Genomic DNA, 57,671 nt, shown 5'->3' on the forward strand with positions numbered 1-57,671 from the left:
GCTGCCGGTGCGGACCGGCGCAGGCACCCCCGCCCTGGGTGAACTGCCGGCATGGGCCGACGCGCTGTTCGTCGGCAACCCGACCAACCCGACCGGCTGGCTGCACCGGGCCCAGGACCTGCTCGCCGCCCAGGGCGACCGGGTCCTGGTCGTCGACGAGGCGTTCATGGACGCCACCGACGAGGCCGAGTCCCTGATCGCCTCGTCGATGCCCGGCCGCCTGGTGGTGCGCTCGCTCAGCAAGACCTGGGGGCTGGCCGGCCTGCGGGTCGGGTACCTGATCGGCGACCCCGAGCTGATCAAGCGGGCCGCGGCCGTGCAGCCTGCCTGGTCGGTGTCGTCACCCGCGATCGCGGCGATGATCGCGACCGCCGCCCCGGATGCCCTGGCCGAGGCCCGGGCTCGCCACGCAGAACTCGCCGAACGCCGGGAGCGCTTCGCCGCCGACCTCGCCGCGGCGGGGTTCCCGTCGGTGACCTCCGTGGCACCGTTCCTGCTGATCGACACCGCAGCCTGTGGCCCGCTCTCGGTGCGCCCGGCGCTTGCCGAGGCTGGTTTCGCAGTGCGCCGGGCCGAAACCTTCCCCGGCCTGGGTCCGACCTGGATCCGGGCGAAGGTACCGCACGATTGGGACGCCTTCGTGGACGGCCTGGCCCGGCTGCACCGCTGATAAGGGGGACAGGCTCAACCAGCGGGGTTGAGGCCTCACCCTGAAAACGGTGCACTCGTCGCCCCGCCGAGTGAAGATCTCGCCTCACAGGCCACGCGCCGGGCAGATCGAGTGCACCGTTTTCAGGGTCAGTGACCGAGCACCCAGTCGAGCGCCTCGCCAACGGTGCAGGCCAGAGGCACCCCAGCGGGGTCGGCGGGACGCTCGACCACGACGACCGCCACCCCGAGTTCGGCGGCGGCGTCGAGTTTGGCGGCGGTCGCGGTGCCGCCGGCGTCCTTGGTGACCAGCACGTCGATGCGCCTGCCTGCCAGCAGGGTGCGGTCCCCGGACAGGGCGTAGGGGCCACGGGCCCGCAGCAACTCCCAGGCCGGGGGCAGGGGTTCATCCGGCGGCTCCACCACCCGCAGCAGCACGTACCGGTCGGTCCAGCACAGGAACGGGGCCACCGACTGCCGCCCCACACTCAGGAACACCCGCTGCCCCAGCCGCTCGGCCGCCACCCGGGCAGCCTCCAGGTCAGCGACCCAGTGCCACGAGGCAGCGTCCGGACGTGCCCGCCAGCTCGGCCGGGACAACCGCAGCAACGGCACCCCTGCCGCGGCGCACGCCTGCGCGGCGTTCGCACTCATCCGGGCCGCGAACGGGTGAGTGGCGTCGACCACCGCCCGGATCGACTCCGCTTCCAGGTAGGCCACCAGCCTGCTCGCCCCGCCGAAGCCGCCGACCCGGAGCCGTCCCGGTGGTGCGGAGGTGCCGCCGACCGCCCCGGCCAGTGAGGTGACCGCGTCCACGCCGGCCCCCTGCAGCTTCGCGGCCAGGGCGCGCGCCTCGCTGGTGCCGCCCAGGATCAGCACCGTCATCGTCGTGACCAACGCCAGGCCAGTCCGACGCTCACCACCGCCGCGGCCGCCGATACCACCTTCGCCAACGTCACCCCGCGGGCCAGATCGGCCGGGCCGGGGCCGGGGTCGAAACCCAGCTCGCCGCGATCTTCGACGACGCCGCCGTAGGTGTTGCGGCCGCCCAGCGTCACCCGCAGCGCGCCCGCGAAGGACGCCTCCACAACCCCGCCGTTCGGGCTGGGATGGGCCGGTGACTGCTCGACCGAGCAGCGCACCGCGTCCTGTGTCCGGCCGCCGACCACCGGTGCCGCGAGCGAGGCCAGCGCCCCGGCCAACCGCGCCGGCACCCAGTTGAGCAGGTCGTCCAGCTTGGCCGAGGCCCAGCCGAAGTTGTTGTAGCGCTCGTTGCGGTAGCCGACCATCGCGTCGAGGGTGTTGGCGGCCCGGTACGCCAGCAGCCCCGGCACGCCCGCCACCGCCCCCCACAGCAGCGGCGCCACCACCGCGTCCGAAGTGTTCTCGGCCACCGACTCCAGCGTGGCGCGGGCCACCCCGTCGGCGTCCAGCGACGCGGGGTCGCGGCTGACCAGATGCGTCACCCGGTCGCGGGCCGCGGCCAGGTCGCCCGCCTGCAGGGACGCCGAGATGAGGTCGGCCTCGCGGGTCAGCGAACGGCCGCCGAGCACCGTCCAGGTCGCCGCCGCCGTCAGCAGCACGGTGCCCGCCGCGCTGCCCCGGACGCCGCGCTGCAGCACCCAGCCCAGCGCCCCGGCGCCACCGACCAGGGTCGCGGTGAACGCGGCACCGGCGGCCCGTTCGTCGCGATACAGCCGCCGCTCCAGGCCGTTGGCCACGGCACCGAAGCCCGCCACCGGATGGTGGCGGGCCGGGTCGCCGAGCAGCTGATCAGCCACCCAACCCAGGCCCAAACCGAGCGCCACCGGACCCTTCATGTCGCTCCTCACCCGGTTGTTGCGGATGCCCCGCGCGGTCCGATCGAGTGTGCCAGACTGACTCACGAACGCGGTCAATGAGCTGAGGAACCCGGTGCGACTCCGGGACGGTCCCGCCACTGTGACCGGAGCGATCCGGAAGTCAGGAACTGCCCATTTCCGTCGAGCACAGACATCGGGCGCGGATACCTGAGGAGGCTCTCTTGCCTGCTGCCCCTGCCACCCCACCGACGCTCACCGGCGTCGGGGTGGGCCCCGGCGATCCCGAACTCGTCACGGTGAAGGCCGTGCGGGTACTGGCCGCCGCCGACGCCATCCTGGTCCCCGACCCGGACACCGGCGCCACCGAGGTGGGCCGGGCCGAACAGGTGGTGCTGCACGCCTGCCCCGAGGCGGCCGGCCGCATCGTGCGGGTGCCGTTCAGCATGGCGCAGCGTTCCGGGGTCGGCACCAAGCGCCGGCAGTCGTGGGAGGCGTCCGCGCAGGCCGCCCTGGACGCCTACGCCGGCGCCGCCCGCAGCGTCGCCTTCGCCACCGTCGGCGACCCCAGCGTCTACTCCACGTTCTCGTACCTGGCCGCCCACGTCCGCGACGCCCTGCCCGACGTGGTGGTCGAGGTGGTGCCCGGCATCACCGCGATGCAGGCGTTGGCCGCAGCCGGCCGCGTCCCGCTGGTCGAGGCGCAGGAGTTGCTCACCCTGGTGCCGGTGACCGCCGGGCTGGAGACCCTGGCCCGCGCCCTGGAACTGTCCGACACCGTGGTCGCCTACAAGGGCGGACGCCACCTGCACGAGGTGCAGCGGCTGGTCCGCGAACGGCGTCCGGACGCCACCGCGGTGATCGGCGTGAACGTCGGACTGGCCGGCGAGCAACTCATGCCGCTGGCCGAGCTGGACGCCGACCGCGCGCCCTACTTCTCCACCGTGCTAGTCGCCCCGACGCGCACCGCGACCGGGGGGCGGCTGTGACCGGGCGCGAACACGGCGAAGTGGTGTTCGTCGGCGCCGGACCGGGGGCGTCCGACCTGATCACGGTCCGCGGCGCCCGGGTGATCGCCGAGGCCGACATCGTGATCTGGGCCTCCTCGCTGGTGGACGCCGGAATCGTGGCCGGCGCGCGCCCTGACGCCGAGGTGGTCGACTCCGCCACCCAGCCGCTGGAGGGAATCGAACCGCTGTACCGGCGCGCCCACGAGCACAACCTGCTGGTCGCCCGGGTGCACACCGGCGATCCGTCGATCTACGGCGCCACCGCCGAGCAGCGCCGAATCTGTGACGAGATCGGCATTCCGCACCGCACCGTCCCGGGCGTCTCCGCCTTCTCGGCCGCCGCGGCCCTCGCCGACGCCGAGATCACGGTGCCGGAGGTGTCGCAAACGCTCATCCTGACCCGGCTGGAGGGCGGGCGTACCCCGATGCCGTCGAAGGAGACGGTGCGCAACTTCGCCGCCCACGGCGCCACGATGGCCCTGTATCTGTCGGCGGCCCGGCACAAGGTGCTGCAGGACGAACTCATCGCCGGCGGCTACGCCCCCGACACCCCCTGCATCGTGGGCTACAAGGTCACCTGGCCCGACGAACTGATGCTCGGCTGCCGGCTGGACGAACTGTCGGCGACCATGTCCGAACACAAGCTGTGGAAGCACACCGTGGTGCTCGTCGGCCCCGCCCTCGCCGCTCAGGGCGACACCCGCAGCCACCTCTACCACCCGGGTTTCCGGCACGAGTACCGCCGGGCCGAGGGCGCACCCCCGGTACCGGCCGACGACACCATCCACCGCAGGACGCACCGATGATCACCGTGTACGGACTGCTCGGCGCCCCCTCCGAGGCGCTCCGCAAGGCAGCGGCCCTCGCTGACCGGGTGGTCGGCGGACGCCGCCTGTTGGACGCCCTCAACGTCGAGCCGGATAGGCGGATCACGTTGGGCGCACTCCGGCTGGCGGTGGAAAGGATCGTCGACCTGCCCGAGGACGCCGACGTGGTGGTGATCGCCAGCGGCGACCCGCTGTACTTCGGTGTGGTCCGTTCGCTGCGGGCGGCCGGGTTACGGCCCGCGGTGGTGCCGGGGGTGTCGTCGATCGCGACCGCCTTCGCCGCCGTCGGCTTGCCCTGGGACGACGCCGCCGTGGTCAGCGTGCACGGGCGTCCGCTGGAGACCGCCCTGGACGCCGCCCGCCGGCACCCCAAGGTGGCGGTGTTCACCGCGCCCGACCACGGCGTCCGGGAGTTGGCGGCCGGCCTGGCCGGGCTGCAGCGCTGGTTCGTGCTGGCCGAACGGCTCGGCGAACCCGACGAGCGGGTCCGGCTGCTGAGCGCCGACGAGGCCCTGGTGACCGAGCCGCTCGAACCCAACGTGGTGCTCATCCTGGACCGACTGCCCGCCGAACCGGACGCCGCCTGGTCGGGCGTGGTGGCCGGGCCCGAGCCGTCCACGACGCCGCTGCGGCCCGACCGCCACGGACCGGACGTGATCGGGCAGGTCACCTCGGGCCTGGCGTCGATCGCGCGGGCCGACCAACTCGACGCCGTGCTCGGCGTGACCACCCGCCGCTACACCGAGGGCGCCGTGGCCGGACTGCCGCGGGCCTGGGCAGAGTGTGACCTGATCATCAGCCACCTGGCGCTGGGCGCCACCACCCGGATCATCGCGCCGCTGCTGGAGTCGAAGAAGACCGATCCGGGCGTGGTCGTGGTCGACGAGGCGGGCCGGTTCGCCGTCCCGTTGGTAGGAGGTCACGGCGGCGGCGCCAACGAGCTGGCGGCCCGGATCGCCGAGGGCCTGGGCGGCACCGCCGTGCTCACCACCGCCACCGACTCGCTCGGGCTGCCCGCCCTGGACACCCTGGGCTGGCCCTGGTCGGGCGACGTCGCGCAGACCACCCGGGCCATCCTCGAGGGCCACCCGGTGGCGCTCACCCGCACCCGGCCGTGGCCGCTGCCGCCGCTGCCCGGCAACGTCGCCGAGCCGGTCCCGGACGCCGTGGCCAGGATCGTGGTCAGCGACGAGTCCCCGGCCGAATCCACCGAACCGGGCGAGGCACAGGGCGAGGGCGCGCAAGCCGGTGCACCCGGCCGCACCGACCACCCGAACCTGCCCACGGTGGTGCTGCGGCCCCCGTCCCTGGTGGCCGGAATGGGATGCAACCGCGGCACCTCCGCCGACGCGCTCGAGGCGCTGCTCCGCGACACCCTGAGCGGTGCGGGCCTGGCGTGGGAGTCCCTGGCCGCGATCGGGTCGGTGGACGCCAAGTCCGACGAGCCCGGTCTGGTCGCACTGGCCGCCCGCCTCGATCTGCCGTTCGTCACCTTTCCCGCCGACACCCTGGCCGCCCACCCGGTGCCCAATCCCAGCGATCACGCGCTGGCAGCCGTCGGCACGCCGAGCGTCGCCGAGGCGTCCGTGCTGGCCCAGGGTGCGGAGCTGGTGGTGCCCAAGCAGCGCACCACCGAGGCCACCTGCGCGATCGGCCGGATCGAACCGATGGGCATGCTCGCCGTCGTCGGGCTGGGGCCCGGCGAACGCGACCTGACCACGCCGCGGGCCCAGGACGCCATCCGCAACGCCTCCGTCGTGGTCGGCTACCGGCCCTACGTCGACCAGGTCACCGACCTGATCCGCCCCGGCACACAGGTGCACGCCTCGGGCATGGGTACCGAGGAGGCCCGGACCGCCCTGGCCATCGCCAAGGCCCGGGAGGGACGCCGGGTGGCCCTGGTCTGCTCGGGCGATCCGGCGATCTACGCGATGGCGTCCCCCACCCTGGAACAGGGCACCGAGGGCATCGCCGTCGAGATCGTCCCCGGCGTGACCGCCAGCCTGGCCGTGTCGGCGATCCTGGGCGCGCCGCTGGGTCACGACCACGCCACCATCTCGCTGTCCGACCTGCACACCGACTGGCAGACCATCGAACGCAGGCTGACCGCTGCCGCCGAGGCCGACCTGGTCACCGTGCTGTACAACCCGCGCAGCCGCACCCGGCTGATGCACCTGCCGCGGGCCCTGGAGATCTTCGCCGCGCACCGCCCGGCCACCACGCCGGTGGCCGTCGTCGAAGAGGCGTGCCGGCCCGACCAGAAGGTCACCTGCGCCACCCTGGCCGACTTCGACCCCACCTGGGTGAACATGAACTCCCTTGTCGTGATCGGTTCGTCGACCACCCGCTACCTGCCAACCGGACGCGGAGGCACCGTCATGGTGACCCCGCGCGACTATCACTGGATGCACCATGCCTGAGCCCGCCCTGCCCGCACTCGTCCCCGCGCCCGAGGACCGGCACGTACCGGCCCCGGCCGACCCGGCCGCCGTCCCGTCCTCGCCGCCACCGCTGGTCATCGCCGGCCACGGCACCCGGGTGAACGCGGGCGCCGAGGCGGCCCACCAGCTCGTCGAGCGGGTCCGCGGGCTGCTGCCCGGCGTCCGGGTCGAGGCGGGGTTCGTCGAGCTGACCCCGCCGACGATCGACCAGGCGCTGGACGAGGTGCTGGCCACCGCACCGGCCGCGGTGGTGGTGCCGCTGATGCTGGGCACCGGCGGACACGTGCGCGAGGACATCCCCGAGGCGATCGACGCCGCCAAGGCCCACCACGTCGACGCCACGGTGGTGCGCACCCGGCACCTCGGCTCGCCGTCCGCCCTGATCAGGGCCGTGCACGCCCGGATCGCCGAAGCGCGGCGCGACTGGCCGGCCGAGGAGACCGACGTGCTGATGGTGGGCCGCGGCTGCAGCCTCACCGAGGCCAACGCCGACCACGTCCGGCTCTCCAGGGTGATCTTCGAGACCGGCGGCTACCACCAGGTGCTGTCCGGGTTCATCCAGGTGGTGCGGCCGTCGGTGCCCGACATCCTTGAGCAGTACTACGCCTCGGGCAGCCGCCGCATCGTGGTGATGCCGCACTTCCTGTTCACCGGACGCCTCGACGAGTGGGTGCACGGCCACGTCGAACGGTTCCGCACCGCCCACCCCGACTGTGAGGTGCGGGTCGCGGACGTGATCGGCCCCGGCCAGGAGCTCGCCGAGGTCGTCGCGCAGCGCTACAAGGAGGGGGCGCTGCGGGCGCGCACCACCATGGGCTCGCCCGCCTACCTCACCGGTCTGCTGCTCGCCGGACGCCGCACCCTGGTGGTCGGCGGCGGCTGCGTCGCGCGGCGCCGCGTCCCGAAGCTGCTCGAGGCCGGCGCCACCGTCGACGTGATCGCCCACGAGCTGCACCCCTCGTTGCAGCACCTGGCCGATGCCGGCACGATCGGCTGGCAGGCCCGCGACTTCACCCCCGACGACCTCGACGGGGCCTGGTACGTGATGGCGCTGACCGACTCGGCCGAGGTGAACGCCGCCGTGGTCGCCGCCGCGGAGCAACGCCACACCTTCTGCGTGCGGGCCGACTCGGCCGACGAGGGGTCGGCCTGGACCCCGGCGACCGGCGACACCGCCGGGGTGACGGTGGCGGCCATCACCAGTCACGACCCGATGCGCGCCCGGGCGATCCGCAACCGGTTCCTCGAGGTGGTCGCCGAGGAGGGCCTGTGAGCGACCCCCGGCAGGTGCGCTACGAGTACCTGACCGACGGTGCCGAGATCTACCGGCGCTCGTTCGGGACGATCCGCGCCGAGGCCGACCTGTCGGCGCTGCCGGCCGACCTGTCCCCCGTCGCGGTGCGGATGATCCACGCCGCCGGGCAGACCGACCTGCCCGCGTCCCTGGCCTGGTCGCCGGGGCTGGTGGCGTCCTGCCGGACGGCGCTGCGGGCCGGGGCGCCGATCCTGTGCGACGCGCAGATGGTGGCCAGTGGGATCATCCGGTCCCGGCTGCCGGCCGACAACGAGGTGGTGTGCCACCTGGGCGAGCCGCGGCTGGCGGCGCTGGCGTCCGAACTGGGCACGACCAAGACCGCCGCCGCCGTCGAGCTGTGGAAGCCGTTGCTCGAGGGGGCGGTGGTGGCGATCGGCAATGCGCCCACCGCCCTGTTCCACCTGCTCGAGGTGGTCTGCGACACCGGGATCAGGCCGGCCGGGGTGCTGGGCCTGCCGGTCGGTTTCGTCGGTGCGGCCGAATCGAAGCAGGCGCTGGCCGACAACCCGTTCGGCCTGGAGTACCTCGTGCTGCACGGACGCCGCGGCGGTTCCGCGATCACCGTCGCCGCCATCAACGCGATCGCCAGCGAGGTCGAGTGAGCAGTGAACTGCTGCTGATCGGGATCGGCGCCGGCCACCCGGACTGGCTGACCCTGCAGGCGATCGACGCGATCAACGCCCTCGACGTGCTGTTCGTCGTGGTCAAGGAGGGCGAGTACGACGAACTGGTGAACTTCCGCCGCTCGCTGATCGCCCGGCACCGCCACGCGCCCCTGCGCAGTGTCGAGCTCACCGATCCGCCGCGCCCGTGGCGCACCGCCCCCGACTACGCCGCGGCGGTGGCCCGGTGGCGGGCCCAACGGCTGCAGAGCTGGGGGGCGGCGGTGGAACGCGAATTGCCCGAGGGCGGCACCGGCGGCTTCCTGGTCTGGGGCGACCCGGGCCTGTACGAGAGCACGCTGGCGATCGTCACCGAACTGGCCGCCTCGGCGACCGTCGCGCACGAGTTGCAGATCCGGGTGATCCCGGGCATCAGTTGCGTGCACGCGCTCACCGCGGCCCACCGGATTCCGTTGAACCGGCAGGGCCGCGCCGTGCAGGTGGCTCCCGCCAGACTGCTGCGCGACGGCATGCCCGCCGGCGTCGACGATGTGGTGGTGATGCTCGACGGCAGGCAGACCTTCGGGCTGATCGACCCATCCGGCCTCGACATCTACTGGGCGGCCTTCCTCGGCACCCCCGACGAGCTGCTGGTCGCCGGCGACCTGGCCACGGTGCGCGAGGAGATCGCCCGGGTGCGCGCCGAGGCGGCCGCGGCCAAGGGCTGGATGTTCGACACCTACCTGCTGCGCCGACGCTGAGTCACCGCCACCCGGGCGTCGACCCTGAAAACGGTGCACTCGACCGACCCGCCTCGATGAGTCCCGCCTCGATGGGGCGGCCGGCTCGAGACGAGTGCACCGTTTTCAGGGTCCGGCCGTCGCTCCCGGCGTGAGACCGCCTTCAGCTGCACCCGCCGGCATGCTTCGGTAGTGGCTGCCGCAGTGATCGGGAACCCGGTGCGAATCCGGGGCTGTCCTCGCAACTGTGAGTGGGGAGCCGACCTCCCAGCAACGCCACTGGAGTGATCCGGGAAGGCGGGGGTCGGCGGTCGTGGCCGAGCTGGCCGCCGCCGACTACCCGAACGAGGTGGGCACCGGCGTGTGGGACATTCACTCCCCCCGGGTGCCGGACGCCGACGAGATCGACGCGCTGCTCGCCAGCGCCATGGCAGCCCTGCCCGCCGAGCGACTGTGGGTGAACCCCGACTGCGGGCTGAAGACCCGAGCCTGGCCCGAGGTCGAGGCGTCGCTGGCGATGCTCGTGCGGGGCGCGGCCCGTGCCCGCGAACGAGCTGCCGTGACCCCCTGACCTCGGGCCGGAGCGTCCGCCCTGACCTGGAATGGGGACGGTTCCTTTTCAGGCTCTTCACAATCGGGGGTGTAGGTGGGGTCTGAATCCGCCGGTTTCGAGTAGTGATCTGGCGATGTAGTTGGTCAGGTTCCGGAAGCCGAGGGCTGAGCCGCGGAGGTGTTCGAGTCGTCCGTTGATGGCTTCGGTGGGGCCGTTGGAGGTGCCGGGTCGGTCGAAGTAGGCCAGCACGTCACTGGCTCGCAGTTTCAGGGTTCGGCCCAGGGTGCGGAGTTCGGCGAGCGCTGCTGGGACGCCGCTGGCGAGGCTGGTGATGAGCGTGTTCATGAGGTCGCGGCCGCGAGCGGGGTCGGGGTCGCGGTAAGCGGTGATCATCCGCTGGTAGGCGGCCCAGGTGACCTCGACGGCGACGTGATCATCGTCGGCGAACAGGGCATCAAGCCGGTTCTTCTGTTTGTCGGTGAGCAGGCTCGTGCCGGTGTGCAGGGTCCGCCGAACTGAATAGAGCGGGTCACCGGCCCGGCCGCGGTGGCCGTGCAGATCCTGCTGGATCCGGCGGCGGCAGTTGTCGAGGGCGTCGCCGGCGAGCCTCACGACGTGGAAGGGGTCCATCACCGCGACCGCTTGAGGCAGTTCTTCGGTGGTGGCGGTCTTGAAGCCGGTGAACCCGTCCATCGCGACCACTTCCACGCTGTCTCGCCAGGCCTGGTCGCGTTCAGCCAGCCACTGCTTGAACACTTGTTTCGAGCGGCCTTCGACCATGTCGAGCAACCGGGCTGGCCCCTTGCCGGTTCGGGGACCGGTCAGGTCGATGATCACCGTCACGTACTTGTCGCCGCGGCGGGTGTGCCGCCAGACGTGCTCATCGACCCCGATCGTGGTGACACCGCCGAACCGTGTTGGGTCGTTGATCAGCACCCGGTTGCCTTCGGCGAGCACCGCATCGTTGGCGGTGTTCCACGACACCGCGAGTCCCTCGGCGATCCGGGCCACGGTGAGGTGCTGCACCACGATCCCTTCCAGGGCCCACCGCAGCCGGCGACGTGACAGCCTGGCCTTGGCCTCCGCGGCCCGGCTCGTGTCCTGGCGCCACACGTGACGGCAGTCGGCGCACCGATACCGCCTGACGATCACCTCCAGCACGGTCGGCCGCCACCCCAGCAGCTCGTGCGCGAGCCGACGCACCACCGTGTCCCGCAGCAGGCCGTGCTGGCCGCAGCGGTGACACCAGTCGTCCGGCTCCACCACCCGGCACGCGATCACCGCCCGTGCTGGTTCGACCATTTGGCCCACCGCAACAAGGCCCAACTCATCGAGCCGGCAGAAGATGGTCAGGTCAGGCGTCGCGAAGGCAGCGTCAGGCACGTCGAGGTCTTCCCGATGGGTTGGTGTGAGAACCCCCATCCTCGGAAGACCTCGACCCTCACCCCAGCACCGACGCGCCGACCACGATCACACCCCGCCTACACCCCCGATTGTGATGAGCCGTGTTGCCGTCCGTCATCTCGAAGGCGACGCGGGTGATGCCAAGGGCGCCGAGCGCCGTGGTGGCACTCCACTCTGGCGGCTCGTACCCGGGTAACTCATCCCCATCCGTTTCGGACGCACCGAAGAGGCAGTTGATGGGTTTGAATCCAACGACGCGCTGCGTCTCTTCGCCGGTGTCTTCATCGCGCTCTTTGCGGAACATCGGCCGCAAGATGTACTGCGCCTTGCTGCCCTTCTTCACCTGGCGACCGCTGTCGAGCCAGCATTGGTAAGTGTTTACCGGCTCACGGACGCCCTGCATGAAGAGTAGAACTTGATTTTCAAGGCTATACCGATAGAAGCGTGAGTAGATGGCACTCATCTGGCCGGGCATGGTCGTTGCTTCTTCCAGCACGCCCGGCCAGTTGGGTTGTGGGGGAGTAGGGTTTCGCTCAGGGGTTGACTTGCTCGTCCTCACGCATTGGTGCCTCGTTTAAGCTGAGGCCGATTATGAGCCCGTCTTCTAGCCGGGTCAATGGCAAAAGCTCACCGCACCGTAATGACAAAACCGCCGGTTGCTAGGTCGATGAAGACGAACACCGGCAGTGCCACAAGGAGTGCCCCGGCCACTATCAGGACGGGGCGCGGCCAGCCGCTAGCGCGGACACCTGTGACGATCAGCGCGACGCCGGCGACCGCCGACAGCACCATCAGGGCGAAGGGTCCGAGGAACCAGGTTGCCACGATCACGACGAGGAGGAATACCGCCCAGCTGTAGAGCTGGGCGGTGATGCCTCTTGGCTTCCCGGTCGTCGGCGTCGCAGGGGTGCCCATGCTCACCATCTTACGGGTAGACCTTGCAATCGCTTGACCACCCGTAGTGGACGAAGTCCCGATTCAGCCGCAGTTGTGCGCACAGCGTCTTGTGCCACGGGTACCAACCAGCGGCTCCCCAGCTGAACTTCCCCAGCGCCGCGCCTCGGCCTTCCCAGCCCGCATTGAATGTTGCTTTGTCAACGCCATCGGGCTGCCAACCGATCCAGAACGCGCTCTGGAATCGCTGCGGCAAGTTCACCAACGAAACGCTGCCGCCGCTGACGCACACGTTCGTGGTGTTGGTCGTAGAGAAGAGCCTGCTACGCGTCACGCCCCCGTAGTACGACGACTCCAACGTCTTCTGCCAGCACCGCGCGGTCGACCCTGAGTTGGGGCTCACGCTGTTTGAGGGCGTCGACTTGATGATGCGGAGCTTGATCGAGCCCTTCTTGACCTCCTTGTAGACGAGCGCACGATCCTTCTTCGGCAGTGCGTAGTAGGTCTTCTTCGGGTGCTTCGACTTGATGATCTTCGAGATCAAGGTCTTCACCCTGGACGCGGAACTCGCCGCCTGGGCAGGCGTAGCTGGCGCGCCGGTGACAAGGACGAGACCGAACAGCAAGGCGAGCAGCAGTGGGACGAGACGGGCCGTCCGGGCATTGGGTACGGACACGGGGAATCCTCTCTTGCTAGCCTTTGGAGGGTGTTGCGGCCAGCGAAGATGGCGATCCTAACCCACGAACTAAAAGATACCTATACGTTTGCAGGGATGAGTATTTAGGACGCGCGAACTTAATAGGCTCTTCACAATCCACGGTGTAGTTGGGATCTGAATCCGCCGGTTTCGAGTAGCGATCTGGCGATGTAGTTGGTCAGGTTCCGGAAGCCGAGGGGTGATCCGCGGAGGTGTTCGAGTCGGCCGTTGATGGCCTCGGTGAGTCCGTTGGATGTGCCGGGTCGGTCGAAGTAGGCGAGCACGTCGACCGTCCGTTGTTTCAGGGTTCGGCCCAGCGATCGGAGTTCGACGAGCGCGGCGGGGACGCCGCTGCTGAGGCTGGCGATGAGTTGTTTCATCAGGTCGCGGCCGCGGACAGGGTCGGGGTCGCGGTAGGAGGTGACCATGAGCTGTAGGCGGCCCAGGTGACCTCGACGACGACGTGGGCGTCGTCGGCGAACAGCTGCTCGAGGCGGTTCTTCTGTTTGTCGGTGAGCAGGCTGGTGCCGGTGTGCAGGGTGCGTCGGGCGGAGTAGAGCGGGTCGCCGGCACGGCCGCGGTGGCCGTGGAGGTCTTGCTGGATGCGGCGGCGGCACTTGTCGAGGGCGTCGCCGGCGAGACGGACGACGTGGTACGGGTCCATCACCGCGACCGCGTCGGGCAACTCCTTGGTGGTGGCGGTCTTGAACCCGGTGAAGCCGTCCATCGCGACCACCTCGACGGCGTCGCGCCAGGCCTGGTCTCGTTCAGCCAGCCAAGCCTTGAACACCTGTTTGGAGCGGCCCTCGACCATGTCGAGCAGCCTCGCGGGGGCCTTGCCGGTGCGTGGGCCGGTCAGGTCGATATCACGGTGACGTACTTGTCGCCGCGGCGGGTGTGGCGCCACACGTGCTCATCGACCCCGATCGTGGTGACCCCGTCGAACCGCTGTGGGTCGTTGATCAGCACCCGTCTGCCCTCGGCCAGCACCGCGGCGTTGGCGGTGTTCCAACTGACGTCCAGCCCCTCGGCGATCCGGGCCACGGTGAGGTGCTGCACCACGATCCCCTCCAGCGCCCACCGCAAGCCACGCCGCGACAGCCTGGCATTGGGTTCGGCGGCCCGGCTGGTGTCCTGGCGCCACACATGGCGACAGTCGGCGCCCCGATACCGGCGGACGATCACCTCCAGCACGGTCGGCCGCCAGCCGAGCGGCTCGTGCGCGAGCCGACGCACCACCGTGTCCCGCAGCAGACCGCGTTGGCCGCAGCGGTGACACCAGTCGTCCGGCTCCACAACCCGGCACGCGATCACCGCCCGTGCTGGTTCGATTCGTTGACCAACCGCAACCAGGCCCAGCTCGTCGAGCCGGCAGAAGGTGGTCAGGTCAGGGGCAGCGAAGGTAGCGTCAGGCACGTCGAGGTCTTCCGGATGGTTTGGTGTGAGAACCCCCATCCTCGGAAGACCTCGACCCTCACCCCGGCACCGACGCGCCGCCCACCATCACACCCCACCTACACCCCCGATTGTGATGAGCCCCGTCCCCATTTCAGGCCAATCTCAGTCGGTGACGTCGAGGTAGCCGTGCGCGCCACGCTCGGCGTCGGCCATCACGTGACTGACCAGCGGGTACCGCCCGGGCTCGTGGAACACCGCCTCGACGAAACCTCCCTCGGCCGGTCCGAGAGTGAGCACCTGAGCGCCCCCCGAGCGGTTTCCGAAGGCGTCCCGGCCGCGGTCGAGCCGGTAGCCACCCTCCCGGTAGACGGTGTCGAACTGCCCGCCGACGATGTGGATGCTGCTCGACCGGTTCGGACCCGCGTCCAGGACCCACAGCCGCACCCGCTCGCCCACCTTCGCCGACAGGGGCGCACTGTCGTAGCCGTTGGCGACCCCGTTGAACACCACATGGTCGGGGGTGCCGGCCGCGTGCGCGCGCGCGGCGTCCACCTCGGCGGCCGAGGCGGCGTCGGTGGCGGTCGACTGCAGGTACACCTCGGACTGCACCAGCAGGTACGACCGGTCGGCGGCGGGCAGCCCGTCGGGTTCGATCACCACCGCCCCGGTCATCCCGGCGGCGATGTGGGCGCTCATCGGCGCCGTCGAGCAGTGGTACATCCACACCCCCGCCCGGGTGGCGGTGAAGCGGTAGGTGAGCCGCTGCCCCGGCTCGATGGTGCGCATCGGCCGGTCCGGGGCCAGGGCCCCGGCGTGGAAGTCGATCGAGTGCCCCATCGAACCGTCGTTGACCAGGGTGATCACGAACACGTCGCCCACCCGGCCGTGCAGCGCCGGACCGACCGGGCCGCCGTTGTAGGTCCAGCGCCGCTGCCACACCCCCGGCGCCACCTCGAGCGGCACCTCGGTCACGGTCAGCGTCAGCCGGTGCACACGCTCGCCACCCAGCGGTGGCAGCACCGGGTCGACGATGCGCGCCGGCCCGGCCCCGGTGTCAGCGGGCATCGGGTGACCGTCACCGTCCGACGCGGTCGAAGACGGTTGCGCGGCCGGCTGGTCGTCGACCACCACATCGAACACCATCCCCATCAGCCTGTGCCCGGCCACCGAGCAGTAGCCCTCGAGCGCGGCGCCGATGATGCCGGCGTCGAGCTCGGTCCGTGCGCCCGGTGCGACCCGGCCGCTGGCCGCCGATCCGATCACCAGGTCGTGGGTGGTGGTGTCGGCATTGATCAGGACGACCACCAGCCGGTCGCCGCGCCGCACCTGCACCTGCGCGGGGCTGAAGTGCATATCGTGGGCGGTCACCTCGACCCGCACCACCCGTCCGGTCGAAGCCACCGCCCCGCCGGACGCCCCGGTCAGGCCGGCCGCGGAGGGGTCCACACCGACGCCGATGACGAGCGCGACGGCCAGGGTGGTACAGCCGGCGATCAGCTGACCGCCGGTGAAGATCGTCGGCCGAGCCCGCCGCTGCCCGCCCTCGTCGGACGGTGTCGCCCCATCGGCGGGTCGGCGGCGCGCAGCCAGGCCGGCGCGCAGGCCCAGTGCCATCAGCGGCAGGAACGAGGCGGCTGCGAGCAGCGCCAGCAGCGATCCTGTGACCTTGACCCAGCTGGGGCTGGGCAGCAGCCACAGGGCCACGCCGCCGTTGATCGCGATCAGCCGGACGCCTCCCGCCCGGTCGAACCAGGCCTGCGCCGCTCGGGCCACCCGCGGACCCCCACCCAGCACCACGGGCAACAGATAGGACAGTGCACCGGTCAGCAGTTGCACCGCGAAACCGGCGCCCAGCGCCGCTGCCGGCCAGACGAACCCCTGCCTCACCGCCGCCCAGTCGGTTGCGGTGACCAGGAGCCAGCCCGCCCAGGCGAGCCCGATCACCAGCCAGGCCAGCGAGGCTGCGACCGAGGAGGCGGCGAACTCGCGCGGCGGGCTGGTCCGCACCGGCCGCACCAGCCCCCGCCCCCACAGCGACAGCGCGCCGAGGTAGCAGACCAGCCCGGTGGTCGCCAGCCACCCCACCCCGGCCAGCGCGCCACCGACGGCGATCGCGATTCCGCCGCCGAAGACCGGCAGCGCCTGCCGGGTCCAGCGCTCGGCGGTGGCGTCCATCCTGGTCCGCAGCATGGTCGGCCACAGGGTGAGCAGGGTGCCCGTCACGGTCAGCCCGACCCAGCCGAGCAGGTTCGCCAGGGCGTGTGCGACCAGCAGCCGGCCGTGCCACGGGTCGGGCCACTCCAGGGCCAGCGTCACGCCCAGACCGATGCCGACCAGCAGGCACCCGGACGCCACGACGTAGTACCGCACGCTCACCCGGAACCGCGCCGGCAGGGCGGCCCGCACCATGCCGGTCAGCGCGGTCGCGTGCCACCCGACCGCCGCCGCGACCAGCAGGCCGCCGACAAGCGTCACCGGCCACCAGGCGGTGGGTACCCCCACCAGCACCGCCGACGCACCCGCCAGCAGCAGGGCGAGGCGCTGGGTGTGACGCCGCGCTTCGGCCGCCGACGCGGGCCGATGCAGCAGGGTCTGGGCGAAGTGGAAGCTCCACACCACGATCGCGTGGGTCAGCGCTCCCAGCAGTACCAGGTGCAGCAGCAGCCAGTTGGCGTCCGTCAGCCACCGGTGGGCGACGGCGACCAGCACGGCGACGACCAGCCAGCCGATCAGCGGCAGGTCGCGGAGCCTGGAGCGGCCACGCGCCCCGATGCGGGGTGCGGGACTCACAGCGTGGAGTCGTCCCGGTGGCCCGCCGCCTCGCCGTGACCGTGCACGTGCAACTCGCCGCCGTCGTGGGAGTGCGGGGTGATCGCGTGCACCTCCTCCCACTGCGGTCCGTCCAGCGCGATCGCCGCGGCCGGGAACAGGCCGTTGTCCTCCTTGTCGATGTGGGCGCGCAGAGCGTCCTCGAAGTGCATCATCGCCAATCGGTCCCCCGGGGCGAGGGTCTCCAGCAACCCGGCCAGCATCTCGTGCTCGCCGCACAGGGTGGCGATGTGGCCGGCGTACACCTCGTCGCGCGCCATCACGGTGAACAGTCCGGCCTCCTCCGCCACCGTGTGCGGCCACAGCAACTCCGCCACCCTCGCGCGCGCCGTGTCGAGCGCCGCCTGCTCACCCGAGGCCACCGCCGCCCGCAGCGCTCCGTTGGCGTTGATGATCTCCACGTGCTCGGTCATGAACCGCCCGATCACCTCGATCGAGTCACATCCGCAGTAGCTGCACATCGACACTCCTTTTTTCACATAGCTTCTTGTAGAAAATATCACTAGCATGGCCGGGTGAGCACGCCCCAACCGCGCGGCCCCCGACGGGCCCGCACCGACCGGCCCCGAGCGGCGGCACTGCGGGTGCTGAAGGTTCTCGCCGCAGCCGACGCTCCGGCCACGCTGGCCGCGCTCAGCGAATCGCTGGGCGGCCACCCGAACACCACCCGCGCCCAGCTCGAACACCTGGTCAGCGCCGGGTTCGCCACCGAGACGTCGCTACCGGCGTCCGGGCGGGGACGGCCGGCGCGAGCCTGGCGGGCCACCCTGGACGGCCGACAGGTGGCCGGCGAGGCGCCCGACCGGGAGCTGTGGGATCCCCTGCTTGAGGCGATGGCCGAGCACCTGGCGTCCGGCCCCGAACCGGGCACGGCCGCGCGGGAGGTAGGCCGGGGGTGGGGCGTCCGGCTGGTAGCGGCGGGCACCGACGACCTGGTCGGCGTCCTGACCCGGCAGGGCTTCACCCCCGAGCCGGACGCCGACGGGATCGCGCTGCGCACCTGCCCGTTGCTGGATGCGGCCGTGCACCGGCCCGACGTGGTGTGCGGCATCCACCAGGGCATGATCGACGCGATCGCCGACAGCCCGCAGCGGCTGCTGCCGTTCGCCCGGCCCGGCGCCTGCCTGGTGCGGCCGGCGTGAGCGCGAGCGAACGGGTGGGTGAGATCCCGGACGCCACGCTGCGCTGCGCGGTGATCACAGTGTCCGACGAGATCGCCGCCGGCCAGGACGAGAACCGGGCAGGCCCGCTGGCGGTGGCCGCGCTGGCCGGCCACGGGGCCGCGGCGAGCCTGCGGACCGTGCCGGACGACGTGGCGGCCATCAGGGCGGCTGTGACCACCGCCATCGACGACGGCGCCCGGGTGGTGATCACCAGCGGCGGCACGGGGGTCGGACCGTCCGACGTCACCGTCGACGCGGTCGCGCCGCTGCTCAGCTACCAGCTTCCCGGCATCTGCGAGGAGGTCCGCCGCCGTGGCGCGACGAGGGTGGCGGCGGCGCTGCTGTCCCGCGAGGTCGCCGGGGTGATCCTCGACGACCGGCCCACGTTCGTGCTGACCGCTCCCGGCTCCCGCGGCGGGATGCGCGACGCGATCGCGGTGGTCGGGCCGCTGCTGATCGAGATCGTCGGCCGGCTGGACGGCGCCGGGCACCACTGAGCCCTCCCGCCGCCCCGACGCATCCCCCGTGCGCCGGGACGGCGGCCCCGGGTCAGGCCTTCGCCGACTCCTCCACGGACGAGCGCGGCCTGCGTTGCAGGAGCAGGGCGAGCACCATCGCCAGCCCGGCGGTGATCACCAGCAACCACAACCCCAACGCGTAGGAGTTGGTCTGCGGGTTGTAGGTGGCGCCCATCACCAGCGGCGGGAAGTACCCGCCCAGTCCGCCGGCGGCAGCCACCACCCCGCTGACCGAGCCGACCTTGTCGGCGGGTGCCAGGCGTGGCACCCAGCCGAACACGGACCCCATCCCGACGCCGAGCGCGGCGGCCATGGCGAGGAAGGTGGCCCCGGTGACGATGCCCTCGGGCGGCTGCAGGCTCACCACCCAGGCCAGGGCGGCCACCCCGACCAGGGAGATCACCGTGATCAGCTTGGCTCCCAGCTTGTCGGCGAGGATGCCACCGATCGGGCGGGCGATCACCGCGGCGATCACGAAGCTGCCCATTCGGGTTCCGGCGCCGATCTGGTCGACCTGGTCGGGGTAGACGGTCGTCAGGTACTTCGGCAGATAGGTCGAGAAGGCCACGAAGCCACCGAACACGATCGCGTACAGGAACGACATCTGCCAGGTGATCGGCAGCTTCAGCGCCCCCAGCACCACGGGCACCACCGGTCGCGGGTTGGGCTGCCAGGCCGGCGACTCCTTCATGCAGAACCACACCACGACGGCCATCACCGCCATCACCGCCGCGATCAGCAGGTGCGTGTTCAGGTACCCGATCCCGGCCGCCAGCCGCGGGGTGAGGAAGGCCGAGACCGCCGTGCCGATCATGCCCATGCCGAACACGCCGTTGGCGAAGCCGCGTTGCCCCGGCGGGTACCAGGCGCTGGAGAACGGGATGCCGACCGCGAAGATGGTGCCCGCGACGCCGAGGTAGAAGCCGGCCCCGATCAGCAGCCAGAAACTCTTGAGGCTGCCGGCCAGTGCCACCAGCAACACCGCGGGCACCGCTCCCAGCAGGACGTAGGCGAACATCCGGCGTCCGCCCAGCCGGTCGGTCATCGCCCCGGTGAGCACCCGGCCCAGCGCCCCGACCAGCACCGGGGTCGCGAGCATCAGCGAGATCTGGCCCTCGTTCAGACCCATCTCGGTGGCGTAGGTCTTCTGCAGCGGCGAGATCGACATCCAGGCCCAGAACCCGGTGGTCGACGCCAGGGTCGCCAGCAGCACCTGGCCCAGGCGTCCCTGGTACACGGCGGGCTGTTCGGTCATCGCTTGCCTCGCTCTCGGTCACGGGTACCCACCGGATCCCAGCCGCGGACGCGGGTGTGGGACGCCGCGGCAGGGACCTCGTCGCGGCTGCGGTACACGATGTAGGGACGGAACAGGTAGTGCAGCGGCACGGTGAAGGCGTGCACCAGCCGGCTGAACGGCATCAGCACGATCAGCGCGAAGCCCATCAGCACATGCACCTTGAACTGCCAGGTGCTGGCGGCCATCGCCTCCACGTCGGGCTGCAGGATCAGCAGCGAACGGAACCAGATCGAGACGGTCTCGCGGTAGTTGTGGTGCTCGCCGGTCGGGGTGTGGTCGCCGGTCAGCGTGGCCAGCATGCCCAGCACGATCGCGGCCACCAGCACCACGTACATCAACTTGTCGTTGCGGGTGGTGGCCAGGAAGACCGGGCCGGTGGTGCGGCGGCGGTAGATGAGCAGTGCGATGCCGGCCAGCGTGGCGATGCCGGCCACCGTGCCCGCACCCAGCGCGACCGCGTGATAGGTCTCCTGGCTGACCACCAGGTCGGTCCACGACTTCGGGATCAGCAGCCCCATCAGGTGACCGACCAGCACCACGAACAGGCCGTAGTGGAACATCGGCGAGGCGATCCGCAGCAGCCGCGACTCGTACAGCTGCGACGAGCGGGTCGTCCAGCCGAACTGGTCGTAGCGGTAGCGCCAGATGGTGCCGGCCACCAGCACCAACGCGACCAGGTACGGCAGTACGCCCCACAGCATGATGTCGAGCGGATTCATCGCTCAGCCCTCCCGGGAGTGGTGACCAGGTCCAGGCCGACCAGTTCGACGGGTTGCGCCTGGCCGAAGCGGGCCTGCACCTCGGCCCGGCTGCGCGGCGAGTCGCCCGGCAGAAGGTCACAGATCGCAGTCAGGACGCCGGCGTGCGGCAGGTCGTCGGCGCCGAGTTCCAACCGCAGCAGCTCCAGGCTGGCCCGGAACCGCTCCAGCAGCCCTCGGCCGCGCCCGGCGTCCCGGGCGGCGAACTCAAGCGCCATCGGCAGGTAGTCGGGCAGTTCCCCGCCGGTGTCGACCAGCAACCCGGAGTCGCGGTACACCTGCTTGACCTCGGCCAGGACGGCGCCACGGCGCCTGGTGTCACCGTCGGTCCAGTAGCTGAGGTGCAGGCTGTGCCGCCGGGACAGGTCGAACTCCTGGATGTGGAACGACTGCAACGCCGCCAGCCGGTCGCCGCGCAGATGCGCCAGCACCGGCGCGAACGACGCCGCAGCCGCGGTACCGGCCAGCGCCCGTTCGATGGTAGGCAGCGACTCCAGCAGTTCCTGCTCGGGGTAGGACAGCACCAGGGCCGCGGCCTGGTGGATGACGGCGTCCGAGACCCCGGCGTTCGCCGGGATGACGGCGGCTGCCTCCCGGGCACGGTGACCGTCGTGTGGGGCGTGATCCGGGGTGTCTCCGCGCAGGCGGCGTAGCAGGCTCACGGCTGGCCCCCCGCATCCTCGTTGGCGTCCCAGTTGAGCAGCCCGGTGCGGTGGTGCAACTGCTCCGCCGACGCCGCTTCCTCGGCCTTCTGCCGGGCCTTGAGCGCGGTGTAGGTCTCGATCGCGACCGGCACCGGGCGTCCGGACGCCTCACCGAACGGCCCGGAGGCGTACATGCCGGGGCCGCCCTCGAAGTCGAGCGAGCAGGCCAGTTCCTCCAGGTTGTGCGCCTCCTCGCGATGCGCCTTCGGGATGACGTAGCGGTCCTCGTACTTGGCGATCGCCAGCAGCCGGTACAGCTGCTCCAGCGCCTCGGGCGTCATGCCGACCGCGGCGGCCAGGTCGGCGTCGCGACCGGTTCCCAGCGTCACCCCGCGCATATAGGAGCGCATCGCGGCCAGCTTGTGCAGCACGTCGGTGACCAGTTCGGTGTCACCGCCTGTGAACAGTTCGGCCAGGTACCCGACCGGGATCCGCAGCGCGTCGATCGCCCCGAACAGGTTGCCGGCGGCCTCGGCGTCATGGCCCTGGCCGCGCAGCAGGTCGACCACCGGGGACAGCGGCGGGATGTACCAGACCATCGGCATCGTCCGGTACTCCGGGTGCAGCGGCAGCGCGACCTTGAAGTGCTTGATCAGCGCGTAGATCGGCGAGCGTTGGGCGGCGGCGATCCAGTCGTCGGCCATCCCGGCGGCCCGGGCCGCGGCGATCACCTCGGGGTCGCGCGGGTCGAGCAGCAGGTCGAGCTGGGACTGATACAGCTGGTCATCGGGGGCGGACGCCGCCGCCGTCACGGCGTCCGCGTCGTAGAGCACGATGCCGACGTAGCGCAGCCGGCCCACGCAGGTCTCGGCGCACACCGTCGGCAGCCCCACTTCGAGCCGCGGGTAGCAGAAGGTGCACTTCTCGGCCTTGCCCGAGCGGTGGTTGAAGTAGATCTTCTTGTACGGGCAGCCGGTGATGCACTGCCGCCAGCCCCGGCAGCGGTCCTGGTCGACCAGCACGATGCCGTCCTCGGCGCGCTTGTAGATCGCCCCGGACGGGCAGGACGCCATGCAGGACGGGTTGAGGCAGTGCTCGCAGATCCGGGGCAGGAAGAACATGAAGCTCTTCTCGTACTCGAACCTGATCTGCTCGTTGGCCTGGGTCCGCAGCTTCTCCACGATCGGGTCGGCCTCGCCGAGCTCGGCCACCCCACCGAGCGAGTCGTCCCAGTTGGCGCTCCAGGTGATCGCGGTGTCCTGGCCGGTGATCAGCGACTTGGGCCGGGCCACCGGGAAGTCGTCGCCGAGCGGCGCCGAGACCAGCGTCTGGTAGTCGTAGGTCCACGGCTCGTAGTAGTCGTCGAGTTCGGGCTGCACCGGCGAGGCGAAGATGCTCAGCAGCTTCTGGAAGCGCCCGCCACTACGCAGTTTGATCCCGCCGGACTTGGTGCGCACCCAGCCGCCGCGCCACTTTTCCTGGTCCTCGTAACGCCGCGGATAGCCCAGCCCGGGCCGGGTCTCGACGTTGTTGAACCACACGTACTCGGTGCCGGCCCGGTTCGTCCAGGCCTGCTTGCAGGTGACCGAGCAGGTGTGGCAGCCGATGCACTTGTCGAGGTTCATCACCATGCCGACCTGCGCCATGATCCTCATCAGTACGTCACCTCCTGCGAACGCCGCCGGACCGTTGAGACGATGTCGCGCTGCACCCCGGTCGGGCCGAGGTAGTTGAACGCGTAGGACAGGTGCGCGTAGGCACCGATCAGGTGGGTCGGCTTGAGCAGGATGCGGGTCACCGAGTTGTGGATGCCGCCGCGTTTGCCGGTCGCCTCCGACTTGGGGACGTCGATGGTGCGCTCCTGCGCGTGCTGGACGAAGCAGATGCCGTCGGGCAGCTTGTGGGTGACCACGGCTCGGGCCACGAACACCCCGTTGGCGTTGGTCAGCTCGATCCAGTCGTTGTCGGCCACCCCGATGGACGCCGCGTCGGCGACGCTCAGCCACGCCTGGGGGCCACCCCGGCCCAGGCTGAGCATGAAGAGGTTGTCCTGGTACTCGGAGTGGATCGACCACTTGTTGTGCACGGTCAGGTAGCGCAGCGTGATCGCTTTCTCGCCGGTCGGGCCCAGCTCCGGCTCGCCGAAAGCCCTGGTCATGTCCAGCGGCGGACGGAAGGTGGGCAACTGTTCGCCGGCGTCGATCAGCCAGTCGTGGTCGAGGAAGAAGTGCATCCGGCCCGAGAGGGTGTGCCACGGCTTGAGCCGTTCGGTGTTGATCGTGAAGGCGGCGTAGCGGCGCCCGCCGGTCTCCGAACCCGACCACTCCGGCGAGGTGATCACCGGCTGCGGCGCCTCCTGGGTCTGCCTGAACGTGATCCGCCGCTCCTCCTGACCCTCGGACAGGTCGACCAGGTCTCGTCCGGTCTTGGCTTCGAGATCGTGGAAGCCCTGGGTGGCCAACGCGCCGTTGGTGGTGCCTGAGAAGGCCAGGATCGCCTCGGCCAGCCGGGCGTCGGTGTCGATCGCCGGACGCCCCGCCGCCGGCCCCGACGGCATCACGCCGTGCGCCCTGCCGAGCAGCTCGACCGAGCCCTTGACGTCGTAGGTGATGTTCTTCACCGTGAAGCCGAGCCGGTCGGCCAGCGGTCCGACGGCCAGCAGCTTGTCGGCGAGCGCGGTGTAGTCACGCTCGACCACCATCAGCGCCGGCAGGTTGCGTCCCGGCACGGCCGGCAGGTCGGTGCCGCGCCAGTCGGGGACGTGGCCGCCCGGCTGGGCGATCTGGCCGGGGGTGTCGTGCTGCATCGGCACCGCGACCAAGTCGGAGCGGGTGTCGAGCCGGCCCCTGGCCAGCTCCGAGATCGCCCGCGACAGCAGCACGAAGAAGTCGAAGTCGCTCTTTGCTTCCCAGGGCGGATCGATCGCCGGGGTGAAGGCGTGCACGAACGGGTGCATGTCGGTGCTGGACAGGTCGTACTTCTCGTACCAGGTGGCGGCCGGGAAAACGATGTCGGACAGCAGCGTCGTTGAGGTCATCCGGAAGTCGGCGCTGATCAGCAGGTCGAGCTTGCCCTCGGGCGCCTCCTCGCGGAACGTCACCACCGTCGGCCTGACCTCGGCGGCGTGCTGGTTGGGCATCAGGTTGGCGCCGGTGCCGAGCAGGTGCTTGAGGAAGTACTCGTTGCCCTTGGCCGAGGAGCCGAACAGGTTCGACCGCCACACCACCATCGTCCGCGGCCAGTTCTCGGGGGCGTCGATGTCCTCCAACGCGGTGCTCAGTGAGCCGTCCTTGAGCCTGCCGGCGACCCAGTCGCCGACGCTCTCGGCCTCGCCTGCGGCCACCGCGGCCTTGGCCTCGTCGGCCAGATCGAGCGGATTGCGGTCGAACTGCGGGTAGAACGGCATCCAGCCGAGCCGGTGGCTGAGCGCCATCGCGTCGGCGGTGTGCAGACCGTCGAGGTGACCGGTGGACAGCGGCGACTTGACCCGGTCGGCCGAGTAGCCGTCGGTGCGCCACTGGTCGGTGTGCATGTACCAGTAGCCGGTGCCGATCATGGTGCGCGGCGGACGCGACCAGTCCAGCGCGTTGGCCAGGTTGAACCAGCCGGTCATCGGCCGGCACTTCTCCTGGCCGACGTAGTGTGCCCAGCCGCCGCCGTTGCGGCCGATCGAGCCGGTCAGCATCAGCAGCGCGATGATCGCCCGGTAGGTGACGTCGGCGTGGAACCAGTGACAGATGCCGGCGCCGATGATGATCATCGTGCGGCCCTGGGAGTCCTCGGAGTTCTTGGCGAACTCGCGGGCGATCCGCAGGCACGCCTCGGCCGGCACGGAGGTGATCGGCGCCTGCCAGGCGGGGGTGTACGGAACGGTCGGGTCGTCGTAGCCGGCCGGCCAGGTGCCGGGCAGGCCGTCGCGACCGACCCCGTACTGGGCCAGCATCAGGTCGAACACGGTGGTGACCAGCTGCTCCCCGACCCGCACGGTGGGGACGCCGCGGCGGATGATGGTGCCCTCACCGCGCGGGTCCTCGAAGCAGGGCAGGGCGATCTCGACGGGTTCGGCACCCTCGACGTCGATCAGCGACAGCGCCGGCCGCAACTTGCCCAGGTCGAGGTTCCAGTTGCCCTTGCCGGCCTCGTTGTAGCGGTCGCCCATCGTGCCGTTGGGGGCCGCCGGAGCGTTGGCCGCGGTGTCCCACAGCACGGTGCGGAAACCGGGATCGGGACGGTCGTCACGCCCGGCCAGCCCGGCGGCAGCCAGGTCGGCGGCGGTGACGAACTTGGCAGCGGTCAGTCCGTGGCCGTCGGGGTGTTCGACCAGGGTGACCAGCATGGTCAGGTCGGTGTACTTCGTCACGTAGTCGGTGAAGAACGGCACCTGCCGCTCGACGAAGTTCTCCTTGAGGATGACGTGGCCCATCGCCATCGCCAGCGCAGCGTCGGTGCCGGCCTGGGCGGGCAGCCATTCGTCGGCGAACTTGACGTTGTCGGCGTAGTCCGGGCTGACCGTGACCACCTTGGTGCCGCGGTAGCGCACCTCGGCCATCCAGTGCGCGTCCGGGGTGCGGGTGACCGGGACGTTCGAGCCCCACATCATCAGGTAGGTCGAGTCCCACCAGTCGCCGGACTCGGGCACGTCGGTCTGGTCGCCGAAGACCTGTGGGCTGGCGACCGGCAGGTCGGCGTACCAGTCGTAGAACGAGGTCATCGCCCCGCCGATCAGGTGGTTGAACCGGGTGCCGATGGCGTGCGACACCATCGACATGGCCGGGATCGGCGAGAAGCTGACGCAGCGGTCTGGGCCGTAGGTCTTGATCGTGTGCACGTAGGACGCCGCGGCGATCTCGATCGCCTCGTCCCAGGTGATCCGCACCAGGCCGCCCTTGCCGCGAGCGCGCTGGTAGCGGCGCCGGGTCTCGGGATCGGTGGAGATCTCGGCGAACGCCTTGACCGGGTCGCCGTCGTTGCGGGCCTTCGCGGCCCGGTAGGCCTCGACCAGGACGCCGCGGCCGTACGGGTAGCGCACCCGGGTCGGCGAGTAGGTGTACCACGAGAAGGCGGCGCCGCGGGGGCAGCCGCGGGGCTCGTACTCCGGCCGGTCGGGCCCCGTCGTCGGGTAGTCGGTCTGCTGCGACTCCCAGGTGATGATGCCGTCCTTGACGTAGACCTTCCACGAGCACGAACCGGTGCAGTTCACCCCGTGGGTGGAACGAACCACCTTGTCGTGGCTCCAGCGGTCGCGATAGAAGACGTCACCCTGGCGTCCGCCCTCACGGAAGACCGCGCGGTGGTCGTCGGTCTCGTCCCACTTGGTGAAGTAGCGGCCAAGCCTCAGCAGAGCGTCGGCCGCGGGCCCGTCCACCTGTGCGCGCTCTGTTGTCATGGCGCAATGCAACCACTGCGGATGCCCCTGCGCGAGAGTTTGCACGAATAACTCAGAACTTTTCACCGGGTCGAGCCCGCTCCCCCCGGGCCGTCGCCGGTCGGCGGCCAACACCGCAGGTGGAGCCGATGCGGGAGAATGTGACCATGCGGGGTGCGTCATGAGTCAGCCGGCGCCGGAACGGCTTGGGCCCAGGCGTGCCCAGGTGCTGCACCACCTTCGCGAGAGCGGTACGCCGCTGACCGTCGCCGACATCGCCGGCTTCGTCGGCCTGCACCCGAACACCACCCGCTTCCACCTCGACGGCCTGACCAGGGCGGGACTGGTCAGGCGCACGCTCGAACAGCGCAGCGAGCCCGGACGTCGCAAGGTGCTCTATCAGGCGGTGCCGGGCCGCGGCGATCAGTACCGGGCGCTCGCGGCCACCCTGGTCAAGCACTTCGCCGGCCCACTCACCGACCGGGTTGACCGCGCTCAGGCGGCGGGGCGCGCGTGGGGGGACGAACTGCGTGCGGCCTGGCTGGGCATCGCCGGACCCCAGGAGTCCATCGATCGGCTCGTGCAGTGCATGGCCGATCTCGGCTACCAACCGGCGTTCGTGGCCGAGCCCGACCCGACGGTGGTGTTGCGCGCCTGCCCCTTCCGCGACCTGGCCGTCGAGGCTCCGTCGGTCGTCTGCCAACTGCACCTCGGCCTGGCCAACGGGCTGCTGGGTCCGGACCAGCCGTGGCGGGCGACCGGGATCGTGCCGTTCGCCACCCCGTCCACCTGCCTCCTGCATGTGGCCAAGGCGGCTGTCGACGAAGACGGCACTGGGGGGCCGGACGCCGCCACCGAGCAGGCCCCGCAGGGTTGAGCCGATGTGGGTGCTCTACGCGGTCGGCTCGGCCATCTTCGCCGGCCTGACCGCGATCCTGGCCAAGATCGGCGTGGGCAACACCCCGTCCAACCTGGCCACGGCCATCCGCACCGTGGTGGTGCTGGGGTTCGCCTGGCTGGTGGTGTTCATCGTCGGCTCGCAGGACGGCCTCGGCACGCTTTCCAACACCACGCTCGTCTTCCTGGTGCTGTCCGGCCTGGCCACCGGGGCGTCCTGGCTGTGCTACTTCCGCGCCCTGCAGTTGGCCGACGTCAACCAGGTGACGCCGATCGACAAGTCCAGCGTCGTGCTGACCGTGCTGTTCGCCATCGTGCTGCTGGGCGAGACCGACGACCTGGCCACCCGGCTGGCCGGGATCGCGGTGATCGGCATCGGCACCTACCTGATGATCGACCGGCATCGGCCGCCCACGACCGCCACGACGCGCGGCCCGGGCTGGCTGCTCTACGCGCTCGGGTCGGCGGTGTTCGCCGCGCTGACCGCGATCCTGGGAAAGGTGGGCATCACCGAGGTCGAGTCCAACCTCGGCACCGCGATCAGGACTGTGGTGGTGCTGGTGATGGCATGGGTGGTGGCGATAGTGACCGGCGAGCACCGGGCCCTGACCCGCGTGCCGCGGCGCGACCTGACGTTCATCGTGCTGTCCGGCTTCGCCACCGGGGCGTCGTGGATGTGCTATTTCCGTGCCCTGCAGGAGGGGCCGGCGAGCGTCGTGGTGCCGATCGACAAGACCAGCATCGCGCTCACCGTCACCTTCGCCTGGGTCTTCCTGGGCGAGCGGCTCACCCGACGGGCGGGGGTCGGTCTGGCGCTGATCGTGGCCGGCACCCTGCTGATGCTGGTGTGATCGGCGCCGAGGCCCTGAAAACCGTGCACTCGTTGGGCCCTGCGACGGGGGTTTCGCCTCACCAGCGCGGACAGCGGGGCGACGAGTGCACCGTTTTCAGGGTCATGGCCCGCCACCCGAGCCGATCGGTTCGGGTTCCTCCACCTGGCGCGTGCACGGCACGGCCACAGAGGGGTTGGGGAGGAAGAGGTTCGAGTTGGAGCGAGCGACGGGAATCGAACCCGCGTATTCAGCTTGGGAAGCTGATGTTCTGCCATTGAACTACGCTCGCGCGACCCGCTGAGGATCGGCAGTCAGTCTAGCGGACCCACCTCCCCGAACGCCTAATCAGGGTTCCCCCAGTCGTCCCTGAAACACCCGGCCGGACTGGGCCGGGCGCCGCCGATCGCACTAGCGTCGCTGCCATGAGCTATCCGGAACCCAATGATGTCGGACCAGCGGCGGGGGGCGACCTGCCCGTGGCCACCACCGACCGCACCAAGGTCATCGATCTGCTCGAATCGGCCTACGCCGAAGGCCGGATCACCGCCGAGGAGCACGCCGAGCGCATCCGGGCCGCCACCGCGGCGCAGACGTTCGACGACCTCGTCCCGTTGACCCGAGACCTGGTCGCGTTGGACGACACGGTGACGCAGTCGTGGTCACAGGCCCCGGCAGGCGGCAGCACCGAACCCGAGCTGATCGTCTCGATCTTCGCCGGGGTGGACCGGAAGGGACGCTGGCAGCCGCGGCGCAACCTCAGCGTGCTGACCCTGTTCGGCGGCACGGACCTCGATCTGACGCATGCGACCTTCACCGACAACACCTGCGAGATCAACGTGTTCTGCCTGTTCGGTGGGGTCGAGGTGCGCGTTCCCGAGGGCACCCACGTGCGCAACGAGTGCATCGCCATCTTCGGCGGCTCGGACGCCAAGGCCATGGAGCCCCAGCCGGGCGCCCCGACGGTCGTGGTCAAGGGGTTCGTCGGCTTCGGTGGCGTCGAGGTGCGTGGCCCGAGGAAGAAGGACCGCAACCGGTCCGACGAGGAGTGACGCGACGGCGGGCCGGCGCCGCCTACAGTGACGGTATGGACGACCTGTTCGCCCCACCCACCCAACAGTGGCGCCGGATCTCGCCCGCCTATGCGATGGTGCTCCGGATCCGCATGGCGGTGGCGACGGCGATCCTGGGCGCCGCCGCCACGGTGCCGGTGTGGCTGCTGGCCGGATGGGTCTGGGGGGTGGCGACGATCGTCGCCTGCCTCGCCTGGGCACTGTGGCAGTGGGTGCGGCTGGGCCGCCTGGTGCGCTCCTGGGGCTTCGTCGAACGCGACGACGACCTGTACCTGACCCACGGGTTGTGGTTCAAGGAACTCACCGCCATCCCGTACGGGCGGATGCAGGCGGTCAAGGTCGAAAGCGGCCCGCTGGCACGCGCGTTCGGGCTGGCGAGCGTCGAGTTGGTGACGGCCAGCATCCAGTCCGGCGCCAAGATCCCCGGCCTGCCGCAGTCGGACGCCGAGCAGTTGCGTGACCGGCTGATCGAGATCGGCATCGGCGACGACGAGGACGCCCGGTGAGCGTGCCCCCCGTCCGGTTCTCGGGCTTGCCCGGGGCGCCCGCGCCGCCGGAGCAGGGATTGAGGACGGAGCCGGAGTCCGGGCCGTCGGTGACGCCCACGCCGCCGGCCGGCGCCACACCACCGCCCCCCGCCGTCACGGTGGCCGCGCCGCTGGTCGAGAAGCCTCATCCGCTCACCCCGTTGGTGCGGGCCTGGGTGCTGGTGGTGGCCGCGCTGTGGGCGGTCGGCCGCGAATTGCTCAACGGCACCGAGGGCCTGCGGCTGCCGCCGTTGAACTGGGCGTCCGGCCTGTTCGGTGCCCTGCTGCTGGTGCTGGTGGTCGTCGCCTACCTCGACTGGCGGGCCACCTCGTTCATCGTGGACGCCGGCGAGCTGCGCATCGAGACCGGCGTGTTCACCCGCACCTCGCAACGGATCCGCTTCGACCGCATCCAGGCCGTCGACGTCACCGAGCCGTTCGCCGCCCGGCTGCTGGGGCTGGCCGAGATCACCATCGACGTCGGCGCCGAGGGCGGCCACAAGCTGCGCTACCTGTCCCGCGCGCGGGCCGCGGCGGTGCGCGACTATCTGCTGGCGCGAGCGCACGGCGTCCGGTCCGCCGAAGTCAACCAGACGGTCACCACCGGCGTCTTGGACGACCTCGGCGAACACGACGAGGTGCTGGTCCGGGTGCCGCCGCAACGGCTGCTGTTGGGGGCGGTGCTGTCGCACGAGTTCCTGCTGCTGACCGTGCCCCTCGCGCTCTTCATGGTCGGCATGCTGGTCATCGGGCCGCCCGGCGAGACCGTCCGGGAGAGCCCGCTGATCATGCTCGGCGCCGTGCTGCCGGCCCTGGGCGTGCTGTGGGGGTTCGTCTCCAAGCGCGTGATCGGCCAGTGGAACTACGCCTTCGTCCGCAGCGGGCACGGGCTGAAGATCACCCGCGGCCTGGCGAGCCTGACCAGCCAATCGGTGCCGAGGCACCGCATCCAGTCACTGCGGATCGCCCAGCCCATCTGGCTGCGGCGACTGGGGCTGTACCGGCTCGACATGGCGGTGCTGGGACACCGCGGGCTCACCACCGACGAGGACCAGGCCGGCGCCAGCAGCATCCTGCTGCCGATCGGCACCCGGGCCGAGGTCGACGTGATCCTCGGCACCGTCTGGCCCGGCCTGCGGCTGGCGGACATCGACCTGCAGCACTCCCCCGATGCGGCGCGCTGGCTGCAGCCGTTCAGCCACGGCTGGGTCGGCTGGGGTTGGGACGAGTCGGTGATCACCACCCGGCAGGGCTGGCTCACCCGGGTTCAGCTGGTCGTGCCGCACGGCCGCGTCCAGTCGCTCGCGCTCGAACAGGGTCCGCTGCGCCGGCGGCTCGGCCTGGCCGCCGTGTCGGTGCACACCACCGAGGTGCTCGCGCAGTGTGTCGCAGCCAACCTTGATGCCGGTACGGCCCGCGAGCTGCTGTTCGCCGAGAAGGACCGGGCCCGGACGTCGGGGCTGGGCCACCTGCTGACGCCGGCGCCCGAAGCCGCGACGGGCCCGACCACCGGCCCGATGTCAGCCGGCTGAGATCCCGGCGTGCGCCGGGATGACGAAGGTCGTCGTCATCCCGGGTCTGCCCCCGGGACCCTTGCCGGCGCAGTCGGGGGGATCCCAATGTTCGCCGGGGGGAGGGACGTCGGTGTCAGCCGTGAGCGCGGCGGGCCGACCAGGCCGAGGCGACCATGTCGTCCACGCTGTGCCGCATGGCCCAGTCCAGGTCGGCGGCGGCGGCCGAGCCGTCGGCCACGATCCGGGCCGGGTCGCCCGGACGGCGCGGACCCACCTCGGGCGTGAAGTCGGTTCCGGTCACGCGGCGCATGGCGTCCATGATCTCCAGCACGCTCAGCCCGTCACCGCTGCCGAGGTTGTACGCCGGGCGCAGGGCGCGCCCCTCCTCGAGCGCCTGCGCGGCCGCCACGTGCGAGACGGCCAGATCGGCGACGTGCACGTAGTCGCGCACGCAACTGCCGTCGGGGGTCGGGTAGTCGGTGCCGTTCACCCGCGGCGTCCGTCCCTCGAGCAGCGCCTCGATCACGATCGGGAACAGGTTGTGCGGGCTGGCGTCGTACACCTCGTCGGTGCCGGAGCCGACGACGTTGAAGTAGCGCAGATTGACCCCCGCGAACTGCGGCCAGGCCTTCGCCACGTCGGCGATCAGCCACTCGCCGATCAGCTTCGACTCGCCATAGGGAGATTCGGGACGGGTCGGCGAATCCTCGGTGACGAGCTCGGTCGTCGGCGTCCCGTAGACGGCGGCGCTCGAGGAGAACACCAGCTTGTTGACGCCGGCCCGGTGCATGGCGTTCAGCACCTTCGCGGTGCCGGTCACGTTCTGGTTGTAGGTGTGCAGGGGCCGGCTCACCGACACCCCCGCGTACTTGAACCCGGCGACGTGGACGACGCCGGCACAGTCGTGCTCGGACAGTGTCGAGGTCAGGGTTTCGACGTCGAGGATGTCGCCGTGGACGAAGGCGACCTCGTCGGGCACGAAGCCCGCGAAGCCCGACGACAGGTCGTCGTACACCACGGGAGTGATGCCGACCCGAGTGAACGCGCGCACCACGTGCGCACCGATGTAACCGGCGCCGCCGGTGACCAACCAGGAACTCACAGGGCGAGTGTCCCAAGAACTACTTGGCGGTGGCCAATCCTGTGTCACTAGGGTGTGCCCATGGCACGGATTGCGCTCGGCATCGACATCGGCGGCTCTGGCATCAAGGGGGCGCTGGTCGACCTGGACGCCGGCGACTTCGCCACCGAACGGCTCCGCATCGAGACCCCTCAGGAGTCGACCCCGGCGAACGTGGCGGCCGTGGTCGACCAGATCGTCGACAACTTCGCCGACCAGCTGGGCGACGGGCCGATCGGCCTGACGATTCCGGCGATCGTGCAGCACGGCGTGACACTGTCGGCGGCCAACATCCATCCCTCCTGGGTGAACTGTCCGGCCGAGAAGATCTTCGAGGACGCCCTGGGTCGCGACGTCGTGCTGGTCAACGACGCCGACGCAGCCGGTGTGGCCGAGGTGCAGTACGGCGCCGCCAAGGGACACCCGGGCCTGGTGATCGTGACGACGCTGGGCACCGGGATCGGGTCGGCCATCATCTACCGCGGGGTGTTGGTGCCGAACTCGGAACTCGGCCATCTCGAGATCGACGGCCACGACGCCGAGAAGCGGGCCGCGGCCAGCATCCGCACCAAGGAGGGGCTGAGCTGGAGCGAGTACGTGCCCCGTCTGCAGCGCTACTACGAGACCGTCGAGTTCCTGTTCTCCCCCGACCTGTTCGTCGTGGGCGGCGGGGTCAGCAAGAAGGCGGACAAGTTCCTGCCGCAGCTGAAGCTGCGCACCCCGATCGTGGCCGCCCAGCTGCAGAACCGGGCCGGCATCATCGGCGCCGCCTGGCTGGCCGTCGACAAGGGCGAGAACCCCGACCAGCTGCGCTGACCGGGACCACCCGCGGGCTCGACATGCTCGACCGACGGGTGGGTCCTGAAAACGGTGCACTCATCGGGCGGCCGGGTCCGGCCCTGAGGCGGGTGTGCGGACAGCGCCGGCGAACAGTGCACGGTTTTCAGGCGCCGGGCTTCACTATGCTGACCGGGTGAGTACGACATTGCAGTCGGACATCTCCGACGCAACCTCCTCCAACGCCGCCCTGCGGCGCTTCCTGCACGGCCTGCCCGGGGTCGACCAGGTGGGTGCCGAGGCGCGCGCGGCGTCCCTGGGCAGCCGGTCGATCAAGACCACCGCCAAGCAGTGGGCCCTCGACCTCGCGATCCGGATGGTCGACCTGACCACGCTGGAGGGCATGGACACCCCCGGCAAGGTCCGCGCGCTGTGCAACAAGGCGATGCGGCCCGACCCGGCCGACCCGACCTGCCCGCACACTGCCGCGGTCTGCGTCTACGGCGACCTGGTTTCGGTCGCCAAGGACACCGTGGCCGGCTCCGACGTGCACGTCGCCGCCGTCGCCACCGCCTTCCCGTCCGGCCGCGCCGCCCGTACCGTCCGGGTCGCCGACACGGCCGAGGCGGTCGCTGCCGGTGCCGACGAGATCGACATGGTGATCGACCGCGGCGCCTTTCTGGCCGGCCGCTACCTCGACGTGTACGACGACATCATGGCCGTGCGCCAAGCGTGCGGGCCGGCCCACCTGAAGGTGATCTTCGAGACCGGCGAACTGCAGACCTACGACAACGTACGCCGGGCGTCCTGGCTGGCGATGATGGCCGGCGCGCACTTCATCAAGACCTCGACCGGCAAGATCCAGCCTGCCGCCACCCTGCCGGTGACGATGGTGATGGTCGAGGCCGTGCGCGACTTCCGGGCAGCCACCGGACGCCAGGTCGGGGTCAAGCCGGCCGGCGGCATCAAGACCAGCAAGGACGCGATCAAGTACCTGGTGATGGTGAACGAGGTCGCCGGGCCCGACTGGCTCGACCCGGACTGGTTCCGATTCGGGGCGTCCAGCCTGCTCAACGACCTGCTGATGCAGCGCACGAAGATGACCACCGGCCGCTACTCCGGGCCCGACTACTTCACCCTCGACTGATCACGGACTGAGGACATGAGCACCACTTTCGACTACGCGCCGGCGCCCGAATCGCGCTCGATCGTCCACATCCGGCCCTCCTACGGCCTGTTCATCGGTGGCGAGTTCGTCGACGGCCGCGGGCAGGGCTTCAAGACGATCAACCCGGCCAACGAGGACGTGCTGGCCGAGATCTCCGAGGCCACCGAGGCCGACGTCGACGCCGCCGTCACCGCCGCCCGCAAGGCGTTCCGGTCGTGGTCGCGGATCTCCGGGGCCGAACGCGGCAAGTACCTGTTCCGGATCGCCCGGATCATCGCGGAGCGGTCCCGCGAGCTGGCGGTGCTCGAATCGATCGACAACGGCAAGCCGATCAAGGAATCCCGCGACGTCGACGTCCCCACCGTGGCGGCGCACTTCTTCTACTACGCCGGCTGGGCCGACAAGCTCGAGCACGCCGGCTTCGGGCCCGACCCGAGGCCGCTCGGGGTGGCCGGCCAGGTGATCCCGTGGAACTTCCCGCTGCTGATGCTGGCCTGGAAGATCGCTCCGGCGCTGGCCACGGGCAACACCGTCGTGCTGAAGCCGGCCGAGACCACCCCGCTGACCGCGCTGCTGTTCGCCGAGATCTGCCAGCAGGCCGACCTGCCGCCGGGCGTGGTCAACATCGTCACCGGCGCCGGCGACACCGGACGTGCCCTGGTCACCCACGCCGACGTCGACAAGGTGGCCTTCACCGGCTCGACCGAGGTGGGCAAGGCGATCGCCCGCGCCGTTGCCGGTACCCACAAGAAGGTCACCCTCGAGCTGGGCGGCAAGGCGGCGAACATCGTCTTCGACGACGCCCCCATCGACCAGGCCGTCGAGGGCATCGTGAACGGCATCTTCTTCAACCAGGGCCACGTCTGCTGCGCCGGATCGCGGCTGCTGGTGCAGGAGTCGATCGCCGACGAGGTGCTGGGTCGGCTCAAGGCCCGGATGGCGACCCTGCGGGTCGGCGATCCGCTGGACAAGAACACCGACGTCGGCGCGATCAACTCCGCCGAGCAGCTCGCCAAGATCACCGAACTGTCGGGCGTCGGCGAGGCCGAGGGCGCCGAGCGCTGGTCGCCGGCGTGCGAGCTGCCCGCCAAGGGGTTCTGGTTCGCCCCGACGATCTTCACCGGGGTCAGCCAGGCGCACCGGATCGCCCGCGAGGAGATCTTCGGACCGGTGCTGTCGGTGCTCACCTTCCGCACCCCCAAGGAGGCGGTCGAGAAGGCCAACAACACCCCGTTCGGGCTGTCGGCGGGCATCTGGACCGAGAAGGGTTCGCGCATCCTGTGGACGGCCTCGCGGCTACGCGCCGGGGTGGTCTGGAGCAACACGTTCAACCGCTTCGACCCGACCAGCCCGTTCGGCGGGTACAAGGAGTCGGGATACGGCCGCGAGGGCGGCCGGCACGGACTGGAAGGGTACCTGCAGTGAGCCGCACCGACGTCCGCAAGACCTACAAGCTGTACATCGGCGGGGCGTTCCCGCGCTCGGAGTCGGGCCGCACCTACCTGGTCAACGACTTCTCCGGTGCCCTGCTGGCCAACGCGGCCAAGGCCTCCCGAAAGGACGCCCGCGACGCCGTGAAGGCTGCCCGCGCCGCGTTCTCGGGCTGGTCGGACCGGACGGCCTACAACCGCGGCCAGGTGGTGTACCGGATCGCCGAGGTGCTCGAGTCGCGGCGGGCCCAGTTCGAGGTCGAGGTGGCCGCCGCCACCGGGGCGTCCGGTGCACAGGCGCGCGCCGAGGTGGACGCCGCCGTGGACCGGTTGGTCTGGTACGCCGGCTGGACGGACAAGATCGCCCAAGTGGCCGGCGCGGCCAATCCCGTGGCCGGGCCGTACTTCAACCTGAGCTCGCCGGAACCGTCGGGGGTGGTGGCGGTGGTCGCCCCCGACTCCGCCCTGCTCGGCCTAGTGTCGGTGGTGGCCCCGCTGATCGCCGTCGGGAACACCTGCGTGGTGATCGCCTCGCAGGCCGCGCCGCTGGTCGCCATCACCTTCGCCGAGGTGCTGGCCACCTCGGACGTGCCCGGCGGGGTGGTGAACATCCTGACCGGCGAGGCCGCCGAGATCGGCCCGTGGCTGGCGTCCCACATGGACGTCAACGGTCTCGACCTGACCGGGGTGGCGGACGCCGACCTGGCCACCGACCTCGAGGCGGCTGCGGCCGACAACCTCAAACGAGTCCGCCGGGCCGGTGTGGAGGACCTCTCGGCCTCCCCCGCGCTCGACCGGATGACCCGCTTCCTGGAGACCAAGACCGTCTGGCACCCGATGGGGCTGTGACGCCCGTCCCCGACTCTGTGGCCGGACGGCGTCCCGGCGGCTTCGCGCGAGCCTTACCTGGCTGAAACGCGGCGGTCACATCTGCTGTGTTCACTGCGGCCATGGACGTCGCCACGATCACCCACTACCGGCGTCCGGCCGACCGGGGTGAGCTGACGCTGGCGTCCGGTGAGGTGCTGCTCGGCGGCGGAACCTGGTTGTTCTCCGAGCCGCAGCCGGACGCGACCGGGCTGGCCGACCTGACCGCCCTGGGCTGGCCGCCGCTCGAGCTCTCGGACGCCGGGCTGCGGATCGCCGGCACCTGCACGATCGCCGAACTGCTGCCCCTGCCGCGGCAGCCCGGCTGGACGGCTCAGCCGCTGTTCCGGGCGAGCGCCGAGGCGCTGCTGACGTCGTTCACAATCTGGCGGCTGGCCACCGTCGGCGGCAACATCTGCCGCTCGTTCGCCGCGGCCGCCATGATCTCGCTGGCCGCCACCTTGGACGGCACGGCGCTCATCTGGTGCCCCGACGGGTCCGACCGGACGGTGCCGGTTGCCGAGCTGCCCACCGGGAACGGCAGCAACTCCCTCGCCCCGGGCGAGGTGCTGCGGGCCGTCGAGCTGCCCGTCGCGGCGTTGCGCTCGCGCACGTCGCTGCGCCGGATCGCGCTGGCCGAACTGGGCCGCTCGGGCGCGGTGCTCACCGGCCGGGTGGACGACGACGGCTCGTGCCTGTTCACGATCACCGCGGCGACGCTACGGCCGGTGCTGCTGCGCTACCCGCAGGTGCCGGCGCCGGGTGTGTTGCGCGCGGCGGCCGAGGCGGCGTCCGGCTACTACACCGATGCACTGGGTTCGGCGGACTGGCGCCGCCAGGTGAGCGGACTGTTGCTCGAGGAGGTCCGCAACGACGTGGCCGGGCCGGCCGATGGCTGAGCCCTGCGGCCCCACCGTGCGCTGCACGGTCGACGGAGCCGAACTTGTCGCGACGCCCGCCCCGGGCCAGTGCCTGCGCACCTTCCTGCGCGAGCACGGCAGGTTCGGGGTCAAGAAGGGCCGCGACGCCGGCGACTGCGGCGCCTGCTCGGTGCTGCTGAACGGCGAACCTGTGCACTCCTGCATCGTGCCGGCGGTGCGGGTGGATGCCGCGACGATCACCACTGCGTTCGGCCTGGGCAGCGTGGACGATCCGCACCCGATGCAGCGGGAGTTCGTCGACAACTTCGGCTTCCAGTTCGGCTTCTGCACCGCGGGCATGGTCGTCACCGCCTCGAGCCTGGACGCCGACGACCTGTCCGACCTGCCGCGGCTGATGAAGGGCAACCTGTGCCGCTGCACCGGGTACCGGGCGATCCGGCAGGACGCCGAACTGGCCCGGATGGCGGCCACGGGCACCGCCATCGCGCACTGCCCGACCTCGCAGCAGTTCCTCGGCTCGGGGACGATGCCGTGGCGCCGCACCGTCGGACACGCCGTCACGGTGGCGTTGGGCACCGATGTCGGGGCCGGGGACGAGTGGCTGATCCCGCGGGTCGCCAACGACGCCTATAAGGTGCACCTGTCCGAAACCGGCGAGGCCTCGGTGGCGCTGACGCCTCCGCAGCTGCTCTACCTGTCGACGTTGGCGGGTGCGCAGGCGCTCGATCAGGCCGACCGGTTCGGCAACTTCGACCTGGGCAAGGAGGCCGACTTCGTCACCATCGAGCCGGGCAGGGACGAACTGTTCGGGCTGGCACTCGCGGCGGCGTCCGACGAGCCCGACGAGCACCGCGCCCTCCACCAACTGCTGTTCACCATGCAGATGGGGATGCGGGAGGCGGCGATCGCCACCGTGCACGTCCGCGGGCGGGCCGTGACGATGCCGGGCTTCCACGCCCACGATGCGCCGCTCGGCGTCCGGGTGGGCTCATGAGTGGCGCCGCCCCGCTGGCCGGGATCGAGGACGAACCGCTCGGACCGGTGATCGGCGTGGTGCTGGCCGCCGGCCGCGGCAGCCGATCGGGCGGGCCCAAGGTGCTGCGCCGCGACGACGAGGGGACGCCCTGGGTCGCCAACGTGGTGCACCTGCTGCGCGAGGGCGGCTGCGCCGAGGTGATCGTGGTGCTCGGCGCCGAGGCGGGCCAGGCGCGGGCCCTGATGCCGGCCGGCGTCGTCGCGACCTACGCCCCCGACTGGCAGCTGGGCCTGGCCGAGTCGCTGCGCGCCGGGCTGGCCAGCGCCGAGGCGATGATGACCGCTCCCCCGGTCGCGGTCGCGATCACCCTGGTGGACATCGCCGGCGGCAATCCCGAGACCCTGCGCCGGCTGCTCGCCCACCTGGCGCCGGACTGCCTCGTCCGTGCCGGCTTCGACGGACGGCCGGGGCACCCGGTGCTCATCGGGCACGAGCACTGGCGACCGCTGGCCCGTTCCCTGGGCGGTGATCAGGGCGCGGCCGGCTACCTGCGCGACCACGGCGTCCTGCTGGTGGAATGCGGCGACCTGGAGTCCGGCGAGGACGTCGACGACTGAGCCCCGCCGTCCGCCGTTGGTCGAGCTTGTGGTTGGTCGAGCTTGTGGTTGGTCGAGACCGTCGTTGGGCGAGCATGTCGGGGCCCCTGCCTGGCCGGCCGCCTCCGGGGGTCGGCCGTTCTCAGCAACGCCGACCGTTCTCGGGTCCGCCGACTGCTCTCGTGCCACAACACGAAAGCAGACACCGTTGGTGAAAACAGAGAGCGTTGCTGAGAACGCCCAGCCCCATCGTCCAGCCCGGAGGCACCCCCGCGTTCTCACCAACGCCGGCCGTTCTCGGATCCGCCGACTGATCTCGTGTCACAACACGAAAACAGACACCGTTGAAGAAAACAGTGGGCGTTGCTGAGAACGCCCACCCCCCAGCGTCCACCCCCGCGTTCGGCCCCGAAGGCCCACCCCGACCCCGGCCCCGGCGTCCGACTGGGAGGCGCTCGGGTGCCACAGCATCCACCAAAGACGTCTGCACCGAGGCAACCATCCGCGCCCCTGCCGCGTAGAGGGAGGATGAACCAGGCGGAAGAGGGTGCATGTTCGGGCAACGATCGCGACGAACCCAGGAGTTCACGACCTTCGTCGACTCCTCGGCGCGCTACCTCGCCCGCACGGCCTACCTGCTCACGGGAAGCCAGGATCTCGCCGACGACCTCGTCCAGGAGGCTTTGACCCGCACCTACGCCGCCTGGGACCGCGTCCGCGTTCAGGACGCCACCGCGTATGCGCGCCGGGTGCTGGTCAACCTCACCATCGATCGCCACCGGCGAAGCGAACCCGTCCCGCTGGAGTGGAGCGACCGGCCGGACGCCGTCGACGCCCACGCTCGCTCCGACGATGCCGACGAAGTGGCCCGGATGCTCGCCGGCCTCACTCCCCGTCAACGGCGGATCGTGGTGCTGCGCTACTTCGACGACCTCACCGAGGCGCAGACCGCCGAGTGCCTCGGCATCAGCGTCGGCACGGTGAAGTCCGCCTGTTCCCGAGCGCTCGCGTCCCTGCGTGAGCAGTACACCCCGGCCACGAACGGAGAGCCGTCATGAACGCCCTCGAAGAGAAGCTCCGCGCCGGCCTGACCGACCTCGCGGAGGAGTCCGCCGTCCACGTGCAGCCCGACGACCTGATCGGCAGCGTCACCGTGCTGGCGCGCCGGCGCCGCACCGGCCGGCTGCTGATCGCAGCGGCGGCCGCAGCCGCCGCCGGCCTGATCGGCTGGACGGCGCTGAGCCCACATCCCGTCACCGTGCAACCGTCGCCGGCGGCGTCCCCTTTGGCGCCCGGCGAGCTCACCCCGCAGTTCTTCCGGTTCCCCTACCAGAACCTGACGCCCGACCTGGTCACCGTGGCGATGCACTCCGACGGTTCCACGCTGCGGCTGAGTGTCAGCACCAGGCCCGAGTACGGCGGCGGTGACACAACCAACGGGGAGTTGTCGGGCAGCGTCGGCAGCTACTTCTCCGGGAAGTTGCCGGGCAATCTCTTCGTCGCCGTCATTCCCGACGCCGTTGAGTCCGTGCAGTTGAACCTCGGCACCGAGAACGCCACCGCCTACGACTACCGTTCCCGGGTCGACAAGGCAGCGGGACTGTCCCTCGTCGTGGCGCGCGGCTACCCGCTCGGCACCTCGCTCGGCACACCGTCCTACGTATGGTTGGGCTCGAACGGTGTCATCAGCGACGACAAGGGCAGCGCCTTCGACAGCCTCACCCTGACGGTCAACGACACCCTGTTCCGCATCTACCAGCGGGCGGGCATCGAGGGGTTCGGCACCTTTCCTGCCACCCGCACGGTGAACCATGTGGTTGATCCCGACGGCAGCGAGATCGCGGTGTGGGGAGGAACTGGAAATACCGACCAGTCGCTCGGACGCCTGCCCGCCGGCGCACGGGACGTCACCGTCACTCCCCGCAAGCGGGTGGAGGTGGCCGTGGGCACCATGTCCGACGGGCGCACCTGGTTCGTCGCCACGGCCGACTACACGTCGGCGAGCAACCTGGACATCCGGCCGCTGGTGCGGTCGATCAGCTACACCGATGCCGCCGGCAAGCGGGTGACGTATGTGCCCACCATGAAGTAGCGATACGGCTGCGGACCCTGGGGACGGTTCCGCGGACGCGAGGGCGCGGCCGGCTCACCGCGGCAGCCGGTCCAGCAGCATCCGCAGCGGCTCGGGCACTGCGTCGGCGTCCAGGCTCTCGGCGAACGCGGCGGCCAGCAGTTCCTTGCGGCCGGACGCTACGCCGCAGAACCGGCGCAGCTGCTCGAGCAGCGGGCGGTCGCGCCAGGCGAGCTGGCCGCGCAGGGTCGTCAGCTTGCCGCCCAGCCCGACGCGCTCGATCACCGCCACGGCTCGGTCGGCGCCGAGTGCCCTGATGAGTTCGTCCTCGAGGTCGGCGACGCAGACGAAGAAGCCGTAGCTGGGCAGGTCGTCGGCGTCCCGCAGGAACAGCCCGCGCCGGCGCAGCGCCTTGACCACGACCCCGGCCTCGGCGGCGTCGCACAACCCGACCACCTCGCCGCCGGGGTGCTGCTGGTCGAGGCCGGTCAGCGCCCGTTCGACGTTGGTCACCCCGCCCAGATCGACCAGCCTGACCAGGTCGAGGTCGACGCCTGCAGCGACGGCCAGTGCCCGCACAGCGGCGACGTCACTGGCACCTTCGAGCAGGACGGTGACGCGGTCGGGAGGTGCCACGGCAACCAGCCAACCACGCGGCACATCGGTTCAGCCAACGGGAGAATCGTCCCAGCGTCGCCCGAATCCGGCCGTGGCCACCTAGCCTGGGCCGGTGATCTCCGTGTACTCCGAATCCCTGACCATCCCCGCCGACGGCGCGTCGGTGTGGCAGGTGCTGACCGACCCGGCCCGGCACGCGTCCCTCGACGAGTGGGGCACCGTCGGCGCTCCGGTCCGCAACGAGGCCCTGCGGCGCGAGGGTCAGGTGTTCACGATGAACATGAGCTACGACGACGGCGACCAGGTCATCCACTACCGCAGCGACAACCACATCACGGTGTTCGAGCCTGAGCGGGCCATCGCCTGGATGACCTCGATCGAGGGCGATCAGCCGCTGGGGTGGACGTGGCGCTACGACCTGGCGCCCGCCGACGACGGCACCGAGGTGACGCTGACCTACGACTGGACGGACACCTCCGAGAAGAACATGGAACTGTACGGCCTCCCCACCCGGACGCCGGACGAACTGCTCGGCTCGCTGGAGCGCCTTTCGGCACTGGTGGCGACCGACCGGGTCACCAGCGCCGCCTGAACCCCGGCGTCCTTCCTCGTCGTCCCGGCGGACGGCGGGATCTCGTCGGGCGAGGCCGTCGCGGCCGTCCGGCCTTCGCCCTGGATCCCGGATCAGGTCCGGGATGCCGTGGCGCGGTGCACTCCCCTCACCCCGGATCACGTCCGAGGAGGACGAAGCGCTCGATTCACATCCGGTCGGGAGCAACGATGCCGAGCAGATCCAGCCCCCGGCCGAGCACGGTGCGGGTGGCGGCGCAGATCGCCAGCCGCGACTCGCGGACCGCGCCCTCACTCTTGAGCACCGGGCACTGCTCGTAGAAGCTGCTCAGCGCGGTCGCCGTGTCGAACAGGTAGGTGCACAGCTTGTGCGGCTGGAGGGTCTGGGCGACCTCGGCGACCACCTCACCGAACCGGGACAGCTGCAGCGCGAGCGCCTGCTCGGCGGGCTCGTCCAGCACGGTCACCGTGCCGGCGCCCCAGCCCTCGGCCTGCGCCTTGCGCAGGATGCCGCTGACCCGGGCGTGCGCGTACTGCAGGTACGGCCCGGTGTTGCCGGTGGTGGCGGTCATCCGGGCGGCGTCGAACACGTAGTCCTTCTGCAGCCCCGACGACAGGTCGGCGTACTTGATCGCCGCCAGCGCGATCTCGGGCGAGGCCTGCTCCTCGGCGATGTCGAGCAGGTCGGCCAGCAGCATCGCCTTGCCCTCGCGGGTCTTGTACGGCTTGCCGTCGGTGCCCAGCACCATGCCGTAGCCGATGTGTTGGGCGAGAACGTCGTCGGGCAGCCAGCCGGCCAGCCGGCAGACCGCGAACACCTGCGCGAAGTGGTCGCTCTGCCGGGCGTCGGTGACGTAGATGATCCGGTTGGCGTGCAGGTCGCGGACGCGGTGCCGCACCGCCGCCAGGTCGGTGATCGAGTAGCCGTAGCCGCCGTCGGACTTTCGCACGATCATCGGCGCGTTGAAGCCGTCGACGAAGACCACCAGGGCGCCCTGGTCGACCACGGCGGTTCCGCTCGCCTGGAGTTCGGCGGCCACCGAGGCGAGGTCGTCGTTGTAGGTCGACTCGCCGGCCAGGTGCTCGTCGGTCAGCTTCACGTTCAGCCGCGCGTAGGTGTCGTTGAAGCCGACCAGGGACACGTCGATCAGCGCCTGCCAGATCGCCCGGGTCTGCGGGTCCCCCGACTGCAGCGCCACCACCCGGCGCCGCGCGCGCTCGGCGAACTCGGCGTCCTCACGGAACCGCTTCGACCCGCGCTTGTAGAGGTCCTCGGCCTCGGGCAGGCTCAGCGCGGCCGCGTCGATGCCCTCGTCGAGCACCTGCTCGACCAGCATGCCGAACTGGGTGCCCCAGTCGCCGATGTGGTTCTGTGGCAGCACCTCATGGCCCACGGCGGTCAGCACCCGGTTGAAGCAGTCTCCGATGATCGTGGTGCGCAGGTGGCCGACGTGCATCTGCTTGGCGACGTTGGGCGCCGAGTAGTCGATGACGACCTTCTGCGGCTCGGAGGTCCGTTCGATCACCGAGTCGGGGTCGGTGAGGATTCCGGTCACCACTCCCGCCAGCACCTCGGCCTTGAGCCGGATGTTGACGAAGCCGGGACCGGCGATCTCCAGCGGCTCGCACAGGTCGGCGACGTCGACCTCGGCGACGATGCGCTGGGCGATCTCGCGCGGCGGCCTGCCCTCGGCCTTGGCGAGCCGCAGCGCCACGTTGGACTGGAAATGTCCGAACTGCGGCCTGGTCGCGGGACGAAGTTCCGGGTCCACCCCCGTGACGGCCTGGAAACGTTCGGTCAGCAGCGCGGGCAGAGAGAGCACGGTCACAATCTTCCCACGGTCCAGCGGGTGCTCCGGACCGCCGGCCGGCGGCGCACTGCGCGGTGCGGGCGCAGGCCGCGGGGCGCCCCGCAAGGAACAACGGCCCTTCAGCGGGGGGTACTAGGCTCGAACAGGACCTGTACCCGATCGAGGAGCACCGTGAGCATCCCGACCATCACTCTCAACGACGGCAACACCATTCCGCAGTTCGGCCTGGGCGTCTTCCTGATGCCGCCGGCGGAGACCCAGCAGCACGTCGAGTTCGCCCTGGCCAACGGCTACCGGCACATCGACACCGCCGCCATCTACGGCAACGAGAAGGAGGTCGGCGCGGCGATCGCGGCCTCCGGCGTCCCGCGCGACGAGCTGTTCGTCACCACCAAGCTGTGGAACGACCGGCAGACCGACGCCGAGGCGGCCATCGCCGAGTCGCTGGAGAAACTCGGCCTCGACTACGTGAACCTGTACCTGATCCACTGGCCGACGCCGAAGTTCGACACCTATGTGCAGGCGTGGCACGGCCTGGAGAAGATCCGGGCGGAGGGCCTGTCCCGTTCGATCGGCGTCTCGAACTTCCACGAGCAGCACCTGCGCCGGGTGATCGCCGAGAGCGACGTGGTGCCTGCGGTCAACCAGATCGAGGTGCACCCCTCGCTGGCGCAGTTCGAACTCGTCGCCGTCAACGACGAGTTGGGCATCGCCACCGAGGCGTGGAGCCCGCTGGGCCGCAAGGCCGACCTGGACGACGACGTGATCGTCCGGATCGCCGAGAAGCTGGGCCGGACGCCGGCCCAGGTCATCCTGCGCTGGCACATCCAGCGCGGGCTGATCGTGTTCCCGAAGGCGTCCAGCCCCGAGCGGCTGAAGGAGAACTCCGACATCTTCGACTTCGAACTGGACGCCGACGACGTCCTGGCGATCGACGGTCTGGACGCCGGCTACCGCGTCGGCTCCGACCCGGAGTCGATGAACAACCGCTGAGCACCTGATGCGTGAGAACCGTCCCCGTGGTCCGATTCTGGACCGCGGTGACGGTTCTTGCGGTCCGCTTCGGGCCGGCGGGACGCCTCAGGCGCGCAGCGCCTCGTCCACGCCGGTCTCGCGTTCGCCGAGCACCGGCTCACGCTGGCTCAGCACGTCCCACACCATCTTGAGGTTCGCGCCGAGCTCGCGGATCGCGCCGTAGGACCACGCCTCCTCGTTGGTCCTCACCGTGTCGTCGCCGACGCCCCATGCGTCCAGCCCGATCGCGCGGCAGGTCGCCAGCGCACGGGGCAGGTGGTAGCTCTGGCTGACGACGATCGCGCGGGTGACGCCGAAGATCTGGCGGGCCCGCACGCAGGAGTCGTAGGTGTCGAAGCCCGCATGGTCACCGACCACCTTCTTCGCCGGAATGCCCCGCTCGATCAGGTAGTCACGCATGCCGTCGGTCTCGTTGTAGTGCCGGGTGCTGTTGTCCCCCGACACCAGGATGGCCCGCACCTTGCCGGCGGTGAACAGCTCGTAGGCGACGTCGAGCCGCGCCTTGAGATAGCGCGACGGCTGCCCGTCGGCGTAGACCTCGGCGCCCAGGACGAGGGCCACCGGCTGGGCCGGGACGTTCTCGACCGTCGCCATCCGGTCCTCGGAGACCACCCGCACGTACCAGGCGGGTCCGGCCACCACCGCGGTGCCGAGCAGCGCGCCCAGCACGGCGACCCGCGCGAAGATCCGGCCGACCACCCACCCGCGCCGACGTGCCATGGGCCGATGGTAAACACCCAAGTCACCGCGCCGCGGATGGCGCGCGGGGCGGGGCCGAAGCACAATGGCCCAATGCCTGAACAAACCGCGAAGGCGGGCCTTGCCTCGTCGTTCGACCGGGCTGCCGACACCTACGAACGTGCCCGACCCGGCTACCCGGACGCCGTGGTCGACTGGCTGCTCGCCCCCGGCCCGCGCGACGTCCTCGACCTCGGGGCCGGCACCGGCAAGCTGACCCGGGCTCTCGCCGGGCGGGTCACGAGCCTGCACGCCGTCGACCCGAGCCCCAACATGCTCGCCCAGCTGCGCGCCGCCGTGCCCGGGGCCCTCACCGCGATCGGTACCGGCGAGGCGATCCCGCTGCCCGATGACAGCGTGGACGCCGTGTTCGCCGCCCAGGCCTGGCACTGGGTCGACCCCGCCCGCGGCGTCTCCGAGGTGCGACGGGTGCTGCGTCCCGGCGGCTACCTCGGCCTGGTCTGGAACGTACGCGACGGGTCCGTCGGCTGGGTGGCCGCCCTGTCGGAGATCATGCACGGTTCGGTCGCCGAGGAGGCGGTGGAGGCGGGTGACCTGCCTTCGGAGCTCGGCCCGGTCGAGCGGTTCACGACCGCCTGGCGGCGTCCGTTCAACCGGCAGGGCCTGCTCGACCTGGTGAAGTCGCGCAGCTACGTGATTTCGGCGCCCGAACCCGACCGGGCGCAGATCCTGCAGGGGGTCAACGAACTGCTCGACACCCACCCCGACCTCGCCGGCCGGGACTCGTGGGACATGCCCTACCGCACCGAGGCGTTCCGGATCACCGTCGGCTGAGCGGCCGTGACGCCTTGGGGTGGACCGGCAGCACCGCCCCACGGTCCACAAGCGGACCGGAAGAGTCGTCCCCACGGCCACCCCGCGCGACAGTAGACTCACCGGATGCCCGAGCCCGCGAAGGTGATCCGCACCGGCGTCCGTACCGAACCGCTGGACGTCGCGGGTCTGGCCGGACTGGTGGGCGACGACCGGGCCGGGGCCACCGTCACCTTCACCGGCGTGGTCCGCGACCATGACCACGGTCGGCAGGTCACGGGCATCGAGTACGTCGGCCACCCCAGTGCGGACGCCGTGCTGGCCGAGGTGGCCGCAGAGTTCACCGGGCGCGACGGCGTCCACGCCATCGTCGTCGAACATCGGGTCGGCACCCTGGCGGTCGGGGACCTGGCCCTGGTGGCGGCCGTGTCGGCCTCGCACCGGGCCGAGGCGTTCGCCACGTGTTCGGCTCTGGTCGACCGGGTCAAGGACACGCTGCCGATCTGGAAGAAGCAACTCTTCGCCGACGGCTCCGCCGAATGGTCCAACTGCCCGTGACGCGCCGCTTCGCCATCGTCCTGGGCGGCGGCCGGTCGAGCCGCATGGGCCGCGACAAGGCGGCCCTGCTGCTCGGCGGCCGTTCACTGCTCGCCCTCGCCGTGGACGCCTGCGGTGCGCGCGACCCGGTCGTGGTGGTCGTGCCCGCCCTGCCGCCCGACGTCGACGCCGGAGCCGTGCTGCGCACGCTGGAGGATCCGCCGCTCGGCGGGCCCGTCGCGGGCATCGCCGCCGGCCTGGCCGCCCTGCCCGCACCCGCCGACGGTGACGAGGTGCTGCTGCTGGCGTGCGACCTGGCCCACCCAGCGGCCGTGGTCGCCGCGCTCGACGGCGCCGCACTCGGCCCCGACGGCACCTGCCTCGCCGACGCCGACGGACGCCCCCAGCTGCTGAGCGCTCGGTACCGTCGCCACGCGCTGGCCGAAGCCCTGGAGCACACCGAAACCCGCGACGCGGGCGTATACCGCACGCTGGCCGGCCTGCGGCTCACCTGCGTGCCTGCGCCCGGACTGACCGACGACCTCGACACCCCCGAGCAGGCCGCCGCGGCGGGTGCGCAACCACCCCAACGGCCGCAGACCTTCCGCTGAGACGAGCCGCCCCACCGCCCGGCAAGCGGCGGCGCAGGCGTCGGCCGACTCGACCGCACGGCGGCGTCCCGTGATACCCGACGGGACTGGGCAATTCTTCCCCCTGTCTGGGACCGGCCCAACGGCAGAGACTGGCGGGTGCGCCCACATCCGTGAGGAGGTTCGCATGTCCGGACCGATCGACCTGCCCCCCGGCCGCAAGGCCAAGCGCCTCGGCACGAAGCAGCGGGTCGAACCAACCGAGCCGCTGAAGCGGCCCGTCGACGTTCCCGTGGTCCGCCCCGTCGACCCCGGCCGGTTCGAGCAGCGCGTGCCCGCCGGCGGTCTCAACCCGCACCTGGGTAAAAAGATCGAGATCGACCCCCGCGTGCCGCCGGTGCTGATCGACCCGCACATCGAGCTGCCGCCGATCATCAAGTGGCCGATCCCGGAGGGCAACTCACAGATCCCCGACGCCCCCGAGGTCACCCTCGACCATCACTTCCAGGTCATCCGCTCCGCCGACCTGGTGTCGTTGATCGTCAGCTCCGCCGGCCTCGACCTGGCCGGCGACACCCTGACCGCGGCCGCGGACGGCTCCGGCGGCCTGCTCGTCTACACGCTGCCGTTCCAGCACCTCGGCGAGCGCGCCTACTACGAGGGCATTCCCGCTCCGCAGCCCAACCCCGACAACCCCGACGGTCCCCCGCAGCCGTCCAGCGGCGCGCCCGAGGTGCCGGTCATCCCCACCGACGGACGCCCCGCCCGACCCAGCCGGGTGGTCGTCCAGGTTCCCGCCGGATCGACCGTGACCGTCAGCACCGCCGGTTTCCTGGACGCCCTGGAGCGGTTCGCGATGGCCGTCCACCCGCTCGCGACCCCGGGCCCGGCCCGCACCTCCAACGCTTTCGACCCGAACCTGGTCAACGTGCTCGCCAACGCGGGCCTCGTGCAGGAGGCCGCTGCCGGCGGCACGGTGCAGGTGCACGCCCTCGACACCCCGACCGGCGTCGCCCAGCTGGCCCGGACGTTGTCGCGGGTGCGGGCCACCCTGTTCGGACCCGACCCGAAGACGTCGGTCACCACGTTGGTGGACGACCTGCAGATCGGCGTGCGGGTACCACCGATCTTCCGCAACCCGGCCACGTTGAGCCGTCCGCCGGGCGTGGGCGAGACCTCCATCGAGGCGCCCTACCGGCTGGTCATCTCGCCCTCGGCCGAGAGTGGCTGGACGCACGCCGACGAGCCGGTCCCGGACGGCTCCGGCACCGCCGTCGAGCTCTGGCACAGCCGACTCGGCCACCGCGACCAGGGAGCCGTCACCGAGCAGCCCGAGTGGATCCGCGCGGTGTGGGCCCGTGACCGCGAGAAGTACCCGAACTGGGCCACCACCGAGGTGCCGAACGGCGAGGACCCGTTCCGCATGTCGCTGAACCCCCGCGACCGCAACATGCTGGTACGGCAATCCAGCGAGACCTGGGCCCGCAACCGGGTGAAGATCACCGATCCGACGCCGGTGGACGCCACCCACCTGTACCTGTCCAGCCTGGGCTCCTGGCTCGATCTGCACGGGTTGTGGAGCACCGACCCGTGGTCGAACCTGCAACTCGGCTCGATCCTGTCCTGGGACCACGAGGCGCCGCTGGGCCGCGACCAGTACGTGCGGGTCACCTACCCGGGCCACATCTTCCCGTTCGGCCACAAGGCGACCCTGGTGAAGGTCACCGAACGCAAGATCACGGACAAGGCCGACCCGAAGGCCGTCCTGTTCCAGCGCAAGTTCATCGTGATCGGCGAGCCGGTGAAGACCTACGCCGCCCGCGACCTGCCGTTCACCAGGGTGGAGATCGCCCCCACCATCACCCCGGTGCTGTCCCCCGAGCCGCTGGCCGTCGAAGAGACCACCTGCTTCGTGGTGCAGGCCGGCGGTGGACCGTTCCAGTTCGTGCTGCACTGCACCGACATCGACGGCCGCGAGGTCAAGCTGCCCACCCCGCTGGTCTGGGTGGCGGACGGCGCGCCGCGTCCGTTCCCCGCCGGCAAGGACCCGGCCACCCTGTTCACCAACCTGGGCGAGACCCAAGGGCTGGGCCAGAACGTCTCCTTCGTGCCGTCCGAGCCGGGCGGCAAGGACGCCTCGGTGCCCACCGTCGGGCTGAGCTTCGCCGGGGACGACCTGCAGCTCACCTCGGTGCCGCACCTGAAGTACGCCCGCGCGTCCATTCCGGCCGTGGAGCGGATGAACCCGACCGGCCCGCAGCAGTTCAGCTACGCCGACGCGTGGCTCACGAACGGGTTCGAAGCCGGCAACGAGGGGCAGGTGTGGGCCGCACTGGCCAGCACGCCGGTGCTCGGCTTCGGCAAGGGCGGCGCGTCCAGCGGCGACGCCGGCGGCTTCGTGGCCCCGTCGCTGCCGATCGCCGGGCTGTCCCGCAAGCAGGGGCCGGTCGGCGACGTGACGGGTGCCGCCGCCGGCGACTTCGACCCGATGGCCTACCTGGGCGCCGCGTTGCCCAAGCTGTTCGGCTTCGTCTCGCTGATCGACATCCTGGACGCGGTCGGCATCGACCTGAACGACGCCCCCGCCCTGGTCACCGAGTCGCTGGCCAAGGTCGAGGCGTTGATGGCCGACCTGAAGGAACTCAAGCAGACGGTCGAGGACGCCGCCGCACAGGCCCAGCAGGCGCTGTCCCAAGCCCAGCAGACGGCGTCCGACCTGACCGCGCAGGGCCGGGCGGGGCTCGCCAACGAGCTGCTCGCCAAGGCCCAGGACGCCGCGACCAGCGCGCAGGACCTGGTCAACCCCGTGATCACGGCCGCCGACGGGGTGCTGCAGGCGATCATCGACGCCCCGGGCGACCTGGCGAGCGCCCCGGGCAAGCTGGCCACCGCGCTGACCAACCTGGCCAATGCGCTGACCGCGGTGGAGGCCGCGGCCGCCAAGCTGACCCCGCTGGCCAAGAACCGGCTCACCGCGCTCACCGCCACCCTGCGCACCGCCGCCACCGACGTCGAGATGGTGCAGTCGGTGATCGACTTCGTGCAGGGCATCGCGACCGCGGTGGCGGACGCCCGCTTCTCGTTCAAGTGGCAGCCGCCGCTGAAGTCGTGGCCGGACGACAACAAGCCGGTGCTGAAGCTGCCCAAGAACGGCTTCACGCTGGCCGTCGAGGGCCAGGCCGGCGCCAAACCGAAGCTCGACATCCTCGCCGAACTGCGCGGCTTCGCGCTGATCCTGCCGCCCGGCGAGCCGATGATGAAGCTTCCCTTCGACCACCTGTCGTTCAAGGCCGGCAGCTCCGGCAAGGTCGAGGTGGACGCCTCGGTCGGCAACATCGAGTTCGTCGGCATCCTGAGCTTCGTCGAACGGATCAAGCAGCTGATCCCGCTGGACGGCTTCAGCGACCCGCCCTACGTCGACGTGAAGCCGGACGGGGTGGTGGCCGGCTTCACCCTCGACCTGCCGAACCTGGCCATCGGCGTGTTCAACCTGTCGAACATGTCCCTGTCGGCGGACGTCCAGGTGCCCTTCCTCGGCGACATCGTGTCGGTCGGCTTCGGGTTCTGCACCAGGGAACGTCCGTTCAACCTGGCGGTGCTGTGTCTGGGCGGCGGCGGCTGGTTCGGCATCCGGCTCAGCCCGCGCGGCCTGGAGGTGCTCGAACTCGGCCTGGAGGCCGGCGCCTACCTGGCGGTCGACCTCGGGGTGGCGTCGGGCTCGGTGTCGATGGCGATCGGTATCTATCTGCGCATGGAGGCCGACAAGGGCTCGCTCACCGCGTACTTCCGGCTGCGCGGCGAGGTCAGCGTGCTCGGCCTGATCACGGCCTCGATCGAGCTGTACCTGTCGCTGACCTACGACTTCCCCAGCGGCAAACTGGTCGGTACCGCCACCATCACGGTCAAGGTCAAGGTGCTCTGCTTCTCGGCCTCGGTGTCGATCACCTGCCAGCGCACGTTCGCCGGCAGCAACGGCGACCCGAGTTTCGCCGAGGTGATGGGGGTCCAGCCCGACTTCACCTCGACGCTGTGGAACGACTACTGCCTCGCCTTCGCGGAGGAGTGAAAGATGCGTGAACAGTTCACCGTCGTCGCGCTGCCGTACTCGTGCGACCCGAACGAGACGTTCCACGTCTCCTTCTTCGTGTCGCCCGACATCGCCGTGGACGACCCCCGCGACACCCTGGCGGTCACCGAGCTCTTCCAGCACTGGACCAAGGCCCTCGCCGACGCGACGTTCACCCTTGAGGACCAGGCGGGCGAGATCGACTGCGAACCGCTGCGCTACGCCGTCGAGGACGGCCTGTGGGAGGAGGTGTTCCCGGCCGAGACCCCGGTGAACTCCTACACCCCGCCCGACTGGACGCAGCGGCCCTGGCGCACCTTCCACCCCGGCACCACCACCGGGATCGCCAAGACCGTCAACCTGCTGGCCACCATGGTCAACGGGGTGGAGGCGCCCACAGTCCAGCAGTTGCCGTGGTTCGGCACCCAGATTCTGGAGACCCTCGGCGGCGGCGATGTCGGCCGGCAGCGGTTCAACCCGCTGGACCTGGTCGGGCGGCTGGAGAGCGGCCAGACCGAAGCGCTCGACGCGGCCACCCGCGAGCGGGTGCCGCTGGCCGAGTTCCGCAGCCACCGCGAGTACTTCAGCAACGGCACCGTGCCGGACAACTTCATGGGCGGGACGCCGATGGCGAACGCCCTGTTAGAACTGCACCGGGCCAGGCGGTTCTACAGCCACCCCGAGGAGGAGACCGACTACCGCGACCGTCCCGAGCCGGACAATCCCGGGCCGGCCGAGCCCGACAAGCAGATTCCCGACTTCCACGCCCGGGTGTCGCTGGTCAACGACCACGGCCCGCTGCAGCGCAAGCTCGCCCTGGTGATCGACGTCAAGGCCGACACCAACCGGCTGGCCGGCAGTGAATGGCTGTGCGGCCGCATCCTCATCCCCGGCCGCGAGGACGCGCTGAAGGTCGTCCGCGTCGCCACCCGCCGGGTCGGCCGTGCCCTGGTCACCCGGGCCGAGGACGAGTCCCAGTGGATCAACGGACGGCTGCCCGTGGGCAACGCCGACAGCTACGACCTGCTCGACCTCGACCCCGACGGCGCGGCGCTCAAGACCGAGCAGTACCTGTCGTCCTACCTGCGCACCGCGGCCGCGGCGCTGCAGGGCGCGCCGGCCAACGCGGCCCCACCCGCCCTACGCACCACCGGTTTCACCGTGGCCCGCAAGAACAACGGCGCCGCCACCGCCGACGCGATCGACAAGCAGACGTCCGTGCTCGACACGGTGCGCACCCAGCCACCCAACCAGCCGGCCGTCGACGCGCCGCTGATGACCACCGAGGACGTGATGCAGGGCGTCCGGGTCGAGGTGCACGACGACAAGACCGACCGGTGGCGCTCGCTGCACCAGGTGCGGGTGAGCGCCGACGTGGTCGGTGGCCGCAGCTTCTCCTTCGACGACGAGGCGTTCCTGCAGGAATCCGCCCCCACCCACGCCGGCCAGGACACCTCCCCCATCCACGTGCACGAGGCGGTCTTCGGCTGGGACGGCTGGAGCCTGTCCGCCGCCCGTCCGGCGCTGCCGGTGGTCAACGAGGGCGGCGTGGAGCGTGTGGTCACCGACCCGCAGCCGCCGGCCGACCCGTCCACCCCGGTGCTGATCGACCGCACGGCGGCGCCCGGCACACTGCCCCGGCTGCGGTTCGGCCGGCGCTACAGCTTCCGGGTCTGGGGCGTGGACCTGGCGTGCAACTCGCGTCCGCACCGGCTGGAGCCGCCGCCGGCGATCGCCGCCGCCGACCAGCCGCCGGCCGAACCGGTCACCCGCGTGGCCGCCGACCTCAGCCAACTCGGGGACTTCCGCACCGGCGCCCTGAGCCGGCTGCGGGACTCCGCCGCGGCCTCCGCCGAACCCGCGGCGCAGCCGATCGACACCGGCACCGACGGCGCCGGCCTGCAGTTGGCGCAGGCGCTGCCCGAGATCGTCGGACGACTGCAGGTCAAGCGCGGCGAGAGCGTGCAGCAGCCGGTGGCCTCCGCGCTGGCCGACGTGCGCAGCGTGCTGGCGTCCGGCCTGGCCGACGACGCCCTGGCGCCGGCGGCGACCGCGGTGCTGAACCCCGCGGTGATCCGCGGCGGCCTGGCCCTCGACCCGGACGACCTCGCCGGCCCGGTCGGCACCTCGGAGGCGGTTGCCGTCTCTGCCGAGCTGCCGTTCGTCCGGTACCAGCCGGTGCCGCCGCCGGCGGTGGTGCCGCGCCGGCTGTTCACCGAGGGCGAGTCGAACGAGGTGCTGGTGGTGCGCTCCCGGGTGAGCCAGGACCCGGCCACGCTGGCGGTGCTCACCGGCACGCCCGTGGAGTACGCGGCCGCCAACGCCGGCCGCTTCGCCACCTGCGAACGGCACCTGGTGCCGCCCAAGACGAGCCAACTGGAGGCCGAGGAGCACGGCGCCTTCGACGCCGCCATCGCCTCCCCGGACGCCGCGGCCCGCAACCTGTGGCTGCACGCGGCGATCCGCGAGTCGGGCACCCTGTTCGACCTCGACGTGCCGCGGCTGGACGACCCGTCGGTGCGCGACCCGCAGGACGGCGTCGCCCTGGTGCACGGCCCCGGTGCCTCGCCCGCGGAGTTGCGCACGCTGCCCTTGCCGCCCGGCGAAGCGCCCGGGCCGGGTCAGTACGTGGTGCACGACACCGACCTGGTGCACACCCCGTACCTGCCGGACGTGATCGCCCGCGGCCTGGGCTTCGTGTTCCCCGACGCGGGCAAGGAGTGGACGATCGTTCCCCCGTTCGGGGTGGAGGGCTTCACCGCCCGCTATCCGGGTGCGCTCGCCACGCCCGACGCGGCGTCGGCATGGCCGAGCATCGACGGCTACCGGCTGGTGCTGAACGGCGCGGAGGAACTGAACGCCGTGGTGGCACCGCATCTGGTGACCATCTCGCTGCCTCGCGGCACCGCGCTGCGCAGCCGGCTGTCGTCCACCCTCACCCTGGACGACCTCGCGGTCATGGGTGCCTGGCTACAGCTGCCGGAGGCGATGCGTCAACTGCCCGGGGTGGCCGAAGCCGCGGCGAACGGCTGGCTGTGGGCGCTCACCCCGCCGACGGCGCTGACCATGGTGCACGCGGTGCCGCGTCCGATCGTGGCCCCGGAGCCGATCGGCTTCCGCATCTACCGCGCGCAGAACGCAACCAACGCGATGCTGCTCGGCGGGGTCGAACTGCACGGCCCCAGCACCGATTCGCTGCTCGTGGACGCCCGCTGGGACGAGGTGCTGGACGACCTGTCCGACCCGCAGTGGAAGGTGATGCCGGACCAGCGCCAGGTGGCGGCGACCACCGCGATCGAGCCGTGGGAGGACATCGCCATCCTGGCCGGCATGCACGCCGACCAGACCTACAACGACGCCGTGGTCGGCCACGTCCGCTCGCATCGGGCGGTGCACGAGTTCGGCGACACCAAGCATCGCCTGGTGAAGTACCGGTTCCGGGCGACGACCCGGTTCCGCGAGTACTTCGCGCCCGACGAGCTGGCGCCCGCGACCCCGTCCGACGACCCGAGCCTGCCGATCGACGACGGTCGCAGCACGGTCAGCGCCGAGGTGGCCATGCACGTGCCGAACACGTCGCTGCCGGCACCGCCGATGGTGCATTCGGTGATCCCGCTGTTCCGCTGGGAGGACGAGACCGAGCCTGACCAGCCGATGGCGCGGCGCCGGACGCGGCGCTCGGGCGTCCGGGTGTATCTGGAGCGGCCGTGGTTCGTCACCGGCGCCGACGAGCAGATCGGCGTGGTGTTGGCGCTCGGCCAGCGCCCGGACAGCACGTTCACCAGCCAGTGGGGCGGCGACCCGTTCTGGGCGGGCAGCAACGTGGCCGACCGCGAGGCGGTGCAGGTCACCGACCTGCTCAGCGCCCTCGGGTTGGACGACTACGACTCGGTGGCCGGGCCGTCCGGAAAGCCGGAGATCTACCCGTCGCCCGACGACCCGAACGTCAAGGTGATGGTCGTCCCGTACCGGCCGCAGTACAACCTGGAACGCCGCAAGTGGTTCGTCGACATCGGCTTCCCGGCCCGGTTCTGGCCGTTCGTGCAGCTGTCGCTGGTGCGCTACCAGCCCTACAGCGTCGACGGCCGGCACATCAGCAAGCCGGTGCGCTGCGACTTCGTCCAGGTGGTGCCGGAGCGCACCGCCTCCGTCAGCCGCACCAGCGAGGGCACCGTCCGGGTGCTGGTGTCGGGTCCGGCGGGCTATCACGACGCGTCGACCGCGCTGACCGGGCCCCGCACATTCGGAGGTGTGGCCGGCGGGTTCAACGCTGCGGCGAACGTGCTGGCCGGGGTTGCGGCGGTGGCCGCCAACCGGGTGCTACGGGCCAGGTTGCAGACCCGGGACGCCGGCGCCACCAGCGACCTGGCCTGGCAGACGGTGACCCAGACCGACCTGGTCGTCCGCGGCTTCGCCGGCACCCTGGCCAACCTGGTCTGGACCGGCGAACTGGACGTCCCCGAGGGGCTGCCGTTCGCCCGTCCAACCACGCCGGGCACGCACCGCGTCCGGATCGAGGAGTGGGAGACCTTCGTCGGCGACCCGGCCAACCTTGGCGACCCCAACAGCCCCCCGACAACGGAGATCAGGCTGATCTACGCCGACGAGTTCGAGCTGGGTTCTCCCGAGTAGGCGCCAGGTCCGCCTGCGGCCTCGTCGCGGCGAACGACCCCTGTCATCCCGGCGAACGCCGGGATCTCGGGGGCGCCACCCGGCCACCGATCTCGACACCGGCGTCCGATGGAGGCGAACCCGCACCACTTTCGCGTCACAACGCGAAAGCGGACAGCCAGCCCTCCAACGAGCAGCGATCTCGACATCGGTACGGGACCCCCACGGACCCACACCCGACCAGTCGGCTGGGACGTCGGCGAGGCCGACCGGCAGCACGCGTTCCGGCAGACGCTGCGCACCGCGGGCTCGACGGCGCTGGCCTCGGCCGTGCTGGCAGCGGTGCTGTGGTCCTTCGCCGACGGCGCACTGGCCATCTTCGGGGTCAACGCCGTGGCCCTCGACCAGGCCCGGTCCGCGCCGCTGATCAGCGTCGCGCTGCTGCCGTTGTCGGCGCTCACCTCGGTGCTGTTCGGCGCGTTGCGTTCGGCCGGTGACGTGCTGTGGCCGATGGCGTACTCGGTCGCGGCCAGCCTGCTGGCGCTCGTCCCGGCGTCCCACCTGCTGATCGGGGTGGCCGGGCTGGGCCTGGCCGGCGCGTTCTGGGCCCTGACCCTGGCCGAGGCGACCCGCGGCGGCCTGCTGCTGGCCCGCTGGCTGCGCCGCCGCCGGCAGGCCGTCCCGGTGGTCGA

The 57,671-nt window shown here is 71.1% G+C and carries 49 protein-coding genes, 1 tRNA gene, 1 pseudogene and 2 riboswitches (2 of these 53 cut by a window edge); of the genes and pseudogenes, 32 read left to right on the plus strand and 19 right to left on the minus strand.

Annotated elements, in window-relative coordinates; genetic code table 11:
* Positions 1 to 670, plus strand: partial view of a bifunctional hydrogenobyrinic acid a,c-diamide synthase/histidinol phosphate aminotransferase CobBC gene (gene cobBC, locus OIE40_RS12355; protein WP_264702685.1) — the 3' end only. Its footprint begins 1,751 nt before the window's first position; 670 of the gene's 2,421 nt are visible here — the last part of the coding sequence; the start codon falls outside the window, past its left edge; it ends in the stop codon at positions 668 to 670.
* Between the two features lie 128 nt (positions 671 to 798).
* On the opposite strand, the gene OIE40_RS12360 is transcribed toward cobBC, so the two are convergent.
* Positions 799 to 1,533 (minus strand): cobalt-precorrin-6A reductase, encoded by a 735-nt coding sequence (locus OIE40_RS12360; RefSeq protein ID WP_264702687.1) that lies wholly within the window; start codon positions 1,531 to 1,533, stop codon positions 799 to 801.
* Positions 1,530 to 2,468, minus strand: a complete 939-nt coding sequence (locus OIE40_RS12365) for a cobalamin biosynthesis protein (protein WP_264702689.1) — start codon at positions 2,466 to 2,468, stop codon at positions 1,530 to 1,532. The genes OIE40_RS12360 and OIE40_RS12365 overlap by 4 nt, the downstream gene beginning before the upstream one ends.
* 86 nt (positions 2,469 to 2,554) lie before the next feature.
* Positions 2,555 to 2,618, plus strand: a riboswitch (cobalamin riboswitch).
* A gap of 53 nt (positions 2,619 to 2,671) precedes the next feature.
* Here OIE40_RS12365 and cobI point away from each other — a divergent pair.
* The 7 genes from cobI (at position 2,672) to OIE40_RS12400 (ending at position 9,953) form a co-directional block, all read left to right on the plus strand.
* Positions 2,672 to 3,436, plus strand: a complete 765-nt coding sequence (gene cobI / locus OIE40_RS12370; RefSeq protein ID WP_264702691.1) for a precorrin-2 C(20)-methyltransferase — start codon at positions 2,672 to 2,674, stop codon at positions 3,434 to 3,436.
* Positions 3,433 to 4,263, plus strand: coding sequence for a precorrin-4 C(11)-methyltransferase (gene cobM, locus OIE40_RS12375; RefSeq protein ID WP_319805232.1), 831 nt, complete (start codon positions 3,433 to 3,435; stop codon positions 4,261 to 4,263). The genes cobI and cobM overlap by 4 nt, the downstream gene beginning before the upstream one ends.
* Positions 4,260 to 6,704: a precorrin-3B C(17)-methyltransferase gene (gene cobJ, locus OIE40_RS12380; RefSeq protein ID WP_264702692.1), complete on the plus strand. Its 2,445-nt coding sequence runs from the start codon at positions 4,260 to 4,262 to the stop codon at positions 6,702 to 6,704. The genes cobM and cobJ overlap by 4 nt, the downstream gene beginning before the upstream one ends.
* Complete coding sequence (locus tag OIE40_RS12385) at positions 6,697 to 7,998, plus strand: CbiX/SirB N-terminal domain-containing protein (protein ID WP_264702694.1); 1,302 nt, start codon at positions 6,697 to 6,699, stop codon at positions 7,996 to 7,998. The genes cobJ and OIE40_RS12385 overlap by 8 nt, the downstream gene beginning before the upstream one ends.
* Positions 7,995 to 8,642, plus strand: a complete 648-nt coding sequence (locus tag OIE40_RS12390; RefSeq protein ID WP_264702696.1) for a precorrin-8X methylmutase — start codon at positions 7,995 to 7,997, stop codon at positions 8,640 to 8,642. The genes OIE40_RS12385 and OIE40_RS12390 overlap by 4 nt, the downstream gene beginning before the upstream one ends.
* Complete coding sequence (gene cobF, locus OIE40_RS12395; protein WP_264702697.1) at positions 8,639 to 9,403, plus strand: precorrin-6A synthase (deacetylating); 765 nt, start codon at positions 8,639 to 8,641, stop codon at positions 9,401 to 9,403. Before OIE40_RS12390 ends, cobF begins: the two co-directional genes overlap by 4 nt.
* A gap of 139 nt (positions 9,404 to 9,542) precedes the next feature.
* Positions 9,543 to 9,730: riboswitch (cobalamin riboswitch) on the plus strand.
* Complete coding sequence (locus OIE40_RS12400) at positions 9,696 to 9,953, plus strand: hypothetical protein (RefSeq protein WP_264702699.1); 258 nt, start codon at positions 9,696 to 9,698, stop codon at positions 9,951 to 9,953. It overlaps the preceding riboswitch by 35 nt.
* A gap of 57 nt (positions 9,954 to 10,010) precedes the next feature.
* Here OIE40_RS12400 and OIE40_RS12405 read toward each other — a convergent pair whose 3' ends face one another.
* The 7 genes and pseudogenes from OIE40_RS12405 to OIE40_RS12435 all read right to left on the minus strand — a co-directional run bounded on the left by OIE40_RS12405 (position 10,011) and on the right by OIE40_RS12435 (position 17,618).
* The gene (locus OIE40_RS12405; protein WP_264702700.1) at positions 10,011 to 11,318 is read right to left on the minus strand and encodes an ISL3 family transposase; all 1,308 of its coding nucleotides are present in this window, start codon (positions 11,316 to 11,318) and stop codon (positions 10,011 to 10,013) included.
* Between the two features lie 58 nt (positions 11,319 to 11,376).
* Positions 11,377 to 11,835 carry an ArdC-like ssDNA-binding domain-containing protein gene (locus OIE40_RS12410; RefSeq protein WP_264702701.1) on the minus strand — a complete coding sequence of 153 codons (459 nt, stop codon included), beginning with the start codon at positions 11,833 to 11,835 and terminating at the stop codon, positions 11,377 to 11,379.
* 131 nt (positions 11,836 to 11,966) lie between these two features.
* Positions 11,967 to 12,254, minus strand: coding sequence for a hypothetical protein (locus OIE40_RS12415; protein WP_264702703.1), 288 nt, complete (start codon positions 12,252 to 12,254; stop codon positions 11,967 to 11,969).
* Between the two features lie 10 nt (positions 12,255 to 12,264).
* Positions 12,265 to 12,909, minus strand: coding sequence for a hypothetical protein (locus OIE40_RS12420; protein WP_264702715.1), 645 nt, complete (start codon positions 12,907 to 12,909; stop codon positions 12,265 to 12,267).
* A gap of 131 nt (positions 12,910 to 13,040) precedes the next feature.
* A pseudogene (locus OIE40_RS12425) lies at positions 13,041 to 14,346 on the minus strand (ISL3 family transposase).
* Positions 14,347 to 14,490: 144 nt separating this feature from the next.
* A complete protein-coding gene (locus tag OIE40_RS12430) occupies positions 14,491 to 17,118 on the minus strand; it encodes a multicopper oxidase domain-containing protein (RefSeq protein ID WP_264702717.1) in 2,628 nt (875 codons plus the stop codon).
* Positions 17,115 to 17,618: a hemerythrin domain-containing protein gene (locus tag OIE40_RS12435; protein ID WP_264702719.1), complete on the minus strand. Its 504-nt coding sequence runs from the start codon at positions 17,616 to 17,618 to the stop codon at positions 17,115 to 17,117. The genes OIE40_RS12430 and OIE40_RS12435 overlap by 4 nt, the downstream gene beginning before the upstream one ends.
* A 54-nt stretch (positions 17,619 to 17,672) precedes the next feature.
* Between OIE40_RS12435 and OIE40_RS12440 the strand changes: the two genes are divergently transcribed.
* Complete coding sequence (locus OIE40_RS12440) at positions 17,673 to 18,299, plus strand: helix-turn-helix domain-containing protein (RefSeq protein ID WP_264702721.1); 627 nt, start codon at positions 17,673 to 17,675, stop codon at positions 18,297 to 18,299.
* Positions 18,296 to 18,817, plus strand: coding sequence for a MogA/MoaB family molybdenum cofactor biosynthesis protein (locus OIE40_RS12445; RefSeq protein ID WP_264702723.1), 522 nt, complete (start codon positions 18,296 to 18,298; stop codon positions 18,815 to 18,817). Before OIE40_RS12440 ends, OIE40_RS12445 begins: the two co-directional genes overlap by 4 nt.
* Before the next feature lie 52 nt (positions 18,818 to 18,869).
* Here OIE40_RS12445 and OIE40_RS12450 read toward each other — a convergent pair whose 3' ends face one another.
* The 5 genes from OIE40_RS12450 to OIE40_RS12470 are packed head-to-tail and all read right to left on the minus strand — an operon-like array spanning position 18,870 to position 26,923.
* Positions 18,870 to 20,093, minus strand: a complete 1,224-nt coding sequence (locus OIE40_RS12450) for an MFS transporter (protein WP_264702725.1) — start codon at positions 20,091 to 20,093, stop codon at positions 18,870 to 18,872.
* A complete protein-coding gene (gene narI, locus OIE40_RS12455) occupies positions 20,090 to 20,854 on the minus strand; it encodes a respiratory nitrate reductase subunit gamma (RefSeq protein ID WP_264702727.1) in 765 nt (254 codons plus the stop codon). Before narI ends, OIE40_RS12450 begins: the two co-directional genes overlap by 4 nt.
* Positions 20,851 to 21,555 (minus strand): nitrate reductase molybdenum cofactor assembly chaperone, encoded by a 705-nt coding sequence (gene narJ / locus OIE40_RS12460; protein WP_264702729.1) that lies wholly within the window; start codon positions 21,553 to 21,555, stop codon positions 20,851 to 20,853. Before narJ ends, narI begins: the two co-directional genes overlap by 4 nt.
* Positions 21,552 to 23,192 (minus strand): nitrate reductase subunit beta, encoded by a 1,641-nt coding sequence (gene narH, locus OIE40_RS12465; protein WP_264702731.1) that lies wholly within the window; start codon positions 23,190 to 23,192, stop codon positions 21,552 to 21,554. Before narH ends, narJ begins: the two co-directional genes overlap by 4 nt.
* A complete protein-coding gene (locus tag OIE40_RS12470; RefSeq protein WP_264702733.1) occupies positions 23,192 to 26,923 on the minus strand; it encodes a nitrate reductase subunit alpha in 3,732 nt (1,243 codons plus the stop codon). The genes narH and OIE40_RS12470 overlap by 1 nt, the downstream gene beginning before the upstream one ends.
* A gap of 205 nt (positions 26,924 to 27,128) precedes the next feature.
* Between OIE40_RS12470 and OIE40_RS12475 the strand changes: the two genes are divergently transcribed.
* Both OIE40_RS12475 and OIE40_RS12480 read left to right on the plus strand, forming a co-directional pair.
* On the plus strand, positions 27,129 to 27,779 hold the full coding sequence (locus OIE40_RS12475) for a helix-turn-helix transcriptional regulator (RefSeq protein ID WP_413774495.1): 651 nt from the start codon (positions 27,129 to 27,131) through the stop codon (positions 27,777 to 27,779).
* 4 nt (positions 27,780 to 27,783) lie between these two features.
* Entirely contained in the window at positions 27,784 to 28,650 is an 867-nt protein-coding gene (locus tag OIE40_RS12480) for an EamA family transporter (protein WP_264702736.1), read from the plus strand.
* A 197-nt stretch (positions 28,651 to 28,847) separates the two neighbouring features.
* On the opposite strand, the gene OIE40_RS12485 is transcribed toward OIE40_RS12480, so the two are convergent.
* A tRNA-Gly gene (locus OIE40_RS12485) sits at positions 28,848 to 28,921 on the minus strand.
* A 133-nt stretch (positions 28,922 to 29,054) separates the two neighbouring features.
* On the opposite strand from OIE40_RS12485, the gene OIE40_RS12490 reads away from it, so the two are divergent.
* The 3 genes from OIE40_RS12490 to OIE40_RS12500 are packed head-to-tail and all read left to right on the plus strand — an operon-like array spanning position 29,055 to position 31,761.
* A complete protein-coding gene (locus OIE40_RS12490) occupies positions 29,055 to 29,681 on the plus strand; it encodes a DUF1707 SHOCT-like domain-containing protein (RefSeq protein ID WP_264702737.1) in 627 nt (208 codons plus the stop codon).
* Between the two features lie 35 nt (positions 29,682 to 29,716).
* On the plus strand, positions 29,717 to 30,208 hold the full coding sequence (locus OIE40_RS12495; protein ID WP_264702738.1) for a PH domain-containing protein: 492 nt from the start codon (positions 29,717 to 29,719) through the stop codon (positions 30,206 to 30,208).
* Entirely contained in the window at positions 30,205 to 31,761 is a 1,557-nt protein-coding gene (locus OIE40_RS12500; RefSeq protein ID WP_264702739.1) for a PH domain-containing protein, read from the plus strand. The genes OIE40_RS12495 and OIE40_RS12500 overlap by 4 nt, the downstream gene beginning before the upstream one ends.
* A 115-nt stretch (positions 31,762 to 31,876) precedes the next feature.
* Here the strand turns inward: OIE40_RS12500 and galE are convergent, their stop codons facing one another.
* Positions 31,877 to 32,845, minus strand: coding sequence for a UDP-glucose 4-epimerase GalE (galE, locus tag OIE40_RS12505; RefSeq protein ID WP_264702740.1), 969 nt, complete (start codon positions 32,843 to 32,845; stop codon positions 31,877 to 31,879).
* A gap of 60 nt (positions 32,846 to 32,905) precedes the next feature.
* On the opposite strand from galE, the gene ppgK reads away from it, so the two are divergent.
* The 9 genes from ppgK (at position 32,906) to OIE40_RS12550 (ending at position 41,650) form a co-directional block, all read left to right on the plus strand.
* The gene (gene ppgK, locus OIE40_RS12510) at positions 32,906 to 33,679 is read left to right on the plus strand and encodes a polyphosphate--glucose phosphotransferase (RefSeq protein WP_264702742.1); all 774 of its coding nucleotides are present in this window, start codon (positions 32,906 to 32,908) and stop codon (positions 33,677 to 33,679) included.
* Positions 33,680 to 33,836: 157 nt separating this feature from the next.
* Entirely contained in the window at positions 33,837 to 34,787 is a 951-nt protein-coding gene (gene deoC, locus OIE40_RS12515; RefSeq protein ID WP_264702744.1) for a deoxyribose-phosphate aldolase, read from the plus strand.
* 15 nt (positions 34,788 to 34,802) lie between these two features.
* Positions 34,803 to 36,233, plus strand: coding sequence for an aldehyde dehydrogenase family protein (locus OIE40_RS12520; protein WP_264702745.1), 1,431 nt, complete (start codon positions 34,803 to 34,805; stop codon positions 36,231 to 36,233).
* Positions 36,230 to 37,087: an aldehyde dehydrogenase family protein gene (locus tag OIE40_RS12525; protein ID WP_264702747.1), complete on the plus strand. Its 858-nt coding sequence runs from the start codon at positions 36,230 to 36,232 to the stop codon at positions 37,085 to 37,087. The genes OIE40_RS12520 and OIE40_RS12525 overlap by 4 nt, the downstream gene beginning before the upstream one ends.
* A 101-nt stretch (positions 37,088 to 37,188) precedes the next feature.
* Positions 37,189 to 38,004 (plus strand): FAD binding domain-containing protein, encoded by an 816-nt coding sequence (locus tag OIE40_RS12530; RefSeq protein ID WP_264702748.1) that lies wholly within the window; start codon positions 37,189 to 37,191, stop codon positions 38,002 to 38,004.
* Positions 37,997 to 38,980 (plus strand): 2Fe-2S iron-sulfur cluster-binding protein, encoded by a 984-nt coding sequence (locus tag OIE40_RS12535; protein WP_264702750.1) that lies wholly within the window; start codon positions 37,997 to 37,999, stop codon positions 38,978 to 38,980. The genes OIE40_RS12530 and OIE40_RS12535 overlap by 8 nt, the downstream gene beginning before the upstream one ends.
* Positions 38,977 to 39,579: a nucleotidyltransferase family protein gene (locus OIE40_RS12540; protein WP_264702752.1), complete on the plus strand. Its 603-nt coding sequence runs from the start codon at positions 38,977 to 38,979 to the stop codon at positions 39,577 to 39,579. Before OIE40_RS12535 ends, OIE40_RS12540 begins: the two co-directional genes overlap by 4 nt.
* 530 nt (positions 39,580 to 40,109) lie before the next feature.
* Positions 40,110 to 40,616, plus strand: a complete 507-nt coding sequence (locus OIE40_RS12545; protein ID WP_264702753.1) for a SigE family RNA polymerase sigma factor — start codon at positions 40,110 to 40,112, stop codon at positions 40,614 to 40,616.
* On the plus strand, positions 40,613 to 41,650 hold the full coding sequence (locus OIE40_RS12550) for a hypothetical protein (RefSeq protein WP_264702755.1): 1,038 nt from the start codon (positions 40,613 to 40,615) through the stop codon (positions 41,648 to 41,650). The genes OIE40_RS12545 and OIE40_RS12550 overlap by 4 nt, the downstream gene beginning before the upstream one ends.
* Before the next feature lie 54 nt (positions 41,651 to 41,704).
* Here OIE40_RS12550 and OIE40_RS12555 read toward each other — a convergent pair whose 3' ends face one another.
* A complete protein-coding gene (locus OIE40_RS12555; RefSeq protein ID WP_264702757.1) occupies positions 41,705 to 42,265 on the minus strand; it encodes a hypothetical protein in 561 nt (186 codons plus the stop codon).
* Positions 42,266 to 42,359: 94 nt separating this feature from the next.
* On the opposite strand from OIE40_RS12555, the gene OIE40_RS12560 reads away from it, so the two are divergent.
* Complete coding sequence (locus OIE40_RS12560; RefSeq protein WP_264702759.1) at positions 42,360 to 42,839, plus strand: SRPBCC domain-containing protein; 480 nt, start codon at positions 42,360 to 42,362, stop codon at positions 42,837 to 42,839.
* A 166-nt stretch (positions 42,840 to 43,005) separates the two neighbouring features.
* On the opposite strand, the gene argS is transcribed toward OIE40_RS12560, so the two are convergent.
* Positions 43,006 to 44,640 (minus strand): arginine--tRNA ligase, encoded by a 1,635-nt coding sequence (argS, locus tag OIE40_RS12565; RefSeq protein ID WP_264702760.1) that lies wholly within the window; start codon positions 44,638 to 44,640, stop codon positions 43,006 to 43,008.
* Positions 44,641 to 44,799: 159 nt separating this feature from the next.
* On the opposite strand from argS, the gene OIE40_RS12570 reads away from it, so the two are divergent.
* Entirely contained in the window at positions 44,800 to 45,621 is an 822-nt protein-coding gene (locus tag OIE40_RS12570) for an aldo/keto reductase (protein ID WP_264702761.1), read from the plus strand.
* 87 nt (positions 45,622 to 45,708) lie between these two features.
* On the opposite strand, the gene OIE40_RS12575 is transcribed toward OIE40_RS12570, so the two are convergent.
* Positions 45,709 to 46,383 (minus strand): SanA/YdcF family protein, encoded by a 675-nt coding sequence (locus OIE40_RS12575; protein WP_264702763.1) that lies wholly within the window; start codon positions 46,381 to 46,383, stop codon positions 45,709 to 45,711.
* A 72-nt stretch (positions 46,384 to 46,455) separates the two neighbouring features.
* On the opposite strand from OIE40_RS12575, the gene OIE40_RS12580 reads away from it, so the two are divergent.
* The 6 genes from OIE40_RS12580 to OIE40_RS12605 form a co-directional block, all read left to right on the plus strand.
* Positions 46,456 to 47,196 carry a class I SAM-dependent methyltransferase gene (locus OIE40_RS12580; RefSeq protein ID WP_264702765.1) on the plus strand — a complete coding sequence of 247 codons (741 nt, stop codon included), beginning with the start codon at positions 46,456 to 46,458 and terminating at the stop codon, positions 47,194 to 47,196.
* A gap of 126 nt (positions 47,197 to 47,322) precedes the next feature.
* Positions 47,323 to 47,733 (plus strand): molybdenum cofactor biosynthesis protein MoaE, encoded by a 411-nt coding sequence (locus OIE40_RS12585; RefSeq protein WP_413774500.1) that lies wholly within the window; start codon positions 47,323 to 47,325, stop codon positions 47,731 to 47,733.
* Complete coding sequence (gene mobA / locus OIE40_RS12590; protein ID WP_264702770.1) at positions 47,715 to 48,323, plus strand: molybdenum cofactor guanylyltransferase; 609 nt, start codon at positions 47,715 to 47,717, stop codon at positions 48,321 to 48,323. The genes OIE40_RS12585 and mobA overlap by 19 nt, the downstream gene beginning before the upstream one ends.
* Before the next feature lie 166 nt (positions 48,324 to 48,489).
* Positions 48,490 to 52,368, plus strand: coding sequence for a hypothetical protein (locus OIE40_RS12595; protein ID WP_264702772.1), 3,879 nt, complete (start codon positions 48,490 to 48,492; stop codon positions 52,366 to 52,368).
* A gap of 3 nt (positions 52,369 to 52,371) precedes the next feature.
* Complete coding sequence (locus OIE40_RS12600) at positions 52,372 to 57,000, plus strand: hypothetical protein (protein ID WP_264702774.1); 4,629 nt, start codon at positions 52,372 to 52,374, stop codon at positions 56,998 to 57,000.
* 108 nt (positions 57,001 to 57,108) lie between these two features.
* Positions 57,109 to 57,671, plus strand: partial view of an MATE family efflux transporter gene (locus OIE40_RS12605; RefSeq protein WP_264702776.1) — the 5' portion only. Its footprint extends 58 nt past the window's final position; only the first 563 of its 621 coding nucleotides appear in the window; the start codon lies at positions 57,109 to 57,111; its stop codon lies beyond the right edge, outside the window.

The sequence above is a fragment of the Micropruina sonneratiae genome (assembly GCF_025972045.1).
In the GTDB taxonomy this organism is placed as follows: domain Bacteria; phylum Actinomycetota; class Actinomycetes; order Propionibacteriales; family Propionibacteriaceae; genus Micropruina; species Micropruina sonneratiae.

What these genes read in the sequence shown, in the direction of transcription:
- OIE40_RS12360 (WP_264702687.1), bottom strand. Translation starts at nt 1,533, where the DNA reads ATGACGGTGCTGATCCTGGGCGGCACCAGCGAGGCGCGCGCCCTGGCC.
- OIE40_RS12365 (WP_264702689.1), bottom strand. Translation starts at nt 2,468, where the DNA reads ATGAAGGGTCCGGTGGCGCTCGGTTTGGGCCTGGGTTGGGTGGCTGAT.
- cobJ (WP_264702692.1), top strand. Translation starts at nt 4,260, where the DNA reads ATGATCACCGTGTACGGACTGCTCGGCGCCCCCTCCGAGGCGCTCCGC.
- OIE40_RS12385 (WP_264702694.1), top strand. Translation starts at nt 6,697, where the DNA reads ATGCCTGAGCCCGCCCTGCCCGCACTCGTCCCCGCGCCCGAGGACCGG.
- OIE40_RS12415 (WP_264702703.1), bottom strand. Translation starts at nt 12,254, where the DNA reads ATGGGCACCCCTGCGACGCCGACGACCGGGAAGCCAAGAGGCATCACC.
- OIE40_RS12435 (WP_264702719.1), bottom strand. Translation starts at nt 17,618, where the DNA reads ATGTGCAGCTACTGCGGATGTGACTCGATCGAGGTGATCGGGCGGTTC.
- OIE40_RS12450 (WP_264702725.1), bottom strand. Translation starts at nt 20,093, where the DNA reads ATGACCGAACAGCCCGCCGTGTACCAGGGACGCCTGGGCCAGGTGCTG.
- narI (WP_264702727.1), bottom strand. Translation starts at nt 20,854, where the DNA reads ATGAATCCGCTCGACATCATGCTGTGGGGCGTACTGCCGTACCTGGTC.
- narH (WP_264702731.1), bottom strand. Translation starts at nt 23,192, where the DNA reads ATGAGGATCATGGCGCAGGTCGGCATGGTGATGAACCTCGACAAGTGC.
- OIE40_RS12470 (WP_264702733.1), bottom strand. Translation starts at nt 26,923, where the DNA reads ATGACAACAGAGCGCGCACAGGTGGACGGGCCCGCGGCCGACGCTCTG.
- OIE40_RS12480 (WP_264702736.1), top strand. Translation starts at nt 27,784, where the DNA reads ATGTGGGTGCTCTACGCGGTCGGCTCGGCCATCTTCGCCGGCCTGACC.
- OIE40_RS12490 (WP_264702737.1), top strand. Translation starts at nt 29,055, where the DNA reads ATGAGCTATCCGGAACCCAATGATGTCGGACCAGCGGCGGGGGGCGAC.
- OIE40_RS12495 (WP_264702738.1), top strand. Translation starts at nt 29,717, where the DNA reads ATGGACGACCTGTTCGCCCCACCCACCCAACAGTGGCGCCGGATCTCG.
- ppgK (WP_264702742.1), top strand. Translation starts at nt 32,906, where the DNA reads ATGGCACGGATTGCGCTCGGCATCGACATCGGCGGCTCTGGCATCAAG.
- OIE40_RS12520 (WP_264702745.1), top strand. Translation starts at nt 34,803, where the DNA reads ATGAGCACCACTTTCGACTACGCGCCGGCGCCCGAATCGCGCTCGATC.
- OIE40_RS12530 (WP_264702748.1), top strand. Translation starts at nt 37,189, where the DNA reads ATGGACGTCGCCACGATCACCCACTACCGGCGTCCGGCCGACCGGGGT.
- OIE40_RS12535 (WP_264702750.1), top strand. Translation starts at nt 37,997, where the DNA reads ATGGCTGAGCCCTGCGGCCCCACCGTGCGCTGCACGGTCGACGGAGCC.
- OIE40_RS12540 (WP_264702752.1), top strand. Translation starts at nt 38,977, where the DNA reads ATGAGTGGCGCCGCCCCGCTGGCCGGGATCGAGGACGAACCGCTCGGA.
- OIE40_RS12545 (WP_264702753.1), top strand. Translation starts at nt 40,110, where the DNA reads ATGTTCGGGCAACGATCGCGACGAACCCAGGAGTTCACGACCTTCGTC.
- OIE40_RS12550 (WP_264702755.1), top strand. Translation starts at nt 40,613, where the DNA reads ATGAACGCCCTCGAAGAGAAGCTCCGCGCCGGCCTGACCGACCTCGCG.
- OIE40_RS12575 (WP_264702763.1), bottom strand. Translation starts at nt 46,383, where the DNA reads ATGGCACGTCGGCGCGGGTGGGTGGTCGGCCGGATCTTCGCGCGGGTC.
- OIE40_RS12580 (WP_264702765.1), top strand. Translation starts at nt 46,456, where the DNA reads ATGCCTGAACAAACCGCGAAGGCGGGCCTTGCCTCGTCGTTCGACCGG.
- mobA (WP_264702770.1), top strand. Translation starts at nt 47,715, where the DNA reads ATGGTCCAACTGCCCGTGACGCGCCGCTTCGCCATCGTCCTGGGCGGC.
- OIE40_RS12595 (WP_264702772.1), top strand. Translation starts at nt 48,490, where the DNA reads ATGTCCGGACCGATCGACCTGCCCCCCGGCCGCAAGGCCAAGCGCCTC.
- OIE40_RS12600 (WP_264702774.1), top strand. Translation starts at nt 52,372, where the DNA reads ATGCGTGAACAGTTCACCGTCGTCGCGCTGCCGTACTCGTGCGACCCG.